This window comes from Flavobacterium salmonis, from assembly GCF_903819435.1.
In the GTDB taxonomy this organism is placed as follows: domain Bacteria; phylum Bacteroidota; class Bacteroidia; order Flavobacteriales; family Flavobacteriaceae; genus Flavobacterium; species Flavobacterium chungangense.
On record NZ_CAIJDP010000058.1, the window covers coordinates 115,344 to 173,014 of the forward strand.

Genomic DNA, 57,671 nt, shown 5'->3' on the forward strand with positions numbered 1-57,671 from the left:
AATTACACTTAACAAATCGGCACCATCAATTGGTTTCGGGTTAAGCCCTTGTTCTTTGCGCTCTTCAATTTCTTTAAGGTAATCTGTGTAGATATTATTATCGAAAGCCATAGTAAAATAGGTATTTTTATTTTTTGTTCGCAAATTTAGGAATTAAAGCCGAGAATTAAAAAAAATATAACGGATGTCCCTTTTTCAAAAAATATTATTGCAAAATAATGAATTTCACCATTATTTATTGACAATATCTCAATATTACCCCCAAATATTAGATTATCAACAATTTAATATCTTTTCTTTAACAAAGTCGAAATTTAATGTTATAAAGCAAGTGAGGTTTTTATCTCATTTTTAAGAAAGAACTTTTCTAAATAAGTATTTATATCGTTGTAGTTTTACCTCTCAACGTCTTTTATAAGTAAAACTACTTATTTATAAAAAAATAAAATTTAAATCATCATATTTCAAATATTCTTATAACTTTGCAATTCAAAGTACTTTTATTTAAAAACAACTTTACATGAAAACAAACGAAATAAATTATCTTTTTAAGAATCGAATTGGTGCTACGATTAGCCTTTTTGTCACAGCTTTTAGTACTGCACTCTTAATTTTATTATTAATAGGCAGTAAATATGATTTTGAGAGCTGTGAAATACTTTCTGTTATCAATCTTATTATTGTACTCCCTTATGCTGTAATTCTTAGTTTTAATGTTTTAAGAAATAAGGAAAAGTACCAGCATTTAATTCCTTTTTTATTTCTGAATTGGTTTATTGGATGTTTCTCAGCAAATATTCTAATCAATATATTTGAAAATCTTCCAATTTGGGTTTATTGCACAACGTTCTTGTTTTGCTTTTCAAACTTTGTCATTTACAGCGACATTAAAGACAAATACATTAGCATTTTTTCCTATTTTATTAATGGGTTTTCCTGCTTGTTAATTCTATATTATGCCATATTTCTTATTCCTTTATCCTTCATTTCCCTAATTGGAATTATTGTATTAGGGATTGGATTTTATGGTTTAGTCCCTGGAATTGTAATTATTACTCACACCGTTATACTTTCAAAAGTAATTTTGGATCATAAAAGAAACATGTATGCTTTTTGTGTCGGAATAGGCTCTGTTTTATTTGGCTTTATTCTGTTTACATTATTATTAAATATAGAAAGCCAAAAAGTAAACCGATACAGCATTACAAAAACATTTGATGAAAATAATGATCTGCCGGCATATATTAGAATTTCTCAAAATCTAAAACCAAATTTTTTCAACGAAATATTACTAAAGAAGAACATCGTGTACACTGCCACTGATGAATTCTTTATTTTAAGAGGTCTTGATGGCATTGGAAGCAATCAACAGTACAATGAAAGAAAAACGCATAATCCGTTTTTAAATATTGCCTATCATTTTACAGAAAAGTTGGACCTAAGTACTGATGATCAAATAAACATCCTCAAATCTAATTTTAACAAAAGACTCGAAACTGAAGAGCAGCTCTGGAGCGGGACAGACCTCATTACCAAAAACATTAAAGAAGATGTAAAAATTTACCCTAATGAAAGATTAGCATACACCGAAATTACAATGGATATCGCCTGCGATGAAAAAAGCTGGGGACAAAAGGAAGCTATTTATTCTTTTCAGCTTCCCGAAGGTTCTGTAGCTACCTCATTATCATTATGGGTCAATGGAATAGAAAGAAAAGGGGTTCTGACCACAAAAGAAAAAGCAAAAGTTGCCTACAAACAAATTGTTGGCGTCGAAGCACGCGATCCTTCTTTGATGCAATGGAAAGAAGGAAACAGGGTAACAGTTCGGGTTTTTCCTGTTACAAATGAAACACCAAGGACTTTTAAATGTGGTTTCACGACTCCCTTAAAAGTCAAAGACACCAAAATGACTTATCAAAGTCTGAACATCAAAGGTCCAAATATTAACAATGCCGCTACAATCTCAAGAATTCAGATAAGCGGAAATACCGCATTTGAAGCTTCAAAAGATTTTGATTTTGAAAATAATTATTATATCAATAATTCTAAAGGCTTAGAGGAATGGCAAGCAGAACTTACTTTAATCACAAACCCCGTCAATAATGCCTTTGTCTGGAAAAATAAGAGTTATGAAGCAAAACCAATACAAAAACAAAAAATTAGATTTTATCCGTCAGAAATAATCTTAGATCTGACTAATAATTGGAATATCGAAGAAGTTTTAGCACTCCTGAAAATAGCTAACAAAAAATACTTTGTTATAATCAACAATACCAAACAAGAAATCAATACCACAAATTGTGAATATATATTTGATCAGTTTCAGGAACTCAATTATTCTCTTTTGCCTTTATTCAAAATGGAGAACAATAGTTTAATTATAACAAAATGCGGTACATTTTCTTCTAATTTTGAGGAGTTAGAATCCTCTGATTATTTAAAAAAGATTAAAAAATTCACAAAAAACAAACATTTAAAAGTCATTAATATTTCTGATGAAATAAATCCTTTTTGGCAGACGGTAAAAGAACAGCGTTATGTTGAATATCTTCAAACAGATATTAAAAACTGCTCAAATATTATTAGCACAAATTGTTTTATAAAATTTAAAACATTCAAAAACAGTATTAATATAGAAACAGCCGGAATTGCAATTCAAGAAAATCCTTTTCTTGAAAAAACCACCAGCAAAGGATCTAATCATCTATACAGAATGTTTTGCTTCGGAAAAGTTTTAAATAATCAGGTAGAAATTCAAAATGACACATTAAAACAAAACAAATATGTTGATTTAGCTAAAGATGCTAATATTGTTACACCAATTTCGTCTTTAATTGTTCTGGAAACCGATGAAGATTATAAAAATAACGGAATAGAAAAAAATATTGATACTTTAGGAAATGCTTCTGTTAATAATGACGGATCTGTTCCGGAACCCCATGAATGGCTTTTAATCATTATTGGTTTTACAACGCTTTTCTTCTATTACAGAAAAAACAAAAAGCAGGTTATCTAATGAAAGACTTTTTATCACAGAACAAAAAGGCAATTTTAATTTTGATTTTGTTTACTCTGTTAATCATAAATTATAATATTGTTGTTACTGGTCTTGATAGTAACCTTTTCGGAATTGTTTTCTCAATATTATTATTTCTTATCGGGGGTAGAAAAACTTCAATCAACATGAACTACCCTCTTTTAGGAATGATTTTTATACTGGAATTCATAAGCTTTCGTTTACACACAAAATCGTTGCATTTTTTAGCAATGTCATTTTTGATTTGCTCTCTGTATTATAGCTTCACCCGAAAATTTTCATTTATAGCTTTTATCTGTATCCTGTTATTTTCATCTCTTTTTAATACTTTTTTCGACTATTTGACAACTGAAATAAAACAGACACTTTGTTATACTGTTTATTTAACCCTGAAGAATTTCATTATAATAGACAAAATTGAAGGCGTTAATTTTTATATTAACAATGCAAAAATCACCATTGATACAGCCTGCATGGGATTATCTATGTTTAAAACAGGATTACTCTTCGGTGCTTTATTACTGACTTTAGAAGAACGGAAACAACACAGATATTTCAGTATAAGGCAAATTCTTGCGTTCTGTTTGGTTGTAATTGCTTTGAATATTATTTCGAATTATTTCAGGATTCTATCATTAATTTTATTTGATTGTACTGAAGAGAATGTTTTGCATCATAGTATTGGATTACTTTGTTTTATATTTTATCAAATTGCCCCCATGCTGTTTTTGATTCGTTTTTTTAAAACTGAACAAAAAGAAACTATTTATAAAACACAATCTTTACCAGCTTTACTGCCCTTATTGACAGGCGTAGTGATTATTTTTATTACTAGTCTGGAAATTAAAAAAGAAACACATTACAATCTATTGAAAAATCTAAATCCTGAATATCATATTGAGAACGGAATATGGATCAATAAGGAAGTTTTTAAAATCGTAGCTCCTGAAAAACTCATTTACATTAAAACAATAGCACACAACCCTACAATTTGCTGGACAGGAGATGGCTATAAAATTACTGAATCAAAAAGAATAATAAAAAATAAGTCTAAAATATGGTTTGTTAAATTAGAAAAAAATCACATTCAATATTTTTCATATTGGTGGTATGAATGTGATCAGAAAAAATATACTTCAATCACAGAGGTATTACTAATAAAACTTTTTTACAACAAACCTGTACGGCTTATAAATGAAACAAGTAAATTGACTTTATAAAAAAAGCCTGAGAAATTTTAAGATATCTCAGGCAATTAACAATTTATATAATTTTTTACATCAACTTCTGAATAATAATTTCCTCTGTTATTCCCTCAGCATCTGCTTTGTAGTTTTTGATAATCCTGTGACGCAAGATTCCGGTTGCAACTGCTTTTACATCTTCAATATCAGGAGAAAACTTACCATTGAAAGCTGCATGTGCTTTGGCCGCTAAAATTAAGTTTTGTGAAGCCCTTGGTCCTGCTCCCCAATCCAGATAATTTTTAACAAAATCATTTGACAAAGGATTATCAGGACGTGTCTTACTCACTAAGGTCACTGCATATTCAATAACATTATCTGCTACAGGAATTCTGCGAATCAAGTGTTGAAAATCTATGATTTCCTGTGCCGTAAACAAAGGATTTATTTTGGTTTTCAAATCAGAAGTAGTTTGTTTTACTACCTGTACCTCTTCCTGAAAACTTGGATATTCGAGTTTTACAGCAAACATAAAACGATCTAACTGAGCTTCAGGCAAAGGATAAGTTCCTTCCTGTTCAATTGGGTTTTGTGTTGCCAATACAAAATACGGCAAATCTAATTTATGATTTTCTCCAGCAATAGTAACGGAGCGTTCCTGCATGGCTTCAAGCAAAGCTGCCTGAGTTTTAGGAGGAGTCCTGTTAATCTCGTCAGCCAAAATGATATTCGAAAAAATTGGTCCTTTGATAAACTTAAACTGTCGGTTTTCATCCAGAATTTCACTCCCAAGGATATCTGATGGCATTAAATCCGGAGTAAACTGGATTCTTTTAAAATCTAAACCTAAAGCCTGAGATAATGTATTTATCATTAAGGTTTTTGCTAACCCGGGAACACCAATTAAAAGCGCATGGCCTCCGGAAAATATGCAAAGTAAAATTTGATCTACCACGGCATCCTGCCCTACAATGATTTTTGCTATCTCGGTTTTTAATTCGTTTCTTTTTTGAACTAAATTATGAATTGCTGCTACGTCAGACATTTATGAATATATTTTAAATTAAAAAGAGTTAGCTCTATGAATTCATAAAACTAACTCTTTTCTTTATTTAATAAAAATTATTTTTTCAACCAATTATTAGTAAAAGTACAATCTCTGTATTCTCCAATAATCTTAATGTATGTATCTTTAATTTTTGTATCAAACCATTTTGCAATTGTATTGATTTGTTTTTCTTTTAATGCTAATTCTTTAATTTTAGTGTAATCTTTTGCATAATCGGCTGTGTGGCTATCGATTCTATTAGTTACAGTTATCAATTTGTATGTTTTTTTTCCTTTATCATCTGTATCCAAAAGTGGCTGAGAAATTTCATTATCTTTTAAATTTGAAACCTGGCTGTATAATGTCGCATCCATTTTAGTTAATTCAAAACGGGTATCCTGCGTATTTGGATTAACTAAAGTACCTCCGTTTGCTCTTGTTTCTTTTTGATCAGATTCAGTTCTTGCAGCATCGGCAAAAGAAATTTCTTTATTTACAATCTTATTTCTAATATTTGTAATTCTTTCTTTAGCTTCTTTTAAAGCTGTTTCAGAAACTGTTGGTGATATTAATATATGACGCAATTCTACTTCTTGTCCTTTAATTTTATCAACCATTATAATATGATAGCCATAGGTGGTTTCAAAAGGATCTGAAATCTCACCTTCTCCAAGACTAAAAGCAACATCCTTAAACTCTTTTACAAAAGGAGTTTTTCTTGTCATCTTATAATATCCTCCTGCAGGAGAAGAACCAGGGTCCTGAGAATACAAAACGGCTTTTGTTGCAAAACTTGAACCCTCTAAAACATCTTTTTTAATAGCGTTTAATCTGTCAATTACTTTTTGTTTGTCTTCTTTTGAAACTTTAGGCTCCACAACAATTTGAGCAACTTCCATCTCAGCTCCAAAAGTTGGTAATTCATCTTTTGGTATTTTTTTAAAGAAATTACGAACTTCCTCTGGTGTTATTTCTACAGCATCGATAATCTTTTTCTGCATTTCCGAAGATAATTTTTGCTCTTTTAATATGTCTGCAAAATAAGTTTTGAATTCTTCAACAGAGCTTTTCTTATAGAATTCTACAATTTTATTGATATCCCCTCCTGTTTGTCTCATCATGTAAGTAAGCCTTTCATCCATCATACTTTTCACTTCAGCATCACTTACTATAATGCTGTCCTGAATGGCCTGATGTGCATATAACTTATCTTCTAAAAGTTTACCTAACATTTGACATCTTGTAACATCTTTTACAGAACCTCCCTGGGCAGTGATTTCAAGATATCCTTTGTCAATATCTGAGTCTAAAACAATATAATCTCCAACTGTAGCAATAATACCATCAATCTTTTGTTTATTAACTGAAGTTGCTTCAACAGGTTTCTCAGCTACAACATCTTTAATAATCTCCTGAGCAGAAATAATTGAGTTGAAAAAAAGTAAAAAACACATTGTTAACACTAATTTGTAATCAATAGTTTTTAGCTGTAATTTTTTTAATAACATTATTTTAAATTTAATTTGAATGTAAGGCCTTGTTTTAGTCTTTTCTTTAAAACTGAAATTAATTAAATCAATATTTTCAAAACTTAGAAAATACAAAAAAATTGCTTTCGTTTTTTACAACTTATAACGGACAAAAATAACAATTCAATTACATAATCCAACTATCAGCTATACTATTAACAAAAAATTATACACAATGCAGACAGTTGGCAATCAAGAAAAAACATATTAATGATTTTATTAGTCTAAATAATAAAAAAACCAAATCATCTAAACCAAAACAGAATCGCATTTATTTTCAAATCGTATTAATTAATAGTACTTTTGCAACCTATTTATACAAAAATATGAGCTTTTTAAAAGAAATACAACGCAGAAGAACTTTTGGAATTATCTCGCATCCCGATGCCGGTAAAACAACATTGACAGAAAAATTATTACTTTTTGGAGGTGCAATTCAGGAAGCAGGCGCCGTAAAAAACAATAAAATTAAAAAAGGTGCAACGAGTGATTTCATGGAAATCGAACGCCAAAGAGGTATTTCTGTTTCAACCTCTGTTCTTGCTTTTAATTATAATGACAAAAAAATCAATATTCTTGATACACCCGGACACAAGGATTTTGCTGAAGACACTTTTAGAACTTTAACAGCTGTTGATAGCGTTATAGTTGTTATTGACGTTGCAAAAGGGGTTGAGGAACAAACTGAAAAATTAGTTGCAGTTTGTAGAATGCGTAATATTCCAATGATTGTTTTCATCAATAAATTGGACCGTGAAGGAAAAGATGCTTTTGACTTAATGGATGAAGTAGAACAAAAACTAGGTTTGACGGTTACTCCTTTGAGTTTCCCTATCGGAATGGGGTATGATTTTCAGGGAATTTATAATTTATGGGAACAAAACATCAATCTTTTTAGCGGAGACAGCAGAAAAAATATCGAAGAAACGATTGCCTTTTCTGATGTCCAAAATAACCCGGAATTAGATAAAATTGTTGGTCAAAAAGCAGCTCAGAAACTTCGTGAAGAATTAGAATTAATCGACGAAGTTTATCCAAAATTTGATCGTCAGGATTATTTAGACGGAAAACTTCAGCCTGTATTTTTTGGTTCTGCTTTGAATAATTTTGGAGTTCGCGAATTGTTGGATTGTTTCGTTGCAATAGCACCATCTCCAAGACCGAAAGACTCTGAAACTCGTTTGGTAGATCCTACTGAAGAAAAAATGTCCGGCTTTGTATTTAAAATACATGCCAATATGGATCCTAAACACAGAGATCGTCTGGCTTTTATCAAAATTGTTTCTGGAACATTCGAACGAAATAAGCCTTATTATCACGTTCGCCAGAAGAAAAATTTAAAATTTTCGAGTCCAAATGCATTTTTCGCTGAGAAAAAAGAGATTGTCGACATTTCATATCCGGGAGATATTGTTGGTCTTCACGATACCGGAAATTTTAAAATTGGTGATACATTAACTGAAGGTGAATTAATGAGTTTCAAAGGAATTCCAAGTTTTTCACCTGAACACTTTAGATACATTAATAATGCTGATCCAATGAAAGCAAAACAATTAGATAAAGGAATTGATCAGTTAATGGATGAAGGTGTAGCACAGTTATTTACATTAGAAATGAATAACCGTAAGATCATTGGTACTGTTGGTGCACTGCAATATGAAGTAATCCAATACCGTCTGGAACATGAATATGGAGCCAAATGTACTTACGAAAATTTTCCTGTTCACAAAGCGTGCTGGGTAAAACCTAACGACCCTAAAAGTGAAGAGTTTAAAGAGTTTAAAAGAATCAAACAAAAATTCCTAGCTCATGATAAATATGGACAATTAGTCTTTTTAGCTGATTCTGATTTTACGATTCAGATGACTCAAAGTAAATATCCAAATGTAAAATTATTTTTTACATCAGAATTTGAATAAAGACATTTTACATTTTACACAAAATTAAAAAGCGCCAACTTTGAAAGTTGGCGCTTTTTTTAAGAATTAAATTAACCTTTATATGGAAAAATTAATTTTCTTTATTTTATGTTAAGTCAAAAGTATGATTAAACAGTAACCTATTAAAACATACTCGTTGAAAGTAAATTAAATCAGATTAAATACACTTTTTATTAATTCATTTATAAAAAAAGCTCCATTTCTGGAGCTTTAAAAATTTACGCTTGTCCTGCCGGACCAAAATTAAGCGGAATCGGTGCTTGTTCAGTTTCTTTGATTTCGCCATGAGCAGCTTCAAATCGATGAATATTTTCTCCAATTGCTCTCAATAATCTTTTAGCATGTTGTGGCGTCAAAACAATTCTTGACTTCACCTTGGCTTTTGGAGTACCCGGCATAATATTTACAAAATCTAAAACAAATTCAGATGATGAGTGGTTGATAATCGCAAGGTTAGAATAAATTCCTTCTGCAATAGTTTCATCTAACTCGATATTAATTTGCTCTTGTTGTTTCGGATTACTCATAATTTTAATATTTTTTCAATTTCCCTCTTTCGAAAAAGAGGGAATTGATAAGAATTAATAAATATATTCTTCTTTATTTGCCATCATTTCATTGTAATCGTCTTTCGATCCTACGATTGTATTATCGTATTCTCTCATACCAGTTCCTGCAGGAATTCTGTGTCCAACAATTACATTTTCTTTCAATCCTTCAAGATCATCAACTTTACCTGCTACTGCAGCTTCGTTAAGTACTTTTGTTGTTTCCTGGAATGAAGCAGCAGAAATGAATGATTTAGTTTGTAACGAAGCTCTTGTAATACCTTGAAGAACTGGCGTTGCAGTTGCTGTAATTACGTCTCTGGCTACTACAAGATTTTTATCATTTCGTTTCAATAATGAATTTTCATCACGTAAATCACGAGGCGTAATAATCTGACCTGGTTTCAATACAGCAGAATCTCCAGAATCTTCAACTACCTTCATTCCATATAATTTATCGTTTTGAACGATAAAATCTTTAGTATGAATTAATTGATCTTCTAAGAATAAAGTATCTCCTGGATCCTGAACCCTTACTTTACGCATCATTTGACGGATAACTACCTCAAAGTGTTTGTCATTAATTTTTACCCCTTGTAAACGGTATACTTCCTGAATTTCATTCACCAAATACTGTTGTACAGCTGCCGGCCCTTGAATTCTTAAAATATCATCCGGAGTTATTGCACCATCAGACAATGGAACACCCGCTCTTACAAAGTCATTTTCCTGAACCAAAATTTGACTTGATAGTTTCACAAGATATTTTCTAACGTCACCAAATTTAGATTCAATTACGATCTCACGGTTACCTCTTTTGATTTTTCCAAAAGAAACAACTCCGTCAATCTCAGAAACTACAGCTGGGTTAGAAGGATTACGAGCTTCTAAAAGCTCTGTAATTCTTGGTAAACCTCCTGTAATATCTCCAGACTTAGAAGAACGACGTGGAATTTTAACTAATACTTTACCAGCTTTAATTTTTTCACCATTTTCAACCATCAGGTGAGCTCCAACCGGTAAGTTATAAGAACGAATTAACTCTCCTTCTTTACCGTAAACCAATAAGGTTGGAATTAATTTTTTATTTCTGGCCTCAGAAATTACTTTTTCCTGGAAACCTGTCTGCTCATCAATTTCAACCATGAATGTTTGTCCTTGCTCTAAATCTTCGTAAGCAATCTTACCAGTAAACTCAGAAACAATTACACCATTATATGGATCCCATTTACATATTACCGTTCCTTTACTAACAACATCTCCATCATTTACAAAAATACTGGATCCGTAAGGAATATTATGTGTATTTAAAACAATTCCCGTTTTCTCGTCAACTAACTTTAACTCAGTTGAGCGTGAAACCACGATATCAACAGAATTTCCTTCACTGTCTTCTCCTTTTACTGTTTTTAAATCTTCAATCTCAAGTCTACCAGCGAATCTTGTAACAATACTAGATTCTTCAGAAATACCTCCTGCAACCCCTCCAACGTGGAACGTACGAAGAGTTAACTGTGTACCCGGTTCTCCAATAGACTGAGCTGCAATAACTCCTACAGCTTCACCTCTTTGTGTCATTTTTCCGGTAGCTAAGTTTCTACCGTAACATTTAGCACAAATACCTTTTGTAGCCTCACAAGTTAATGGAGATCTAACCTCTACTTTTTCAATTGGAGAAGCTTCGATCGTTCTCATAATTGCTTCCGTAATTTGTTGACCTGATTCAACCATTACTTCATTAGTAAGAGGATTAATTACGTCTTGTAATGCAACACGCCCTAAAATTCTCTCTCCTAAAGATTCAACGATTTCTTCGTTTTTCTTCAATGCAGATACTTCAACACCTCTTAAAGTTCCACAATCTTCGATGTTAACAATAACATCCTGAGAAACGTCATGAAGTCTTCTTGTCAAGTAACCAGCATCGGCCGTTTTAAGAGCCGTATCCGCAAGACCTTTACGAGCACCGTGAGTAGAAATGAAGTACTCAAGGATAGAAAGACCTTCCTTAAAGTTAGAAAGAATCGGGTTTTCAATAATCTCACCACCACCGGCAGTAGATTTTTTAGGCTTAGCCATCAATCCACGCATACCTGTTAACTGACGAATCTGCTCCTTAGAACCCCTCGCCCCAGAATCAAGCATCATATATACAGAGTTGAAACCTTGCTGGTCTTCTCTAATATTTTTCATTGCTAATTCTGTTAACTGAGCATTCGCAGAAGTCCATACGTCAATAACCTGGTTGTAACGTTCGTTATTGGTAATAAGACCCATGTTATAGTTAGTCGAGATACCTTCAACTTGCTCTCTGGCATCTGCAATTAACTTCGTTTTTTGTTCTGGGATTCTAATATCTCCTAAAGAGAATGATAAACCTCCTCTAAATGCGAATTTATACCCCATATCTTTCATATTATCCAAGAAAGCTGCCGTTGTAGGTACATCAGTCACACTTAAAATGTGTCCGATAATATCTCTAAGGTTTTTCTTAGTCAATACGTCATTGATATATCCAGCTGCTTCAGGTACTACTTCGTTAAATAATACACGCCCTGCAGTTGTTTGGATAATTTTGTACACTAAATCTCCAGTTTCATTGTAATCTTTTGCTCTAATTTTCACACGAGCATTCAATTCTAATCTTCCTTCATTTAATGCGATATTTACTTCTTCAGCAGAATAGAAAGTCAAATCCTGACCTAAAATAATGTGATCTTCTGTAGAAATACGCTCTTTAGTCATATAATATAGACCCAAGACCATGTCTTGAGAAGGTACAGTAATTGGAGCACCATTTGCAGGGTTTAGGATATTGTGAGAAGCCAACATTAATAATTGAGCCTCTAAAATAGCCTCTGGTCCTAATGGTAAGTGAACCGCCATCTGGTCACCATCAAAATCGGCGTTGAAAGCCGTACATACTAATGGGTGTAACTGAATCGCTTTTCCTTCAATTAATTTTGGTTGAAAAGCCTGAATACCAAGTCTGTGTAACGTAGGAGCACGGTTAAGCAATACAGGGTGTCCTTTAATTACATTTTCAAGGATATCCCAAACTACAGGCTCTTTTTTGTCAATGATTTTCTTAGCAGATTTTACTGTCTTAACAATACCTCTTTCAATCAATTTACGGATTACGAAAGGTTTGTATAATTCAGATGCCATATCTTTTGGCAATCCACATTCGAATAATTTTAATTCAGGACCAACAACAATTACCGAACGGGCAGAATAATCCACACGTTTTCCAAGTAAGTTTTGACGGAAACGTCCTTGCTTACCTTTTAAGGAATCAGATAATGATTTTAATGGTCTGTTAGATTCTGTTTTAACAGCAGAAGCTTTACGTGTGTTATCGAATAATGAATCTACAGATTCTTGTAACATACGCTTCTCGTTTCTTAAGATAACTTCAGGAGCTTTAATCTCCATTAATCTTTTCAAACGGTTATTACGGATGATTACACGACGATATAAATCGTTCAAATCTGAAGTTGCAAAACGACCTCCATCAAGTGGTACAAGCGGACGTAATTCTGGCGGAATAACAGGAACCACTTTCATAATCATCCATTCTGGACGGTTTTCGCGATTTAAGTTAGACTCACGGAAAGACTCAACGACTTGTAATCTTTTTAAAGCTTCAGTTTTACGTTGTTTAGATGTTTCGTTATTAGCACTGTGTCTTAATTGATAAGACAACTCATCTAAATCGATACGAGCTAATAAATCCATAATACACTCTGCTCCCATTTTGGCAACAAATTTATTTGGATCAAAATCATCTAAATATTGATTATCCTGTGGAAGAGTATCTAAAATATTCAAATATTCTTCTTCAGTTAAGAAATCTAGTCTTTGTAAAGATTCTCCATCTGCATTTTTAGCAATACCAGCCTGGATTACTACGTATCTTTCGTAGTAAATAATCATATCTAATTTCTTAGATGGAAGACCAAGGATATAACCAATTTTGTTTGGAAGAGAACGGAAATACCAGATATGAGCAATTGGCACAACAAGGTTGATGTGTCCTACTCTGTCTCTACGTACTTTTTTCTCAGTAACTTCAACACCACAACGGTCACAGATAATACCTTTGTAACGAATTCTTTTATACTTGCCACAAGCACATTCAAAATCCTTAACTGGTCCGAAGATTCTTTCGCAGAAAAGTCCGTCACGTTCTGGTTTGTGTGTTCTATAGTTAATAGTTTCCGGCTTTAAAACCTCTCCTCTTGATTCTTTCAGGATAGATTCTGGTGAAGCCAATCCGATAGAGATTTTATTAAATCTTTTTACCTGATTTTTATCTTTATTGTTGTTTCTATTATTCATCATAGTTTTTACTATTGATTTATTTGCAATTAAAAAATTGATTTTAGATTTATAATCTACTCTTTAAAAGAAAAGAGTTAATCATTCGCTACTACCTCGGGTTACTTCTCTAAACCTCAAACTTTTATTTGAAGCGCTAGTTATAAAATGCTTTGCATTTATAAAAAATCGGAACGGGTTACGGGTATAAATCTTTAAAAACTTATATAAATGAGTAATCAGTCCCATTAAAAAATGAGACTGACTACAAAACTTTTATTATTCTTCTAAACGAATGTCAAGCCCAAGACCTTTCAATTCATGCATCAATACATTGAATGATTCTGGCAATCCTGGTTCTGGCATAGACTCACCCTTAACGATAGCTTCGTAAGTTTTAGCTCTACCAATAACATCATCCGATTTAACTGTTAAGATTTCACGAAGTGTACTAGAAGCTCCATAAGCCTCAAGTGCCCAAACCTCCATCTCTCCAAAACGCTGACCTCCAAATTGAGCTTTACCTCCAAGTGGTTGTTGTGTAATCAACGAGTATGGTCCGATAGAACGTGCGTGCATCTTATCATCAACCATGTGTCCTAATTTAAGCATATAAATTACCCCCACAGTTGCAGCTTGATGGAAACGCTCTCCAGTACCACCATCATAAAGGTGTGTGTGTCCGAAACGTGGTACTCCAGCTTCATCAGTTAATTCATTAATTTGATCTAAAGAAGCACCGTCAAAAATTGGAGTAGCAAATTTTCTACCCAAGTTCATACCAGCCCATCCAAGAACAGTTTCATAAATCTGACCAATGTTCATACGTGAAGGTACCCCAAGTGGATTCAATACGATATCTACCGGTGTTCCGTCTTCAAGGAAAGGCATATCTTCATGACGAACGATTCTTGCAACAATACCTTTGTTACCATGACGTCCCGCCATTTTATCACCTACTTTTAACTTACGCTTTTTGGCGATATAGATTTTAGCTAATTTCAAGATTCCAGATGGTAATTCATCTCCAACTGTAATAGTGAATTTTTCTCTTCTTAAAGATCCTTGTAAGTCGTTCAGCTTAATTTTATAGTTATGAATTAAATCATTAACCATTTTATTTGTAGCATCATCAGCAACCCATTGACCTTTGCTTAAGTGAGCAAAATCTTCTACTGCGTAAAGCATTTTTTGAGTATATTTTTTACCTTTTGGTAAAACTTCTTCACCCAAATCATTCATTACACCTTGAGATGTTTTTCCGTTAACGATCAGGAATAATTTCTCAACCAATCTGTCTTTTAATTCAACAAATTTAGTTTCGAATTCCATTTCTAAAGCGCCTAAAGCATCTTTATCCTGAGTACGTTTACGTTTATCTTTTACGGCTCTTGCAAATAATTTTTTGTCAAGAACTACACCGTGTAAAGATGGAGAAGCTTTTAATGAAGCATCTTTTACATCACCAGCTTTATCTCCGAAGATTGCACGAAGTAATTTCTCCTCTGGAGTAGGATCTGATTCTCCTTTTGGTGTAATTTTTCCAATCAAAATGTCGCCAGGTTTAACCTCTGCTCCAATTCTAATCATACCGTTTTCATCTAAATCTTTAGTAGCTTCTTCAGAAACGTTAGGAATATCATTTGTTAACTCTTCGTTTCCTAACTTAGTATCTCTAACCTCTAATGAATAATCATCAACGTGGATAGATGTAAAAATATCATCACGAACTACTTTTTCAGAAATTACAATCGCATCCTCAAAGTTATACCCTTTCCATGGCATGAACGCAACTTTTAAGTTTCTACCTAAAGCTAATTCACCATTTTGAGTAGCATATCCTTCTGATAATACTTGCCCAGGAACAACTCTGTCACCTTTTCTTACGATTGGTTTCAAATTGATACTTGTACCTTGATTGGTTTTTCTAAATTTAATTAAGTTGTATGTTTTCTCATCAGCATCAAAACTAACCATTCTCTCGTCTTCAGTACGATCGTATTTAATAGTAATGATATTAGCATCAACATATTCAACAGTTCCATGCCCTTCAGCATTGATTAATACTCTTGAATCTGAAGCTACCTGACGCTCTAAACCTGTACCTACAATTGGTGCTTCAGGACGGATCAAAGGAACTGCCTGACGCATCATGTTTGATCCCATCAACGCACGGTTCGCATCATCATGCTCCAGGAAAGGAATCAATGACGCAGAAATCGAAGCGATCTGGTTAGGTGCTACGTCTGTATAATGAACTACAGATGGTTCAACAACCGGGAAGTCACCTTCCTCACGTGCAATAACATTGCTTGCTGTAATTTTACCATTTTCATCCATCTCAATGTTTGCCTGAGCAATCATTTTTCCTTCTTCTTCTTCAGCACTTAAGTAAATCGGAGTACTTTCTAAATCCACTACACCATTAGTTACTTTACGGTATGGAGTTTCGATGAATCCCATTCCGTTTACTTTTGCATAAACACCAAGTGATGAAATCAAACCAATGTTTGGTCCCTCTGGAGTTTCAATCGGACATAAACGACCATAGTGAGTATAGTGAACGTCACGAACCTCAAAACCAGCTCTCTCTCTCGAAAGTCCACCTGGCCCAAGTGCAGAAAGTCTTCTTTTGTGCGTAATCTCAGCTAATGGATTCGTTTGGTCCATAAATTGAGATAACTGGTTTGTTCCAAAGAAAGAGTTGATAACTGATGATAATGTTTTAGCATTAATCAAGTCAATTGGTGTAAACACCTCGTTATCTCTAACGTTCATTCTCTCACGAATAGTTCTGGCCATACGTGCTAAACCAACACCGAATTGTTGAGACAATTGTTCTCCAACTGTTCTAACACGACGGTTTGATAAGTGATCAATATCATCAATCTCTGCTTTAGAGTTGATCAATTCGATCAAATATTTTACAATTGTAATGATATCTTCTTTGGTAAGCACTTGCTTATCCATAGGGATATCTAAATTCAATTTTTTGTTCATTCTGTAACGACCAACTTCACCTAAGTTATAACGTTGATCAGAGAAGAACAATTTATCTATAATACCACGAGCAGTTTCCTCATCAGGCGGTTCAGCGTTACGCAACTGACGGTAAATGTGCTCTACAGCTTCTTTTTCAGAGTTTGTTGGATCTTTTTGTAACGTATTGTGGATAATAGCATAATCTGCTTGGTTATTATCCTCCTTGTGTAACAAAATAGATTTAACGTTAGAATCTATGATCTCTTCAACATTATCTTTGTCAATAATTGTATCACGATCAAGGATGATTTCGTTACGTTCGATAGAAACTACCTCTCCAGTATCCTCATCAACGAAATCCTCGTGCCATGTGTTCAATACACGTGCAGCAAGTCTTCTTCCAATATATTTCTTAATACCAGTTTTAGAAACTTTAATTTCTTCTGCTAAGTCGAAAATTTCAAGGATATCCTTATCTCTTTCGAATCCGATAGCACGAAATAAAGTTGTTACAGGTAATTTTTTCTTTCTATCGATATAAGCGTACATTACGCTGTTGATATCTGTAGAGAATTCTATCCAAGAACCTTTAAAAGGAATTACTCTGGCAGAATAAAGTTTAGTCCCATTTGCATGGAATGATTGTCCAAAGAAAACCCCCGGAGAACGGTGTAATTGAGATACTACAACACGCTCGGCACCATTGATTACAAAAGTACCACTTGGAGTCATGTAAGGAATTGTTCCAAGATAAACATCTTGTACAATTGTTTCAAAATCTTCGTGTTCTGGATCTGTACAGTATAGTTTTAACCTGGCTTTTAAAGGCACACTATAAGTAAGACCTCTCTCTATACATTCTTGAATGGTATAACGTGGCGGATCTACAAAATAATCAAGGAATTCCAATACGAAGTTGTTTCTCGTATCTGTAATAGGGAAGTTTTCCATGAAGGTGTTGTACAACCCTTCGTCGCCTCTTTCGTCAGATTTAGTTTCTAATTGAAAGAAATCTTTAAACGATTTTACCTGCACATCTAGAAAATCCGGATATTGAGGTATGTTTTTTGTAGAGGCAAAATTCAATCTTTCAGTCTGATTTGTTATCATCAATGGACAAAATTTTGATTAAAAAAAAGTAATTTTTTTGTGTAAAAACACACTGCGTAGTTTATACTTTCTTTTTAAAACCAATACATCTTTAAAAATAAGCTTATAACTTCAGCTCAATTTTTTTTCTTCGTATTGATCAAAAACTCTTTCGTATATTAAACTATTTGATAATAAAATTTAATGTATTTTATTATACGAAAAATGGTTTAGGCCTTTGAGTACTAACTCAGGACCTAAACCTAGTTCTTAAAACCGAGTTGAATTATTTTAATTCAACTACAGCTCCAGCTTCTTCTAATGATTTTTTAAGACCTTCAGCCTCTTCTTTAGAAACACCTTCTTTTACGTTAGATGGAGCACCGTCAACTACATCTTTAGCTTCTTTAAGACCTAAACCTGTAAGTTCTTTAACTAATTTTACAACAGCTAATTTAGAAGCTCCAGCTTCTTTCAATACAACTGTAAATTCAGTTTGTGCTTCTTCAGCAGCACCTTCTCCACCACCTTGAGCAACTACTACAGCTGCAGCAGCAGGCTCGATACCATACTCATCTTTTAATATTGTTGCTAATTCGTTAACTTCTTTAACTGTTAGGTTAACTAATTGTTCTGCGAATTGTTTCAAATCTGCCATTTTTTCTATCGTTTAAAATGATTTGTAAAATTATATTTTGTTTATTGTGCGCTAATTAAGCAACAAGGAAAATCCTTGCTTCGAATTATTATGCTTCAGTTTCCTCTTCGCTACCTGCGAATTTGTTTTGTAAAGCAGAAATAATTCTTTGTGCTGGTGATTGCAATAATCCAATAAGTTCTCCAAGAAGTTCTTCTTTAGATTTAATAGTTGCTAATGCATCTAATTGATCATCTCCAATGTAAATTTCAGAATTGATATAAGCTCCTTTTAATACAGGTTTAGCTGATTTTTTTCTAAAATCTTTAATTATTTTTCCAGGTGCATTCGCAACATCTGAAATGAATATAGCACTGTTACCACTCAAAACTGAAGGTAAATCACCATAGTCATTAGAAGAAGCTTCCATTGCTTTTGCAAGCAAAGTGTTTTTTACAACCTCTAATTTTATACCTGCTTTATAGCAAGCTCTTCTCAAGCTTGAAGTTGTCTCTGCGTTTAATCCAGAAATATCAGATACATAAATGATATTTGTACCAGCTAACTGCGCAGTTAAATTTTCAATCGCGATTGATTTTTCTTCTCTAGTCATACTAAAAATTATTAACTACCAATTATACTGCTTTTGGATCCAATGCAATAGCAGGACTCATAGTGCTTGTAAGGTGAATACCTTTAATATAGGTACCTTTAGCAGCAGTTGGTTTAAGTTTGATTAATGTTTGAATAATTTCGTGTGCATTGTCATAAATTTGCTCAGCTCCAAAAGAAACTTTACCAATTCCTGCATGTACGATACCAGTTTTATCAACTTTAAAGTCAATTTTACCAGCTTTAACCTCTGCAACAGCTTTAGCAACATCCATAGTTACTGTACCTGTCTTAGGGTTTGGCATTAAACCTCTAGGTCCTAAAATACGACCTAATGGACCTAATTTACCCATAACAGCAGGCATCGTGATAATAACATCAACATCTGTCCAACCGTCTTTAATTTTTTGAAGGTAATCATCAAGACCTACATAATCAGCTCCAGCTTCTTTAGCTTCAGCTTCTTTATCCGGAGTAACTAATGCTAATACTTTAACATCTTTACCTGTTCCGTGAGGTAATGTAACTACACCTCTAACCATTTGATTCGCTTTTCTTGGATCTACACCCAAACGAACTGCGATATCAACAGACTCGTCAAATTTTGCAGAAGCTATAACTTTAATTAATGCAGCTGCATCTTTCAAAGTATATAGTTTGTTCTTTTCAATTTTTGAAGCAGCCTCTTTTTGCTTTTTTGTCAATTTTGCCATTTCTTTCTCTTAATTAAAAAGGAGCATCTCCTGATACAGTTATACCCATAGATCTTGCAGTTCCAGCGATCATGCTCATTGCAGATTCAATTGTGAATGCATTTAGATCTACCATTTTATCTTCAGCAATTGCTTTGATAACATCCCAAGTAACACTAGCTACTTTTTTACGATTTGGTTCACCTGATCCAGACTTTAGCTTTGCAGCTTCCAATAATTGGACAGCAGCTGGAGGAGTCTTAACAACAAAATCAAATGATTTGTCTTTATACACAGTAATTTGTACTGGGCATATTTTGCCAGGTTTATCTTGTGTTCTAGCATTGAACTGCTTACAGAACTCCATGATATTAACCCCAGCAGCTCCTAAAGCAGGTCCAACCGGTGGCGACGGATTCGCAGCACCTCCCTTAACTTGTAGTTTAACTACCTTACTAATTTCTTTAGCCATTTTTAAAAAATTTAACACCACAATTATTGGAAGCAATTGCAGTGGTTATTATAGATGTAACAAAAATTATACTTTTTCAACTTGCATAAAACTCAATTCCAATGGTGTCTTTCTTCCGAAAATCTTAACCATTACTTCAAGTTTACGCTTTTCTTCATTGATTTTTTCAACTGTACCATTAAATCCATTAAAAGGTCCATCGATCACTTTAACAGTTTCACCTAAGCTGAAAGGAATAGCGCGAGTATCTGTATTTACAGCCAGCTCGTCTACTTTACCCAACATTCTATTTACTTCAGAAAGCCTCAAAGGAACAGGCTCCCCGCCTTTGATCTCACCTAAAAATCCAATTACGCTAGTAATAGACTTAATAATATGAGGTATCTCACCAACTAAATTGGCTTCAATCATAACATATCCAGGAAAATAAACTTTATCCTTAGACATTTTCTTTCCTTCTTTTACAGTAACTACTTTTTCTGTAGGCACTAAAACTTGGGAAACATAATCACCCATACCTAATCTGGCAATCTCAGTTTCAATGTAAGCTTTGACTTTATTCTCCTGTCCGCTTACAGCTCTAACTACGTACCATTTTTTCACATTATTATCTGCCATCACAAAAAATTATCCTTTTAACCAGTTAAAAAATCCAGCCAAAGCTTTTGCAAAAAATTCGTCCACCCCCCATGTTGCCAAAGCGAACAGAATCGAAAATACAGCTACAACAATTGTCAATTTTTGAACCTCAGCCCAAGCAGGCCAAGTAACATTTGACTTTAACTCTTCGAAAGCCTCTGATAAATAATTAGTAACTTTTGTCATTTGATATATTTTTTATTGCACGGGCGGAGGGATTCGAACCCCCATCAACGGTTTTGGAGACCGCTATTCTACCCTTGAACTACGCCCGTAATTAAAAGCCAGTGATTTCGTTAAAAAAATCAACTGGCTTTTTATAATTTGTTATAGGATTATCCTATGATTTCAGTCACCTGACCTGCACCCACAGTTCTACCACCTTCACGGATAGCAAAACGCAAACCTACACTCATTGCGATTGGACTTAACAAAGCAACATTGATAGTCAAGTTATCTCCTGGCATTACCATCTCTACTCCTTCTGGTAAAGTAATAACTCCTGTTACGTCAGTTGTACGTACGTAGAACTGTGGACGGTAGTTATTATGAAATGGAGTATGACGTCCACCTTCTTCTTTTTTCAAGATATAAACCTCAGCTTTGAAAGTAGCGTGTGGTTTTACTGATCCTGGCTTAATGATAACCATTCCTCTTTTGATAGATTCTTTATCAATACCTCTTAACAATAAACCTACGTTATCTCCAGCTTCACCTCTGTCAAGGATTTTACGGAACATCTCAACTCCTGTAATAGTAGAAGTTAATTTATCAGCTCCCATACCAATGATTTCAACTGGATCTCCTGTATTAGCAATACCTGTTTCGATACGACCTGTAGCAACAGTTCCACGACCAGTAATTGTAAATACATCTTCAACCGGCATCAAGAATGGCTTAGCAACGTCACGCACCGGCTCTTCGATCCAAGCATCAACCGCTTCCATTAATTCAATTATTTTTGGTACCCAAGCAGGATCATTATTCAATCCTCCTAAAGCAGAACCTTGAACTACAGGACCATTATCTCCATCATATTCGTAGAAAGATAATAAATCTCTAATTTCCATTTCAACAAGCTCTAACAATTCAGCATCATCAACCATATCCACTTTGTTCATGAAAACAACGATTCTTGGAATACCTACCTGACGACCTAAAAGGATGTGCTCACGAGTTTGCGGCATTGGACCATCTGTAGCAGCAACTACTAAGATAGCTCCGTCCATTTGAGCAGCACCAGTAACCATGTTCTTTACATAATCCGCGTGACCTGGACAGTCAACGTGAGCGTAGTGACGGTTAGCTGTTTCATACTCTACGTGTGATGTATTAATAGTAATACCTCTTTCTTTCTCCTCTGGAGCGTTATCGATTTGATCAAACGATTTTGCTTGACAGTAACCAGCATCAGACAATACTTTTGTAATTGCTGCAGTTAATGTAGTTTTTCCGTGATCCACGTGTCCAATTGTACCTATGTTTAAGTGCGGTTTGGAACGATTAAAATTCTCCTTTGCCATTTTACTTAATTTTTAATCTTAGTTATATATTAATTCAATTTCCTACTTACTTGAGCCAACTACGGGAATTGAACCCGTGACCTCTTCCTTACCAAGGAAGCACTCTACCCCTGAGCTAAGTCGGCAGAGAGTTCTGATTTTAGATGTTTGAATTTAGTCCTCAGATTCTAAAAAAATCCAAAACCTACAATCCAAAATCTTAACTTCTTTTTGTTGTGGGGAGAGCAGGATTCGAACCTGCGAAGTTCACACAGCAGATTTACAGTCTGCCCTCGTTGGCCGCTTGAGTATCTCCCCAGTTTTTTATCAATAATTGCATGAACAATTTCAAATCACATTTGAACTATTTAGAGCCGGCGGAGGGACTCGAACCCACGACCTGCTGATTACAAATCAGCTGCTCTAGCCAACTGAGCTACGCTGGCAATATCAATAAAAAAGTCCGCTATTTCTAACGGACTGCAAATGTAGCTATTTTATCTTTGTATCAAAACATTTTTCGAAAAAAATTTTCAATTATATGTGTGCTCTTATTTTTTCTTTCCTTTTTACCAATAAACGCTCAAGTGATTCTGCCGAAAGCTCAACTGCTTCCTCAAAAGTCTTACACTGTTTTTTTACCAAAAAATCATCTCCAGGAACATTAATTTTAATCTCTACAAATTTATTCTCCTTATCACTTGTTCTTTCTACTTTTAAAAAAACATCCGAAGAAACTACTTTGTCATAGTATTTTTCCAATTTATCCATTCTTTCCTGAATAAAATCTACCAATTTTCTGTCAACAGTAAAGTTAACTGCATGAACATCTACCTTCATAATACAAATTTTAAGGGGTTAAACATTTCGGAATTACTATTTGTTTCGCGGATGTGCATTTATATATACCTTTTTAAGCTCTGCTAAACTATTATGAGTATAAACCTGAGTGGATGCCAAACTCGAATGCCCTAATAACTCCTTAACTGAATTTAAATCTGCTCCATTATTTAATAAATGAGTTGCAAATGTATGTCTAAGTACATGCGGACTCTTTTTTACCTTTTCGGAGACTTTACTAAAGTATGAATTTATTAAACGATACACAAAAGATTCACTCAATTTTAACCCTTTTTTTGAAATAAAAAAACAATCAACATCCACCAACTCTTCAATACCCGCTCTCTCTCGTAAATACACCCCAATTTGCTCTACAATTACCGGCAATACAGGAATTATACGTTCTTTATTTCGTTTCCCTAAAACCTTAATTACACCAGAAGATAAATCAACATTCTTAACCATCAAACCTATCAGTTCAGCCCTCCGCATCCCTGTTGTATAAAACAAATCTACAATAAGCTTATCTCTAACATCTTCAAAACCAACAGGATATTCAACTGACTTCATTAAATCTGTCAGTTCTTTTTCAGAAAATGGAATTTGGATTATTTTAGGCGTTTTCAATGCTTTATGCTTCAACATAGGACTCACATCAATTTGTTTGGTTTTCAACAGAAATCTATAAAATGCTTTCAAAGAAGCCATTTTTCTATTTACAGAAACATTTGAAACACCATCATCCACAAGCGACACTATCCAACTCCTAACTTGACTATAACTCACCTTATCAATATCATCCTGTTCAAAATGAGATTTATTAAACACCTCAAAAAACACAATATCATTTAAATAAGCATTAACCGTATGAGGGGAATATTTTTTTTCCAGCTGAAGGTAATCCCGAAAAGCTTCTTTATTGGTTTTCATAAAAGAAAGAGTTTTATTTTAAATCACACGGCAATCATCTATATAAGACACAAATTAAACAGAGTGATATTTAAAACATAAGACACAAAAAAACCGTTAGCATCAAAGTTATAACTTTTTGACGACTAACGGTAATTATTTTTGAAAAGCCAATACTAACTTTCTAAACCATCTTTCATGTTTTGAATGTAAGCCGCTTTTTGAATTTGAGCTCTTTTGATAACAGAAGGCTTAATAAAAGCAGTACGTGCTCTTAATTGACGAACAGTTCCTGTTTTATCAAATTTTCTTTTATAGCGCTTTAATGCTCTATCGATATTTTCTCCGTCTTTAATTGGTATAATTAACATAATATTGACACCTCCTCTCGTTAAGACTGCAAAAGTAAATATTAATTATGAATTACGAGTCATAATTAATATTTTTTTTCGAGAAGACAAAATCGATCATTAATACTCCTTTATTCTTTCAACAAATTTCTAGAAATTACCAGTTTCTGAATCTCAGTAGTTCCTTCACCTATAGTACATAATTTTGAATCTCGGTAAAATTTTTCGACTGGAAAATCTTTAGTATAACCATAACCCCCGTGAATCTGCACAGCTTCGTTAGCTACTTTTACACACACTTCTGAAGCATACATTTTTGCCATAGCTCCTGATGTTGTAACGGGCTTATGCTGCTGTTTCAAAAAAGCGGCCTTATGTAATAACAGCTCCGAGGCTTCAATTTCGGTAGCCATATCTGCCAATTTAAATGAAATTCCCTGAAAATTACTGATTGGCTGCCCAAACTGATGTCTTTCTTTCGAATATTTAAGTGCCGCTTCATATGCTCCTTTTGCAATTCCGAGTGATAAGGCTCCAATTGAAATTCTTCCACCATCTAATATTTTCATAGCCTGAATAAACCCCTGGCCTATTTCTCCTAATCTGTTTGAATCCGGTACACGACAATTATCAAAAACCAATTCAGCAGTTTCACTTGCTCGCATACCTAATTTATTTTCTTTTTTCCCTGATGTGAATCCAGGCATTCCTTTTTCAAATACAAAAGCAGTCATTCCTTTCGAATCTCCTTTTTCTCCAGTACGCACAACTACAACAGCAATATCTCCTGAAATTGCATGTGTGATAAAGTTTTTAGCCCCGTTTATAACCCAAAAATCCCCATCTTTGACTGCAGCTGTATTCATTCCACCTGCATCAGAACCTGTATTATGTTCTGTTAAGCCCCAAGCTCCTATATGTTCAGCGGTTGCTAGTTTAGGCAACCATTTTCTTTTTTGTTCTTCATTGCCAAAAGTTAAAATATGGTTTGTGCATAATGAATTATGCGCCGCAACTGACAATCCTATGGATGGATCAACTTTTGAAATTTCCTCTACTACAGTGATATATTCGTGATATCCCAAACCAGATCCTCCGTATTCTTCAGGAACCAAAACCCCCATAAAACCCATTTCTCCTAATTTTTTGAAAAGCGGAATTGGAAATATTTGTGCTTCATCCCATTCCATTATATAAGGTCTTATATTTTTTTCAGCAAAATCTTTTATGGATTGCGCAATCATAGACTGCGTTTCATTGTAATCAAAATTCATTGTAATCTGTTTTAGAACTCCAAATATAAACCAATTATATTTGCTTTTTCAACAGGAAAGCCTTTAATATTTATCAAATCCTCAATATTTTTAATATTTCCGTTCATGCTCCTGTAAGTTACAATTTGTTTTGCCAACGTATATCTAAAATACGGAAATTGAGATAATTCCTTTAAAGACGCATCATTTACAGGTATTTTTTTAATTTTTGGAAAGGAAGAAACTCTAAAATATTTTTTCAATTCAAGTACAATCTCTGGAGAAAGCCCCCAAACATCATTAATTTGTTCCATTGAAACAAAAGCCTCTAAACTTTCTTTTTGTTTTAAAATCCGCGATGACAATGCCTCTCCAATTCCATTAATCTTCATGAAATCATCCTGAGTCGCCTGATTAATATCTAAGATTGTAAATTTTTCCTTTTTAGAAAAGGATTTATGGACATATTCATTATCGTACGTTTTAGTAGTTTTTTTATTCTGAACCCAATTTGGAAATTTGAAATAAGGTGAAATTGCATTTAATAAAGAATCTGAAATCTTAGTTACCTCTTGGAATTCTTTTGCCGAATTCACATATTTATTTTCTTTTCTGAATGCAAAAAGTCTGTCAATTTCCTGTATTGACATTCCTAATTTATAGCCTTTATAATCAGAAATAAAATTTGGATTAAATGAATATACTTTAGGCTTGTTATCCTTTTGAATTGTTTTTAATGAGTCTACTTCAGATTGCAAAGCCAGCCACTGTTCTTTTTCAGGAGAGTTTTTTTCAGTCTGACTAAAATCTGAGAAAAAATAAAATAGCTGGAGAGCTATAATCAATATAAGCAGAAAAAAAATTCCTTTACGTTCCTGACTGGTAAACTTCATATGAGCCATTATATCTTTAAAATTCATTTTAAAATATTATATAAAATTAAAAAAGCATAAATTTATAAGAAAAATACGATTTTTTTACACTCCTCAAAAAAAATACTTTGAAGTAGTTTGCTAATAACGTAACGCATTTGAGATATTACAGAACTTCTTTTACCATTTCTAATTACAAATTAAATATTTTATAACTTAAAACTTCATAATTGTTTTTATTTTTTATAAAAAACAATACATTTGGAACTTAATAACAATAAACCAATATTATAATATGTCAATTTGGAAAACTAAACCTCTTTCGGTATTGCTTGGTGAAGCATCCGAATCTGAAAAAGGATTAAAAAGAACCTTATCTTCACGTTCGCTTGTTGCACTTGGTGTTGGAGCAATTATTGGAGCAGGGCTATTTTCTCTAACAGGAATTGCAGCTGCTGATCATGCAGGTCCAGCAGTAACACTATCATTTATTTTAGCTGCTGTAGGGTGTGCTTTTGCAGGACTCTGTTATGCTGAATTTGCTTCAATGATTCCTGTTGCTGGTAGCGCATATACTTATTCTTATGCTACAATGGGAGAATTCATGGCCTGGATAATCGGCTGGGATTTAGTTTTAGAATACGCATTAGGAGCTGCAACCGTTGGTGTAAGCTGGTCCCGATATCTTCTTGAGCTTCTTGCCAAATTCAATATCCATCTTCCTCCTGACTTAATTTGTTCTCCATGGGAAACACTTACTTTAAGCAATGGCACAGTCATAGAGGGAGGAATTGTTAATTTGCCTGCAATTTTTATTGTTTCATTACTTTCTTTATTATTAATTAAGGGAACAAAAGAATCAGCAACTATAAACAATATATTAGTTGTGGTAAAAGTTGCTGTGGTTATTATCTTTATAGTTCTAGGATGGAAATTTATCGACACAACCAATTACACTCCTTATATTCCTGAAAACACAGGGGTCTTTGGGAAATTTGGATGGTCAGGAATTGCTGCCGGAGCTGGTACTGTTTTTTTTGCATTCATTGGCTTTGATGCTGTTTCAACTGCGGCACAGGAAGCTAAAAATCCCCAAAAAGGAATGCCAATTGGTATTTTAGGTTCTTTGATAATTTGTACTTTATTATATGTGCTGTTCTCTCATGTCATGACAGGACTTGTACCTTATTATAAATTTGCAGGAGATGCCAAACCTGCTGCTACTGCTTTTGCTGTAACCGGATATGACTTTTTACAGACCGGTTTAATTGTAGCCATTTTAGCAGGATATACTTCCGTAATGCTGGTAATGTTAATGGGACAAAGCCGTGTATTTTATACAATGAGTAAGGATGGTTTACTTCCTCCTTTTTTTAGTGAAATCCATTCAAAATTCCGTACTCCATGGAAAACGAATATTTTCTTTTTAGTATTTGTAAGCATATTTGCCGGACTTGTTCCTGTTAGTGATTTAGGACATATGGTAAGTATCGGAACTTTATTAGCATTTGTTTTGGTTTGTATAGGTGTTATGGTTATGCGCAAGAAAATGCCTGATGCACCAAGAGCTTTCAAAACTCCATGGGTTCCTTTCGTTCCTGTAGCCGGTATTGTTATCTGTTTTGCTTTAATGTATTCACTTCCAAACGAAAGCTGGGCAAGACTTGTAATCTGGATGGCATTAGGTATTATAATATACTTTATTTACGGAAAGAAAAATAGTAAATTGAACAACCCGAAATAAGATTTTTATTAAATAAAAAAGAGGATTATGAAGCTTAAAAAACTTTATAATCCTCTTTTTTATTTGAAATAACTTATAAATCAAAAACTGATGTTCTTTTCGCCCGAATTAAATCTTTTAGCTTAATCCAAAATGCAAGAGTAAGATAGACTCCAAACCCCAAACCAGCAGTAACAAACGAAATATAGATAAAAAATAACCGGACATTTGTCACACGCATTCCAAGCTTATCCGCCAATCTGGAAGATACATGAAAACCATACTTTTCGAAAAAGAATTTAAGTTTTAAAACGAGAGACATAGAATATTTGTTTTTTTTCAAAAGTACAAAATTATCTTATTGACTCACTTTCTTAATTATCTAATTATTTTTAAGTAACTCCATTCCTACAGCGCATTTCATACAGCCATTTACATCACAATATTGACTTTTAAGCTGTAATAAAGATTGTGTTTCAAAAGCATTTTCTGAAGAAACTCCAATAGATTTAAATTTATCAATAATTGAGTTTTTCTCTGGAGAAATCCCGTCCAAAATTGAAATTAAATCTTCTGCAATCGATTCATTTACCGTTTTAGCATAGGCAAATTGTAAAGGAACAATCGTATTTATCACCAATAAATCTATAAATGAATTAGACAATGATTTTGTTTTATTTGGGCTTTCTTTATCAAATTGGTAATGATTTTGCCAATATAAACTGGTCGAAACATCAAATACTTTATAAATACTATTGATAGATTTCAATTCAATTATTTTAGAAAACAAGTTTTGATGCCGGTGATATAAAGCTGCTAATTGAGATAAGCGAATAGTTGGAAAATTATCCGGTCTATGCTTAAAAAACTGAACAGGTTCTGTATACACTTTTTCTATTTGGTATTTATGTAAAAGATAAAAATACCTAAATTTTAAATCCTTAAAATAAACATCTTCTTTATCAGAATCCAATAATCCTGTACTTCCAAAAAATAAAGCTTCCAGATTTTCCAGGTCAAAGCTTTCTTTTCGAATAATTGAAAACGGAATTGCTTTTGCAAATTGCAGAAATGCGTTTCCATTGGTATTTAAACCAAAATTTTTAGCTAACAAACAAAATAAAACAGCTTCCCAGTCCTGATTTGTTTCTTTTAGCAAATTATAAATAGATTGTGATTTTCTTTCTAATCGCTCAAAGAATAAGCGTTCCTGCCAATTTTTAAAAACAAAACTCTGTATTTTTGAAATTTGTTTTTCACAATATATCCACGATTTGGGGGATTTTAAATTATTATAATTTGAAATTGTTTCAGAAGACACATACTTCTTTAAAACCAAAACGGGTATTTCTACATTATTTTGTCTGTAAATATCAGCGTCGTGTTCCCAAACTACATGCAAAATTACATTTTCATAAGCCGGATCTTTTTCATGAAGATGTAAATACCAATCAGATGATTTTAAATGCATTTCAACATTTCCTGCCCATTTTTGATCTCCTATTTTTATTTGGGCATTAAAAAAATCAGGTCCGGCAAGTTCCAGATAATTACCCGTGTTTATAATCGTAATTTCTTCCTGATTTATAGTTCTTAAATTTAGAGTATCAAACTTTTTAAACTTCCAGAGATAATGAAGAAAATCTTCTTTCATTTTTTTTAGACTTTATATTGGTTTACAATATTCTAAAGTACAAAAAAAATAGTATAAATATTACAATTAAAGAGATATTGATTTAAAAATAGTCCGAAATTATTTCAATAAATATAATTTTGCACATGCCCTGGCATCAGATAATGCTTCATGATGATTAAGCTGAATTCTCATTTCCCGACAGCAATCACTCAATTTGGTTGGTTTTACCCCTTTTGCTTTATAAATTTTCACAGTACATTCCCATTTATTAGCAACATTCAAATCTTCGTAATGCAAACCATAGAGTGCCATGGATTTAATTAAAACATTCCGATCGAAACTTTCATTGTGAGCAACTACTATTCTATTTTTCAAACGTTTTTCAATTTCAGGATATACCTGTAAAAAAGTTTTTGCATTTATGGTGTCGCGAGGATATATTCCGTGAACCTGAATTGTAAAAGGATTATATTCGTTATTAGGCGGCTTGATTAAAGTAACAAACTCATCTACAATAATTCCGTTTTCTACAGTAACAATTCCAACTGAACAAGGATGATATGCTGTGGCCGTTTCAAAATCTATGGCAGTAAAAGTCAATTTGATTTAAGTTTTATGATTTACATTTTTAATTGCAGATTTCAGCAGCAATTCTATTATGCAAATTTAGGACTTTACCTTTTCTTTTAGTCTATTGTCCGTTAAAAAGTAAATTATGTATTTGAATAACACATTCTAAAAAGGATAACCAATTGCAATATTAAAAATCAAATTCTCTTTCCTCCACGAACCGCTGCCAAAATTAATATTATCTAGTACCCATCTTTCATTTTCAGGCAAATACGGTTTTCTTAAAGGAAAAGCTAAATCAGTTCTTAAAACCAGAAAAGATAAATCAAAACGCAATCCGGCACCTGCTCCTACTGCAATTTGTTTCATAAAATCTTTGGTGATTTCTGCTCCGGGCTTATCGGGATCAGCGTTTAAAAGCCAAATATTTCCTGCATCTACAAATATTGCACCTCTAACGATACTGAAAAGTTTTGCTCTATATTCTGTATTAAATTCCAATTTCAAATCGGCAGACTGATCGGGTAAATAAGTACTTGATGTAGGTTCTGCTTTATAGCTCCCCGGACCTAAAGATCTTGCTCTAAAAGCACGAATACTATTGGTTCCTCCCACAACAAACTGTTTCGTTGCAGGCATTGCTGTAGAATTTCCATAAGCATACCCTGCACCTAAAATAATTCGGCTGGCCAATTCGCTTTCTTTTCCAAGTTTTAGATAATGTCTGAAGTCTGTTTTGATTTTTACATATTGACTAAAAGGAACATCTAAAATCGTTTTTTGATTATCTTTTTTAACATCAGCACCTGTTACTAGCCCAGTAATATTTCCTGCCAGGTCCAATTCTCCATTAAAATAAATTGTATGTTTTCTACGTTTTTGCATAGTATTCGTAAACGTATATTGATAAGTTGGACCAAAAATCAACTGTTTTTCAATTACCCTCCCTAAGGCTGGATCCTGATCAATGTCTGCCTGATATTCCGGTGTTACATTATTTGGACTCACATATGTAATATCTATTACGTTTAGCTGATGCTCTTTTCGAATATCTTCTTTCCATAAATACCCCAAAGAAGCATTAAAGGAGTTTAAAGCATAAAGCTGTGTTCTGTTTTGATATTCATATCGCAATGTTGCTTTTGTTCTTGGTACAAATCCGCTAGGTCCTTCAATATTAAAAGGCGTAATAAATCTTGGCCAGGTTAAACTTGTTTCTGCTCCAAGTTTATAAATATTGTTTCCTTTATTTTGTCCTGCCAATTGAAAATCTGCTCCGCCAAAAACAGATACCGTAAGTAATTCTGCACCACGAAATAAATTTCTGTTGTTCCAGTTGACATTAATTTCTGAACCTGTATAGCTTGCTGAATTTGTTTTTCCCAGCACCTCAACCCGAATGAACTTTTTTGGTAATAATGTTAAATAATAATAGGAATCCAGTGTATTTTTTAAACTATCAGAAACTTTAAACTCATTTTTAACGAAATTAAATGTCCCAAGATTCACAAAACGGTTTAAAGTTAAATTGTGATCTTTCCGATTGTATAAATCTCCTTTTTTAAAATAAATTGTCCTTTCAAAAACCCTTGGCTTAAAAGTATCTGCTGTATCAATTATCGTGAAATCTTTATACTGAACAATGTCATCTTTTTTATATTGTACACTATCTTTTGAAATAGAGAAATTTGGATAAACAATGATTTTATCAATTTTGTAAGCTATTTTAGCTTTCTCCGGCGTTTCTTCTTTTATCTTTAATTTTATATTGACCTCATAATCTCCTTTTGTGCTATCTACCTGAGCTAAAATATAATCAGGATTAAAATAATAATATCCTTTCTGCTTAAGTCTGCCATCAATACGTTCACGCTCTGCTTTTATAACATCCAAATCGTATGGATTCCCGGGTTTAAGTAAACTTCTGCGGCTTGTTCTTGCAATTGCTTTACCCAAAGCAGATGAATCTTCAGGAAATTTCACCTCTTTTATTTTATATTGTCTTTTGGGCTGAACTGTATACTCCGCCGTTACTCTTTTATTTTTGGCAGTAGAGTCAGCACTGACACGTGTTTTAAAATAGCCCCTGTTTTCGGTAAAATTCCTTAAAACTGACGAATTATAATCTAAATCTACCTGACTAAAAAGGACAGGCGCTTCGCCCACTTTGTTTCGTAACCAATATCTAAACCCTTTTTCTTTTTTGGGCTCTCTGGCAAGATTGTAAATCCATAATTTAGGACGTAAACCTAATATTTGTTTAGTTGGTTTTGGACGTAATAAATCCTTTAATTCTTTTTCAAGTGCTTTTCTGCCTTTCTTTTTTATCACAGAATCTTTGACCGTTACAGATGCTCCGGTATATAACAATTCTCCTTCTGGCAAATACTTAGTATTGCTGCATCCAAAAACAAAAAACTGGCAAAGCACAATACAATATCTGATATATCTGTTTTCCATAATATTATGTTTTTTGCTCATTACCCTCAATTTGATCTATCTGATTTTCTTCCAGTTTCTTTTTTTCCTTTTCTTCTTTCTCTTTTAGTTTCCTTTTTTCTTCACGAAGTTTTTCTTCTCGGATCATTTCTTTTTCTTCAGCACTGCGATAAAAAAGTTCACGAAATTTATTGTAACTCATTGTAATAATAAAAGCTACTCCTGTCTCAACAACCTGCCCTTCTACTGCAACCTGATATTCGTTTTTACGATACGCCCGCACCATGTAGCGACCATCTTTGGTCAGTTGATAATCTAATGCAACATCTCCGGCAATATTTGTACTTTCTTCATTGGCACGTTCCTGTCCTTCAACACCAAAGCTGCTTCCAACAGTAACTTTTAATCTGTCATTAAGGAGTTTTTTGGAAACCCCAACATTTAAATCGGTTCTGTTTTCTCTTGCCCCTGAAGTATAATCATCTGTAGATTCCAGATCAAATTCTAACTCAACGCCTTTTATTAACTCTCCGGCAAGATCATTCAGTTGCTGAGACAATATCTTACTTACACTTTGTCTGGCTAATGATTCAGCACTCGTTCCTCCGCTTTCACTTGCAAAAGGATTTTCTCCAATGAACCTGTTCAGTAATAAAAGTGCAAAAACCTGTTTATTCAACTCAGCCGGTTCTTGTCTTAACTGCTCCAGTTTTGCTTGTGAAGCCGTAACAATATCTGATGAGACATTATAATTTCCATCAGGCAGAATAATGTCAAAAGAGATTTCAGGTTTTAACAATTCACCCTTCATTTTCAAATGCGTCTCAAACGGAATTTTTTGTTTGTATGTATTTCTAATTGTTGGACTTACCGCTAATTGACTCCCTAACAAATCGATTGGTGCAGTTTCTACTTTATAGATTGCCGTAATATTTAAAGTTGCCATTGTTGGTTCTCCATTCCAGGTTATTGAGCTTCCTTTCTGAATATCAAATTTTCTTCGGATCATATTAAAATTCATTTCATAAGCTCCTTCCGAAAATTCATATTTCCCTGTTAAAGTTGTTTTTCCTGAAGGATCGATTCCGCCCGTAAGCTGTGCTTCTCCTTTTAAATTCAGGTAATCTCCATTTCCTTTATCGATAACCAATGTTAATTCAGCTTCTTTGTCGATTGTAATATCTACACTAACATCCATCCCTTTTAGCGGAGATTGATTTAGTTTGTTCTCCATTTCAACCGTTTGTTTCAGATACAAATTATCCTCATTGACAAACTCTACAATTCCTTCACGATCTGCAATAGAAGGATCTGATTGAGGCAAGACAACAGAGAATTTTGTTTCTTCATTGATTTTGATATTTCCTCCAATAACCGGACTGTCTAATGTTCCTTTGATATTGAGTTTGGTATCTAAAAATAAATCTCCATAAAACAAATCATTGTCTGCTGCTTTAGAATTTATTGCGCGGAAATTATCTGCAGTTACAGTTAGTCCAAAATTATAATTCTTGAAATCAGGAGACTGAATTGTTCCGTTTACAGACAATTCATTGTCGTTTTGATCGTATAGTGAAAACTTATCAAAAGTAATCACGTCATTATTGAAAGTAATTTTTTCCTGATTTGTTTTAAAATAAGAATTCAGCTGTGTAATTCTAAAGCCGGTATCATTAAAATTTAGTTCCCCTGAAACTTTTGGGCTTGATGTAGTGCCAACGATTTTAAAATTACCCGACAAATAACCTGTTCCTTCGGTAATATTTTCCAAAGTAAATGCCTGAATACTCTTAATAGTCAATTTATTAACATCAACATTAAAGTCTAAATTACCATCACTGATTCTGTAATTTCCCTTTACATTTACATCATTTTCCTGTCCGGTCAGCATTACATTTGCAGCCAGTACATTATTGGTTTTATTGTCAACTTTTACTTCAATATTTCCAACTGCCTCACCTCTGAATGCAAAATCATCAATTTTTAAATCTGATGTAAAAGTGGGACTGGTCATTACATTTTCGACAACCGCGTTTCCGTTAATCAAACCTTGCATCAGCAATTTATCTTTTTTGACTATATTTAAAATAGTCTCGATTTTAAAATTGACAAAATCAACCTGCAACGGTGCGTTATTCTGAGTTCCCTGAGATTGAATTTTTAATTCATTTCCGGCATTTTCTAAATAAAACTTATTAATATAAAGCCTTTTATCTCCAATTTCAACAGCGTTTTCAGGATCGATATTCCATTTTTCATAATTCAAAACGAAATTTTCGGCATCAATTTTAAGGATGTTTTTAGAATTTTCTGCCTTAAACACACCCGCGATAAAATATTGTTGTTTTTGTTTCGCATCCTGAATTTCAAGCGCATATGTCAAATTATTATTTTCAACTTTTCCGGATAAACTTGTAAACGGAACTTTTATCGCACCACTTTCAATCGTGGCAACAGAAACCCTATATTCTAACGCATTTTCTTTGGCTTCTATATTTATTTTTCCGTCTGAAATTGTGTTTGTTCCATAAACAATTCTCGGAATCGTTCCTTTTATTTCTAAGGTGTCGGTAACATTATTGTATTTCCCTGTTATATTGACCGGCTCTAAACCAGTTAATTTAGGAATCAGTTTAAAGAGTATCGGATCGTTATCAATTTTTAATTTAAAAGTCAGTCTTTGTTCACCTGATTCTCCGTTTACTTTCGGATTTTTCAAATCAATGTATTTTGATAATGATTTTTTTATGGCTGAAGTCAGTGTTGTCAATTTATATTTTCCATCTGCCTCAGCCTGTAAAAACTGTGAAGATATTTTGATATTGTTTCTCGTATTATCTGAAAAAGCAATTACACGAACCGAATCCAAAACAATAGATTCGGTATCTTTTAAAATTTGCACGTTTGAAAGAAACACTTTTCCGTTTAAAAAATCAGGATTACTGTTGGCGACGTCAGCATCAATATTCCCTCTTAATTTCATTGGTCCTGCATGAAGATTCAATTTTTCCAAATCGGCAATATCCAGGTTTAGTTTTAACTTGATTGATGGATATTTTTGCTTTGTATTTCCGCTAGCTGTCAGCTTAAAATTTAAATTTGGATCGCTCATCCCTGATTTTACTGCAAAAGATCCGTTTTCGATTTTCCCTTTTAAAGCCAAATCTCTGTAAGTATATCTGTTGAAAATTGCTTTTTGTACAATTCCATCCAATTCTGCCACTGCAGTTTCAGGATCCAGCCCTTTCCCTTTTACTTTTGTTTTGAGGGTAATTTTTCCGATAGAATCATTTTTTATCAATCTTCCCAGATCAAAATCAAGCAGGTAAACTGTTGCATCGTATTTCTCCCCTTTTTTTATGCGCTGGTCAAATAAAGCATCTATTTTGGCATTTCCAAAAGTGCTGTTTAAAGCCAAATTGGTTTTGAAATTCTGAACAGAACCTTTAAATTTTCCATTCAGATTAAATTGTGACGGCAACTGAATATTCTTCGGAATGGTTCCCTTGGGAACAAAAGAATATACATCTTTTGATGTGCTTGAAAGTTTTTTAATATTCAGATCATAATTGGCTTTTTGGGCATCTGGCAAACCGATAACTTTTCCAGAAAGGGAAACTTTGGTCGTTCCGATTCCGGTCATTTCGAACAATGGGATGTTCAGATTTTTTATTTTTCCGTTTAACCGCGTATTTAAATATAAAATCGCGTTTGGATTATCCCTGAACGGATTTGTTTTATGCAAATCAGGTGCAAATAATAATATGTCTTTAAAACCAACTTTGGAATCTTTTAAATTAGCATCTATAACGAGATTAGGAAGATCTTTTTTTAATGCTGCAAGTGAAGAATATGTCAGCTTAATTTTGTTTTGTAAAAGTGTTTGAGGTGTTCTTATGTATAAATTATCCAGAGATGCATTTTTTGAATCATAAAAGAAATTGGTTTTTAATGACTGAATCTGTAATCCTCTTTTTTCATTTGCTGAAAGCGATTTTATATTTCCTGAAATGGTATCATTTCCATAATATAATTTAGCTGCCTGAAGATCAAATTTACTCAAATCCAAATGACTGTAATCAATTCCTTTTTGAGTTGGTTTTGATTCCATATTATCAAATTTGAAAGCAATATTTTGTATCGTAACATCTTTTAATTTTACTTTCCAGCCAGCTTGTTTAATAGAAGTCGAATCCAGACTTGGGGTTTTCAGTTGTTTGTCTTTTACTCCTAATCTTAAATTCCCTTTTAGGTTTTTCAATTCGAAAGTATCGAAGTCCAAAAGCTGTCTGTTCAAATCAATTTCATTAACATTCAGATTCAAAGTTCCCAATTTTATTCCTGAATCCAGTCTGGAATCTTTATTATCGTAAGAAACATCAATTTTTGATAAACGAATTTTATCTAATTTTAATCTAAAGTCCTTCCTTTTCGAAATTGTATCCACTGTTTTTACAGAAACTTCAGCAATTTTTTCAACCGCATCCTGATCCAATACCAATTTCAATCCGTTTAAGTTAATATTCGGAATATCGAAATTCATTTTATCCAGATCAAACTTGTTGAAATAGGTATCAAAATGCGATAATTTTACTTTCACATCATTTTTAGCAAAATCATCTTTGAAATTAAAACTGACATTATCCAGATTTACTTTTACAACAGCTATTTTGAATGGTTTACTGTCCGGATCTTTCGGTTCTTTTGATTCGAAAGCTTTAATAATATAATCGAAATTAAATATGCCATTTTTATCCCTGTATATATTGGCTTTTACATTTTCCAGAGAAACAGAATTGATTTCAAGTTCACTGTTTATCAGTTTTACCAGATCAACATCAATCTCTAATCGCTTTCCTGACAGCAAAATATTCTTTTTTTGGTCTTCAAAATAAAAACCTTCCAGAACTACCTCTTTTGGAAATTTTATCGCAATTTTATCTAAGGAAACTTTTGTTTTAATTTTTTTATGCAGGAAAGTAATCGCTTTATCCTTAGCATAATTCTGAACAGAAGGGACCTGAATTAAAATAATAAGAAGTAATAAAAGTGCAATTACAGAACCCACGCACCAAAGTAGAATACGTAGTGTTTTTTTTAAATAATGAATTATCTTTTTATTCATACGCCAATAAAACACATTAGATTGAAATTGCGTTATCGAAAGTGTGTATCTCTACAACTTACAAAATTGTTAATTTTAAGTTCTAACAATTTACATAATTACACGCAATTATTCTAAAATTTTACTGACAAATAATCATGCCATAATTTATCAGGATGACAGTTAAAACTTAATTGAAGGTTGTTTTTTTTCTAAAAGTTTAATTTTTTGCTGAAGCTTAGCCAAAAATTTCTGATGCTGCTCAGACTCAGGATTAAAGCTTCGATGGTGCAATCTCTTTTGTATATCTTCAATTTCCTGCATCGTCAAAAAGCTATTTTCGGCAATATAGTTTTCGCTGAATTTATGCCAGATATAATCGATTGCGACCTGATTGGGATGCAACATATCTTCGGCATAAAAGCGATAATCACGGAGTTCGTCCATCATGATCTCGTAGGACGGAAAATAATTGAAAGTCGAAAGTCGAAAGTCGAAAGTTTGATGCAATGCTGTAAATAAATGTGATTTACTCAATTGGTTTTCTACAAAACCATCTTTTATATGGCGTACGGGTGAAATAGTAAAAATGAAGTTTATATCTGGGTTTAAAGCATGAATTAAATCAATTGTATTTTGGATGTTTTTCTGAATTACATCCACAGGTAATAATTCTTTTGAAAATTGCTTCTGAGGAACTTTATGGCAGTTTGCGACGATTTGGTCACTTTCTAGATTTCTGTAAATCCAAGATGTTCCGTAAGTAATAATTATATGTGTTGCTTCTTTTAATTGCTTATGGGTTTCTGAAATAGCTTTATTTAAAGTTTCCAGTAATTCCTGTCTATCTGAATTACTTAAATCCGAATGCACTCCAAAACAATGCCAGCGTTCGTTATAAAAAAAAACGTCTTTTTCTGTAAACCATTTTTCCTGAACCGTTCTTTCTATTATTTTCTCAATCGAAACCGAATTAAAAATAATCCCAAACGGATTGGTTACATTTTGAAACTTAAAATAATCAAATTTCTCCGCTATGTTTTCTGCAAAACAAGATCCTATAGAAAGTATCTTCGAATTATAATCGATTGGAGAATTACTCTTTGAAATTGGGATTTGGGTTCTGAATTGCATAGTTTGTAATTTAAACACAAATTTCACGAATTTTTACCAATAAAAAAACCAAATACAGATGCATTTGGTTTAAAAAACTAACAAGAATATTCTTCTTGTAAATTAAGTAATAAGTTTCAATACTAGATTTTCTACAGCTAGTAAAAAAACTCTGTAGTACCAGGAACATCTGATCCTTTATCAACCTCTTTTACAGGATACCCATTTTCATTATAAGTATAAGTACTGTTTTCCCATAAATCATTTTCTTCTACATCCTTATCTGTAAGCATATTATGATTTACACCATCAGCTCCTCCATCTTCAAATGCAAGTTTGTCAAATCCTAATACATTTTTTAACGGATTCTGTTTTGTATCATAAGTATACTTATGATGCCCTGTCCAATTACCATCAGGTATAATTTCACTTACTTCACCATTTACAAACTTAATTGTTGTTACCCCATCAAAATAAGTTTGCGATTTACTGTCTCCATTATAATTCTGAGCTGTAATTGTCCCATCTGTATTATACGTATAGACCTCTTTATTTCCCCAATCGTCTAAAGGTTCAACTCTCACGAAAGTGACCAATCTATTGTTTAAGTCATATTCATATCTGTTTATTTGATCTACAGTCCCGTCAGGAAGTTTATATTCTATTTTGGTTATTAAATCTCCCGTATATGTAAAATAACGATTAAATTCTCCCTCACTATCCGTTATACTAACAATTTTATTACCATCATATTTGTAAATTGTAGTCACTTTTTCACCATCAGAATCGGTTGTAATCGTTTTTTTAAGTAAAACCAAATCTGAGGAAGGTGACCCTGAAGAATCTTCATCACTTGAACAAGAAGTTAGTGCAAAAGTCAAAGCACCAAAAAGGCATAAAATTTTTTTCATTTTTAAGATTTAGATCATTAATATTTCCTACAAATGAACTAAAATAAGACCTAAAAACCTAACTTGTTTTAACAATAAAAAAGCAAAAATAATTAATCGAAAAGATATTTAGTATCCTAAATAAATTATAAGTTTCTAAAGAACAAACTTGTAAACAATTTATTAATTAATAAAAAAGCATATTATTTTTTTACCTCTTTTCATAAATTTAAAATCCGGGTTCAAAAATTAACTTTTAAATACAACAAGATCCGCGAAATGATGCTTGTCAATTTAGTACTTTTGTTTTTCTTTTTATAAATTAAATTCTCTTATGAAATTATTATACTCCTATATAATCAAACACAAAATGCTTTTGTTTTTTGCTTTGATTATGGCTACTATCAATATTTGTTTCAGTTTATCAGACTCTATTATTACCGGTAAATTAATGCAGGACTGCGGTGTTGGACTGGCAAAATACAAAGGAAATGAAATGGCGTTTATTAAATCATTATCATTCTGGCTAGGACTTTCACTTGGGGCAGCGATGATTTCAAGAATTACTAAAAACTTTCAGGATTATTTCACCAATGTTGTCATTCAGCGAACGGGTGCCCAAATGTATACAGACGGAATTAAAAAATCTCTCGATTTGCCTTATGCCGAATTTGAAGACCAGCGAAGCGGTGAAACTTTAAGCAAACTGACCAAAGTACGTTCTGATTCTGAAAAACTAATTACACTTTCTATTTCTCTTATTTTTCAGACTATCATTGGCTTCATTTTCGTAATAATTTACGTTGCACGAATTGATTTCCGAATTTCACTTATTTTTTTAATTACAGCACCAATTATTGCTTTGGTGAGTTCTTATCTGGGGAAGAAGATTAAAATTGTTTCGAAAAAAATCGTTAATCAGACAAACGCATTGGCGGGTTCAACAACCGAAAGTTTAAGAAATATTGAATTGGTAAAAAGTCTTGGACTAACGTATCAGGAAGAAAAGCGTCTGAACTTAAATACCTTTAAAATTTTACATCTCGAATTAGAAAAAGTCCGCTACATTCGAAGTTTAAGTTTTATTCAGGGAACAACAGTTCACTTTTTAAGAACCTGTGTTGTTTTTACCTTGTATTATTTTTTATTTGGTGGAAAAATAATTGTAGGTGATTTATTGACCATGGTCTTTTTTACTTTTTTTATTTTTGGTCCATTACAGGAATTAGGGAATTTTATTATTGTGGTCAACGAGACGAAAGTTTCAATGGAAAATTTCAAAACTTTATTGAGTGCTCCAAAAGAATTTCGCCCTAAAAATCCAAAACATGTGGGCGCAATTCAGTCTTTATTGTTCTCGAATGTAAGTTTCCAACACAAGACAGCAAAATTTAAAGCGGTTGAAAATATCAATTTCGAAATCAAACAAGGCCAGACAGTCGCCTTTGTTGGTCCTTCAGGTTCTGGCAAAACAACTTTGGTTAAATTACTGGTTGGATTGTATATACCTGCAGAAGGTCAGGTTTTATATAATGATATTGATTCTGCAGAAATTGATTTATTGGATCTAAGAAAACAATTAGGTTTTGTAACTCAGGATGCCCAATTATTCTCCGGAACAATTCGTGAAAATTTATTATTTGTAAAACCAAACGCCACAGACGAGGACTTATATGATGCCCTAAAGAGAGCCAGCTGTGAAAAATTGCTGAAACGTGCCGAAGATGGGTTAAATACCACAATTGGCGAAGGCGGAATTAAAGTTTCTGGTGGCGAAAAACAACGTTTGTCTATTGCCAGAGCTATTTTAAGAAATCCAAATTTATTAATTTTTGATGAAGCTACTTCTGCTTTAGATTCGATTACCGAAGAAGAAATCAATGCAACTATTAGAAACATATCAGACCAAAACAGAATCACGGTTTTAATTGCACATCGCTTATCAACAGTTATGCACGCTGATCGAATTTTTGTATTAGAACAAGGCAAAATAATTGAGCAAGGTAAACATGATGACTTAATTGCTGAAAAAGGTTTGTATTACGCTATGTGGCGTCAGCAGATTGGGGAACGTAAATAATTTTTTATCGCGCAAAGACGCAGAGTCGCAAAATTTTTGACTTTGTTGTTTCAATATTTTTTTATTGTATAATCTAAAGATTGTTAACAATTCTTGTAATACCAAACTTAATCAAAGGCACGTTAAAATTTATCAGCAAACCTAATTTAATATTTGTAATTTTTAAATAGGTCATAATTTGTTTCGCATGAACCTCTGTAATTTTTTATATTGACTTTATTTCTAAAATTAATTTATTTTCAACTATTAAATCAGTTCGAAAACCAATATCTAGTTTTAATTCATCCCAAATAACGGGTATTACTTTTTGCCTTTCTACAAATAATCCTTTTTTAGTTAGCTCATAAAATAGAATTGCTTCATAAACTGACTCTAACAAACCTGGTCCAAGTTTGACATGCATTTTATAACAAATATCAACTACAATAGCTGAAATTTCATTTTCGGTCATCTTAAAATAATTAAAGTATAAACTTACAAAAATTAATTTTATAAAAATAAAAAGTCGCAAAGCTTAAAAAACTTTGCGACTCTGCGTCTTTGCGCGAAATAAAACTTTACTTCACAAACTCAGTCGCCTTAGCTAAAGCCTCAGCAATTCCGGAAGCATTTTTACCTTTTCCTGAAGCGAAGAAAGGCTGTCCTCCTCCATTTCCTTCAATATATTTTCCTAATTCTTTGATAACTGCATTTGCATTTAAGCCTTTACTTCCAACTAATTCTTTAGCGATATAACAGTGAATATTTGGTAAACCATCTTCTACAGAAGCTAAAAACACAAACGAATCTGGTTTTGAACTTCCTAAAGCCGAAGCTAAATCTTTTGTAGAAGCCATACTTAAATTTACTTGTTTAGCAAGGAAATTTACGCCATTTACTTCCTGGAAATCTTTCTCTAATTCCGCTTTTAATGAACCTACTTTTTCTTTCAATAATTGCTCAACTTGTTTTTTCAGTTTTGCATTATCATCCTGAAGAGAAGCAACCGATTTTAAAATATCCTGCGGATTTTTTAGCGTTTCTTTTATCTCTGCCAAAGTATTTTCCTGGTTTAGGTAGAAGTTTTTCACAGCATCACCTGTAATGGCTTCAATACGACGAATTCCAGCCGCAACAGCACCTTCAGAAATAATCTTGAAATGCCAGATCTCTGCTGTATTTTTTACATGAATACCTCCGCATAATTCTTTACTGTCGCCAAACTCAATCATACGAACATTGTCTCCGTATTTTTCGCCAAACAAAGCCATTGCGCCTTTATCTAATGCTTCCTGAATTGGAATATTTCTGTGTTCAACTAATTGTAACTGTGCTTCAATCTGAGCATTTACAGAAGCTTCAACCTGCTTGATTTCTTCATCAGAAACTTTACTGAAATGCGAAAAGTCAAAACGTAAATAATTTGGATTTACCAACGAACCTTTTTGCTCTACATGTGTTCCTAAAATGCTTCTCAAAGCCAAATGCATCAAGTGCGTAGCCGAGTGATTTTTTGAAGTTGATGTTCTTAAATCTGTATTTAATTTTGCCACAAAACCTGCTTCTACATTTTCAGGAAGCTGTTTTGCAAAATGCAGAATTAAGTTATTCTCTTTCTTTGTATCAATAATTTCGATCGTTTCGTTTGCAGAAACAAGCGTTCCTTTATCTCCAACTTGCCCTCCTCCTTCTGGATAAAATGGCGTATTGTCTAAAACGATTTGGTACAAAATACCATCTTTTTTAGAATCTACTTTTCTGATACGAGTGATTTTTACATCGTTTTCGGTTTTATCATAACCAACAAATGTTTCTACATTTCCCGGAATCAAAACATTCCAGTCTTCTGTTGAAACTTCAGAAGCTGCACGAGAACGTGTTTTTTGTTTTTGTAATTCAACTTCAAACTCTTCTTCGTTATAAGAGAAACCTTTTTCTTTTAGAATTAAGGCTGTCAAATCTTTTGGGAAACCAAATGTATCATACAATTCAAAAACCTTAGCACCAGAAACTACACCTTTAATTTCAGAAGGTGGAACTCCAACTTTATCATTTAAACTTGTCTCTTCAATTACTTTATCTAACAATTGTAATCCTTGATCTAAAGTTCTTAAGAAAGAAGCTTCTTCTTCACGAATTACATTTGTAACCAATTGTTGCTGCGATTTAATTTCAGGGAAAAACTCTCCCATTTGATTTGCCAGAACTTCTACCAATTTATTGATAAATGGTTCTTTGGTATTTAAGAATGTAAATCCGTAACGAATTGCACGACGCAAAATTCTACGAATTACATAACCTGCACCTGTATTCGATGGCAACTGTCCGTCTGCAATTGCAAAGGCAACCGCACGAACGTGATCTACCACAACACGAATCGCAATGTTGGTTTTATTTTGTTCTTCGCTGATGTTTTTTACTTCATCAGATGTATATTTTAAAGCTGTAATTTGTTCTATTTTCTCAATAAGCGGCGTAAAAACATCGGTATCATAATTTGATGTTTTTCCTTGCAGTGCCATACACAAACGCTCAAATCCCATTCCTGTATCAACGTGCTGTGCAGGAAGTTTTTCTAATGATCCATCAGCTTTACGGTTGAATTCCATAAATACATTATTCCAGATTTCAACTACTTGCGGGTGATCATTGTTTACAAGGCTTTTTCCTGTAACCAATGCTTTTTCAGATTCCGGACGTAAATCAACGTGAATTTCAGAACAAGGTCCGCATGGTCCTTGGTCACCCATTTCCCAGAAATTGTCTTTTTTATTTCCAAGAATAATTCGGTCCTCATCAATTAGAGTTCTCCAGATATCCCAGGCTTCCTGATCAAACGGAACGTTATCTTCTTTACTTCCTTCAAAAACAGATACGTAAAGATTTTCTTTTGGGATTTTATATACTTCTGTCAAAAGCTGCCATGCCCAGTTGATTGCTTCTTTTTTGAAATAATCTCCAAAAGACCAGTTTCCAAGCATCTCAAACATAGTATGGTGATAGGTATCAAAACCTACATCTTCAAGATCGTTATGTTTTCCTGAAACACGAAGACATTTTTGCGTATCGGCTATTCTCGGACTTTTTGGTGTTCCGTTTCCTAAAAAATATTCTTTAAACTGGGCCATTCCCGAGTTATTGAACATAAGAGTTGGATCGTCCTTGAGAACGATTGGAGCAGAAGGAACAATTAAGTGTCCGTTGTTTTTAAAAAAGTCTAGAAATTGCTTACGTACGTCTTGTGATTTCATATTTATAATGAGATAATTTGAAAATGTATCAATGATAATTAATCAATCTGAAAATGTGATAATTAGATAATTTTAAGTAGAAACTTAAAGTTCAAAACAATAAAATTCACTCTAAATACATTATCAAATTATCAAATTGATATATTATCTAATTGCTTTAATTATTAAAAAAAGCGTCGAACAACTGAAACATTTATTAAATTTGTTCGACTAACTTTTTTAATAAGCTGCAAAAATAGGGTATTTTAAAATATGGCGAAAGTAAAATATTATTACGACTCAGAAAATCTGGCTTATACGAAAATAAAAACAAAAAAGAGAATCAAAATTGGTTATGCTTTCCTGTTTTTACTGGCTTCAGCATTATTTGGTTTTTTAGTTTTTGTCCTTTTAATCAATACACCGTATTTTGAAACTCCAAAAGATCGTTTGCAGGCACGTGAAATTGAGAATTTAAAATTACAATATGCCATTTTAAACAAAAGAATGGATGAAATTGATGATGTAACTGAGGCTTTAGAAGATCGTGACAATAATATTTACAGGGTTTATTTTAATAAGGCAGAGATCCCGGATTCTATTAGAAAATCCGGATTTAAAGACATTAAAAGATATAAAGATTTAGAAGGATATAATAATTCGCAATTAGTACTCAGCACAACCAAACGAATTGATCAACTCTCGAAAGAATTGGCAATTCAATCAAAGTCATTGGATGACATTTTGAAAATCGCGAGTACAAAAAAGAATTTATTGGCGGCAATTCCTGCCATTCAGCCAGTCCGAAACGAAAATTTAAAACGAATGGCTTCCGGTTTTGGATACAGAATTGATCCTTTCACAAAAGTGCGAAAAATGCATAATGGCATGGATTTCACAGCCAATACGGGATCTCCTGTTTATGCTACCGGAGATGGAGTTATTGCCAGAGCTGACAACTCGGCATCAGGTTTTGGAAACCATGTAGTCATCAGGCATGGTTTTGGATACGAAAGTTTGTATGCGCATTTAAGCAAATACAATTGCAGACCGGGACAACATGTTAAACGTGGAGATGTTATAGGATATGTAGGAAGCACCGGAAGATCTGAAGGCCCACATTGTCATTATGAAGTACATAAAGATGGAAAAGTCGTGAATCCGCTGAATTTTTATTACGGAAATATTTCTGCTGTAGAATATGTTGCGATTTCACATTTGGCCAATCAGGAAAACCAGTCATTAGATTAATACTGCGAAAAGTAGTAATTTTGAATAAATTTGAATAAACAGAAAAATAAAATCATGCATATTGAGCTTTCTAAAGATAAAAGATATTACAGCATTGGTGAAGTCGCCAGGGCTTTTAATGTCAATGCATCTTTGATACGTTTTTGGGACAGCGAATTTGATATCCTGAAACCAAAAAAGAATGCCAAAGGCAACCGAATGTTTACTCCTGAAGATATTACGAATTTACAATTGATTTATCATTTGGTTAAAGAGCGTGGTTTTACACTTGAAGGCGCCAAAACACATTTGAAAGAAGGACAAAAGAAAACATTAGATAAATTCGAAATAATACGTAAATTAGAGACGATAAAAACACAATTGACAAACATTAAAAATGAATTGTAATTAAAATTAGAAATAAACTTAAATTAAACAAATATGAAAAAGTGGTTAATCCCTGTAGGAATTATTGTAGCGCTTATTGCAATTATCGCATTTTGGTCGATTGGAATTAAAAATACTGCTTTGCAACACAGTCAGGCTGTAAATAAAGACTGGGGAAATGTACAAACGGCTTATCAAAGACGTAATGACCTTATCGGGAATTTAGTAAACACAGTAAAAGGAGCTGCTGATTTTGAAAAATCAACCTTAACTGCCGTAATTGAAGCCAGAGCAAAAGCAACTTCGGTAACAATTGACCCTAGTAATGTAACCCCGGAACAATTAGCCCAATTCAATCAGGTTCAAAGCGGTGTAACTTCATCATTATCAAAATTATTAGTTTCTGTTGAGCAATATCCAACATTAAAAACAAATGAGAACTTCCTTAAACTACAAGACGAATTGGCAAGTACTGAAAACCAAATTTTAACTGCCAGAACTCGTTTTAACGAATCTGTACAAGTATACAACGGATATGTTTTAAAAATACCGAACAACTGGTTCCTGAGCGAATACAAAGAAAAACCATATTTTGAAGCTTCAACAGGAGCAGATAAACCAGTTGAAGTAAAATTCTAAATCAAAAAAACGTAACTCTAAAATAATTTCAATGTCAAAAGTAGAAGATTTTTTAACCAAAGAAGAAGAGCAGGAAATAGTTGAAGCAATTCGTATGGCTGAAGAAAACACTTCTGGCGAAATAAGAGTACACATAGAAAAAACAACTTCTAAAGTTCCTTTTGACAGGGCTTTAGAAGTTTTTCATGAATTACGGATGGATGAAACTAAATTGCAAAATGGCGTACTGTTTTATTTTGCAGTTGAAGACAAAAACTTTGTTATCTGCGGAGATAAAGGAATTAATGATCTGGTAGCCGATGATTTTTGGAATTGTACCAAAGACGTTATGACAAACCATTTCAAATCAGGAAAATTTAAGCAGGGAATTGTTGATGGCATTCTGAATGCCGGAGAACAACTGAAAAAATATTTCCCATCTCAGGAAAATGACACGAACGAATTATCAAACGAAATCTCAAAAGGTTAAACAATGAAATTTTCCAAAAACAAAATATTAAATTCCAACGGAGTTTTTCAGTTTATCCTATTGTCAATTGCATTTTTTACTTCTACAGGGATTTTTGCTCAGTTTACCATTCCTGAAAAGCCAAGTCTTCAAACCTCTGTTTATGATTATGCCAACATTTTAAGTGCTTCTGAAAAAACACAGTTAGAAGAAAAACTAATTCGTTATTCAGATTCTACTACAACACAAATAGTAGTTATTACGATTGAAAGTTTAAAAGGAGAAGATGTAAGTCAGCTGGCTACTAAATGGGGACAAACATGGGGAATAGGAGGAACTAAGCAAGACGATAATGGTGTTATTATTTTATTAGCAAAAAACGAAAAGAAAATCGCTATCAATCCCGGATATGGTCTGGAAGATCGTTTAACAGCAGGTATTGGCGGAACTATAATTCGAAATATAATTATCCCTGAATTTAAAGCAGGCAGTTTTTATAACGGTCTTGACAAAGGTACTGATGCTATAATTGATGTTTTTAAAGGAAAATTTAAGGGTGAACGCAAACAAAGTAAAGGAAAAGATTTTCCTGTATTGCCTTTTATCATAATTGTGGTAATTGTATTAATTTTACTTGCGCGAAATAAAAGAGGCGGTGGAGGAAATTCAGGGAATAATAGTGGCGGAGGACCTAGCCTGATGGATGTCATTCTTCTAAGTAGTCTTGGCAGAAGCAGTGGAGGCGGATTTGGAGGCTTTGGCGGTGGATCATCCGGAGGTGGCGGAGGTTTCGGCGGTGGATTTGGCGGAGGCGGATTCTCTGGTGGAGGTTCAAGCGGAGGCTGGTAATTTTTTTCAAATATCGGTTCAAGTTTTGGTTTCAGTTTAATTTTATGCTGATTTAGCTTAAATTTGCCATTCATAATTATTTACAATTTTAATTTATAACCAATCATAGATGTTATCACATAAAGCAAAATACGCCCTTAAAGCCCTACTTTATTTAGCAGAACAAGACGAAAATCACATTTCTAAAACAATAGAGATTGCTGATGGCGGCAATATTCCTAAAAAGTTTTTAGAGCAGATTTTATTAGATCTGAAACGAGGACGTTTTGTGAGCAGTAAGCAGGGAAAATTTGGCGGATATTATCTGATAAAATCTAAAAACGACATTACTTTAGCTGAAATTCATCGTTTATTTGATGGCGCCATTGCACTTTTACCATGTGCTTCTTTGAATTTTTACGAGCCTTGTTCAGATTGTAAAACCGAGGAAGAATGCAGCCTGCGCCATGGTTTAATGATCATTCGTGATGAAACTTTAAAGGCTATGCAGAACATTACAATCGCTTCACTAATAAAAAAATAAAAAAATATTTCAAAACCCTACTAAACTGATAGATTTTATATATATTTGCAAAAAATAATTAACAAATCATTTACAAATTTTAAACCGATGAAAGTAAAATTAAGTAAGTCTTATGTCTCAAATCTTTTGCAAAAAAGTAATACTAAAAATTTCACTGCAGTGAAAAACAATTCTTCTATGATGTGTATGTGCTGGTAAAAAAAATTTAATTTAAATTCTACTAATCACATATACATAATATAAAATGAAAAATTCTATAAAAAATATATTTACAATACTATCTATTTTAGCCTTCTCGGTTTCATTCGCACAAAATATTGAAGGTACCATTACAGATTCACAAAAAGCACCTTTAGAAGCAGCCAATGTTGTGGTAAAAGGGACTACAATAAGCACTATAACTGATTCCAACGGACATTTTAGCCTGGACACAAAAAGCAAAAAACTACCTTTAACTATACTGGTACAATATGTTGGATATAAAACTACCGAAATTGAAATAACCACTTTACCAGCCCCACTTTTACAAATTGCCTTAAAAGAAGAAAACGAACTTATTGAAGTTGTAGTGTCATCAAGACGACGAATAGAAAAAGTTCAGGATATTCCAATTGCAGTATCAGTAGTAACTGGAAAACAAGCTGAGCAAGCTGGAGCTTTTAACGTAAATCGTATAAAAGAATTGGTTCCATCTGTACAATTATATTCATCAAACCCAAGAAATACCGGAATAAATATTCGTGGTCTGGGTTCTCCTTATGGCCTTACTAACGATGGTATTGATCCTGGTGTTGGTTTCTATGTTGACGGTGTTTATTATGCCCGTCCGGCAGCTACAACTTTAGATTTTGTAGATGTAGAACGAATTGAAGTTTTGCGTGGACCACAAGGATCACTTTTTGGTAAAAACACTACTTCAGGAGCTTTTAACATTGCAACTCGTAAACCAAGTTTCACATCAGGTGCTGATTTAGAAGTAAGTTACGGGAACTATGCATTTCTTCAGGCTAAAGCTTCTGTTACAAGTGCTTTAAGCAAAAAAATTGCAGGACGCCTTTCTTTTTCAGGTACACAACGCGATGGTCTGATTGACAATACTGCAACAGGAAGAGCTACAAACACCCTAAACAATCAGGGAATTAGAGGGCAGTTACTTTATACTCCCTCAGAAAACACCAATATTATATTAGCTGCAGATATCACTACACAACGTCCTGACGGATATGCACAAGTAATTGCAGGCGTTGCACCAACCAAAAGAGCTGCTTACCGACAGTTTGATGCTATTATAACAGACTTAAATTATCAATTACCAAGCAGAAAGGCATTTGACCGTAAAATTGACCAGGATACCCCTTGGAGATCCGGACAAGATATGGGAGGTATATCTTTTAACGTTGATACCAAAATTGGTGGTGGAACTTTGACTTCGACAACCGCATGGCGTTTCTGGAACTGGGATCCATCAAATGACAGGGATTTTACAGGATTACAGGTTTTGGCAAAATCACAAAACCCAACGAGACAAACCCAAATTACGCAGGAAGTTCGATATGCTGGTCAGTTAACATCTAAGATTAGCGGTGTAGCTGGTGTATTCTTTATTGATCAGACATCACAAACAAACGGTACAGAAGAATCAGGGAGTGCACAATGGAGATTTTCTCAAAGCACAACAAGTAATTTATGGAAAACCCCAGGTCTTTTTGAAGGTTATGGAATTAAAACTGATGCAAGAATCAGAGCATCGAGTGCGGCAGTATTTGGACAGTTAGACTGGGCAATAACAGATCGCCTGCATGTATTACCTGGTGTACGATATAACTTTGATAAAAAAGAAGCAAACTATAAGCGTACCACATACGGAGGTCTTCAGACAACCGACCCTGCATTAATTGCCCTGAAAAAATTAGTATATACAGATCAGGCTTTCGATTCAAGTACAGACGATACCGATTTTTCAGGAAATTTAACTTTAACATATAAATTTAGCGATAAAATCAATGCTTATGCTACTTACGCAAAAAGCTACAAACCGGTTGGTGTAAATGTTGCAGGACTTCCAACTCCTCCAGCAGATAAAACACTTGCTGATCTTGCAGTAATTAAGCCTGAGGATGTAAATCATTATGAACTAGGTGTAAAAACTTCCCCGTTTAGAAATTCTATATTGAACCTGACATTATTTAATACGGAAATTAAAGATTTTCAAACAAACGTTCAGGCTGCAGAGTTAGGAGTAAATCGTGGATACCTTGCTAATGCTGATAAAGTACGTGTAAGAGGTGCCGAATTAGATGCCAGTTTTGTAATTAACAGCCACTTTAGCATTAACGCTGCCGGAACTTATACTGAAGGTCAATATGTTAAATTTACAAATGCACCACTACCATTAGAAGATACTGGTCTTGTTATTGATGGAAAAGCTGTAAACTATAAAGATGTTTCCGGATCTGATTTACCAGGTGTTTCAAAATGGGCTGGAAGCTTAGGAGGTGAATATACTAAAAATGCAAGATTCTTCGGAAATGCAGGGAAATTTTTCATAGCTCTTGATAGCTATGCCAGATCAGAATTCTCATCAAGCCCTTCAGCTTCAAAATATTTAATCGTTCCTGGTTATGCTATTTTTAATGCCCGTTTAGGTTTCCGTGCGACAGATGGTTTATCTATTAACTTCTGGGGACGCAATATTCTAAACAAGGATTATTACGAGCAATTATTGCCAGCAGGTGGAAATGCCGGACACTATGCTGCCGTGTTAGGAGACCAAAGAACCTATGGTATTACTCTAAAATATTCGCTATAATAATAAAAATAAAGTTAGTTCTGCTAAACGAGATGCATTTTCATAAGTGCATCTCGTTTTTTTACCAAGATTGAAATCACAAAATACAATTTAAAACAATTTTTATTCTGCTAAAATCATCTCTCATTTGTATATATTCGCGGCTTGAATTTATACAACATTGATGAAGTTTTTCAGATTCTTTCTTTTTTTGGCTTTTTTAGGTCAATTTTCTTTAGCTCAGAGCAAAAAAAATATCGAACAACAAACTTTAACCTGGGTTCGATACTACAATATTTTGCCAATAACTGAAAAATGGTCACTACATTCTGAATTTGATAATCGCAGCTTTGTAAATCCTGTTCACGAAAATTTATGGGTCTTGAGAATTCAGGGAAGATATCGCACTACGAAAACTATTGATTTAGGAGGGGGATTTGCCTATTTTAGTGTAAATACCCAAACTCCTCAAACCGATCCTGATTTTACAATTCCAGAATATCGGGGCCAACAGGATATCACTCTTATCAACGATATTGCAAAGATTACTTTTCATAACCGTTTTCAGCTTGAAGAACGATTTATACAAAAAGCGGATAAAACAGAATTATTAAACGATTTTTCTTTCTCCTTTCGATTCAGATATCGTTTACAATCAACTTTTACACTTTGGGAAAAAGAAAAAAGAAGCTTAAAAGGAACTATTTCTGATGAAATTTTATTGAATCACGGAAAAGACAATAAAAAAAACACCTTTGACCAAAACAGAATTTATGGTGCTTTGCGCTATCATTTTAACCCAAATATTGGTTTGGAATTAGGTTATTTAAAAAGCTTTCAAAGAAGAGCAAGCGGTGTAGATTTTTATGATCGTGACATTATTCGTTTTACTCTTTATCATAAGATCGATAGAAAAATCAAATCCTAAAAGAATTCAATTCAATTTTATAAATTAATTTGAAACAGTCGCTAAACAACAAACTCAAGCTAAACTTGAGTCTGTTTAATAATATCTTTTGGCTCTATCTTCAACCTTAAAAAATCTAATCTCAGAATTTAAAAAACTTAATCCTCTCTTTCTCTTCCACCTCGGTCACCCCTATCGCCACCACCTTGTCCTCGTTCACCTCCTCTTCTTTTTGATCCTTTTTCTGCTGCAAAATTTCCAATTTTATAAGCTATAGAAAACATCGCATAACGCTTTAAAACGGTGCTTTCTTCATCGCGTACTGAAGTTGCCGAAATGGTTCTGCCAGCGCTTTGATTTTGATTTAAAACATCATAAACTTTGATTTTAGCATATAATGTTTTATTCAAAAATCCGTATGACAAACTTGTATTCCACAGGTAAAAATCTTTTTTGAAATTATCAGAAAGATTCGAATTATAGGTATATCCAAAATCATTTCCAAAAATTAAATTTGCCGGCCAGTATGTTGTGGTTTGTAAACCGGCTCTGTGCACGACATTTGAAGTTGAATTTGCAGAAGTGTTTTCATAATTCGTCTGATTGTATGAAAATCCGTAAGATGGTGAAATAGTAAGCAACTCACCGTATTCGTAAGTTAAATAAACTTTTGGAGAAATTACAGCTGATTTAGCATTATAAAAAGTCTTATTTGTAAACCCTTTATCAAAAGAATATTTACCGTTTAAGCCTACACCATATCGCAGCGTATGGGCGTCTTTTTTTATGGATTGACTCCAATTTCCACCGGCCGTGGCACTATAAGTTCCTGAAATATTGATATAAGTTGTAGTTCTTTTTCCTGTCTCGTCATCAAAATCAGAAGTTGATACAACATCATTATTGAAATAATCACCTCTTATAAATAAACTATATCCGGAACGCGTACGGAAATCAAAATTCTTAAAATCAAAATTTACACTATTTTTCTCAATCGGATCCAAATTTGGATTTCCGGTAACAGTATTTAATGAATTATTTAAATCCTCCACAGGCATCAATTGACTTGCCGATGGAAGTGCGTTTGAATAATCATATTTAAAAGTAAAAAACTTAGACCTGCTGAATTTATATCGCAACTGCATATTTCCAAAAGACAGAGCATATCTTTTTTCTAAGTCTGTTGCCTTGTTCTCATATAACGAATGGTTATCAAAATCAACAATAGCCGTTCTAGTATTCAGGTTGAAAGTAAATTTATTTTTTTTCAAAGTAAGTCCTACTTTTGGACTTATCATATTTCGTTTCGAACTTATGTAATTACTTACTGAATCAACCAAAGTTCCCGGAGACAAATCATTATCAAAAGTTTTTAAATCGTTTGATGTGTTTTGCCAATCAAAATCGGTACCGAATCTTATTCGCAAAGAATCTGTAATAGGTTCTGTATATTCAAGATCCAGAGAATAGGAATCTGAGATATTTCGACCTTTTGTTTTTTGTAATCTCCTATCTTCTTCTACACCATCCTGCTTATACAAAAAAGTTTTAGAATCTACTATCCCATCAGAATCCGTCCCTGAATTATTATTAGTAAAAACAAGGCTGACGTTTCTGGCTTTTTTTTCAAAAGCCTTATTAAAATTGATTGTATTTGAGAAATTGGTTGACGTATTTTCTCTATATGGATCTGATGTACTTGTATTTAAAATTCTTCCATTTTCATCTGTAGTCTCATTACTGGAATTTGAACTCCCATTAGAACGTGTCTGACTTACATTAGGCGTAATAACAAGACGCGTTGTTGGATTAATTTTATATTCTAATTCAAAATTTGCTTTATTACCTGTACTCTCATTTCTGGTTTTCGAACTCGATGTTGTATAATTATTACCGGAAGGCAAAATACTGATTTCATTAACTGTACTTTCGTTTTTATTAATTTTATTATCAAAATTGTAACTACCTGTTGCGCTTAAATATTTACTCCAGTCATCAGAATAGTTAACTCCTAACAAATTAGACTGTGTGATTCCTTTTCCTCCAGTATTACCACTTCCCTGACTGTTTCTTCCTCCTCCCATATTATCAAATACTTCATCCTGCGCAAAACCGGTCGAATTGATATTATTAGAAGATCCCAGAATACTGATCTTCTGTTTATTATTGAAGAAATTCATGATCAGGCTGCTTTCATAACGATCATCAGAACCATATCCTCCCAGGATTTTTCCAAAGTAGCCTTTGTTTTTCTTTTCATCGATAGTCAGGTTGATACTGGAATAGTCCGATGTAGATTCTTGTTTGGATAGTTCTTCTTTTTTGGTTTTAAAATCAGAAACCTGAACTTTTTGTATAATTTCAGCAGGCAAATTTTTCAGCGCGATGGCTCCATCCCTGTCAAAAAAAGGTTTCCCGTTGACCAACAACTGATTGACTTCTCTTCCGTTGACGGTCATTTTACCTGCTTCATCAATATCAAAGCCCGGTAATTGTTTTAATAAAGTTTCTACGTTTGCATCAGGCCGAACTTTATATGAGGCGGCATTGTATTCTAAAGTATCCTGCTTCATTCGGATCGGCGGGGCTTCACTTTTAACAATCACTTCATTCAAAGCATTTACATTTTCGAGCAAATATAATTTGCCAAAATCCTTACTTTCTAAAAGTCCTTTTTGCTCTTCTGTATACGTTTGATATCCTAAATAATTTATTTTAAGAAAAACAGACTGATCAAGTTTTTTTGTATTTAACCTAAAAAAACCATTTTTATCTGTTGTAGTATAGTCAATAACAGTAGAATCTTTGATTGTCGTAAAATAAACTGTAGCCAGTTCAACCGGCAATTGTGTATTAATATCAACAACAGTTCCTTTGAGAACTATGTCGTTTTGAGCGTTAGCCGAATAAACAAAAATAAAAAACAGTAAAAAGTAATATAATCTGGACATAAAAAAGGTTAGTTAGAACAATAAGACTAAAGAAAAAACGAAAGGTTTAATTGTGAATTTTACGTTTATTTCAAATAGAAAACCATTTCGTTCTAACAATTTATTAATCAAATAAAAAAAGACATAAAAAAATCCCCAACTTGTGGGGATATTGTGTTTTACTTTTCTCTGATGTAAATATCAATCGGAACTCCTGCGAAATCCCAATTTTCTCTAATCTTATTTTCTAAATAACGCTTATACGGTTCTTTAACGTATTGTGGCATGTTGGCAAAAAACACAAATTGAGGTGTTAAGGTTGGCAATTGCATACAATATTTAATTTTGACATACTTTCCTTTAGTTGCCGGCGGCGGATATGCTTCAATCACTTTCAACATATATTCATTGAATTTAGACGTTGGAATTCTTTGTTTTCTGTTTTCAAAAACCTGAACCGTAGCTTCCAATGCTTTCAATAAACGTTGTTTTGTCAAAGCCGAAACGAACAAAATTGGCACATCAGTAAAAGGCATTAATTCTTTTTTGATTTTCTCTTCGTAATCACGTGTAGACATGGTATCTTTTTCTACCAAATCCCATTTGTTTACCAAAATCACAACCCCTTTACGGTTTTTCTCTGCCAGCCAGAAAATACTCTGATCCTGACCTTCAAATCCTCGGGTTGCATCGATAACCAATATACAAATATCTGCATGCTCAATTGCCCGAACAGAACGCATTACAGAATAAAATTCTAAATCTTCCTTCACTTTTGCTTTACGACGGATTCCCGCAGTATCAACAAGATTGAATTCAAAACCAAAACGGTCAAATTTGGTATCAATTGCATCACGTGTAGTTCCTGCAATATCGGTTACCATAAAACGATCCTGACCAATTAATGCATTGATAAAACTTGATTTACCTGCATTTGGGCGTCCCACTACAGCAAAACGAGGCAAAACAACTTCTTCCTGAACTGGCTCCGGTTTTACCGGAAAAGATTCGATCAAAGCATCTAATAAATCTCCCGTTCCACTTCCTGAAATACTCGCAAACGTAAAATATTCACCTAAACCAAGATTATAAAATTCAATTGCATCTTTTTCACGCATGGCATTATCAACCTTATTCACAGCCAATAAAACAGGCTTAGTGACTTTACGCAATAATCGCGCAACAACATCATCCATTGGAGTAATCCCCTCCTCAACATCTACCACAAAAATAATAACATCTGCTTCGTCGATAGCAAGTTCAACTTGTTTACGGATTTCGCCTTCAAATACGTCATCACTTCCGCGAACGTATCCTCCGGTATCAATGACAGAAAACTCTTTTCCGTTCCACTCGCTTTTACCATAGTTTCTATCACGGGTAACCCCAGATACTGAATCTACAATAGCTTCTCTTCTTTGTATCAGCCTATTAAACAGGGTCGATTTCCCTACGTTAGGTCTTCCTACTATCGCAACAATGTTATTCATTTTTTTGAATTTTAGATTCCAGACTCACAATTTCAGATTTTGTTTTTAACTAAATCTCAGTAAATTATAAATCCAAAATACCTTATTTAAATTTTTTGCAAAGGTAGTTAAAAAAAGTTGTTAATTGCTATCCCGATAGCTATCGGGACTAAGTACCTAAGATTTTTATATTATTTTAGGAGCTTTTCCTGCTATTCGTTCCAATCTTTTGTTCTGCTAAAAAGCTCCACAAAAGGATTTTCACTCCTATCAGGGCTA

At 33.4% G+C, this 57,671-nt stretch carries 41 protein-coding genes, 4 tRNA genes and 1 pseudogene (1 of these 46 only partly in view); 13 read left to right on the plus strand and 33 right to left on the minus strand.

The window, feature by feature from the left end:
* Window positions 1–111, minus strand: the beginning of a protein-coding gene (locus tag FLACHUCJ7_RS04510) for a bifunctional aconitate hydratase 2/2-methylisocitrate dehydratase (protein WP_078227529.1). The gene continues 2,673 nt to the left of window position 1, outside the view; the window shows 111 of its 2,784 coding nt (coding positions 1–111); the start codon lies at window positions 109–111; its stop codon lies off the left edge, out of view.
* Between the two features lie 409 nt (window positions 112–520).
* Here FLACHUCJ7_RS04510 and FLACHUCJ7_RS04515 point away from each other — a divergent pair, with 409 nt between their 5' ends.
* The gene (locus FLACHUCJ7_RS04515; protein ID WP_180908055.1) at window positions 521–3,019 is read left to right on the plus strand and encodes an XrtN system VIT domain-containing protein; all 2,499 of its coding nucleotides are present in this window, start codon (window positions 521–523) and stop codon (window positions 3,017–3,019) included.
* The gene (xrtN, locus tag FLACHUCJ7_RS04520) at window positions 3,019–4,260 is read left to right on the plus strand and encodes an exosortase N (RefSeq protein WP_180908056.1); all 1,242 of its coding nucleotides are present in this window, start codon (window positions 3,019–3,021) and stop codon (window positions 4,258–4,260) included. Before FLACHUCJ7_RS04515 ends, xrtN begins: the two co-directional genes overlap by 1 nt.
* Before the next feature lie 55 nt (window positions 4,261–4,315).
* On the opposite strand, the gene FLACHUCJ7_RS04525 is transcribed toward xrtN, so the two are convergent.
* Both FLACHUCJ7_RS04525 and FLACHUCJ7_RS04530 read right to left on the minus strand, forming a co-directional pair.
* Window positions 4,316–5,269, minus strand: coding sequence for an AAA family ATPase (locus FLACHUCJ7_RS04525; RefSeq protein ID WP_180908057.1), 954 nt, complete (start codon window positions 5,267–5,269; stop codon window positions 4,316–4,318).
* Window positions 5,270–5,346: 77 nt separating this feature from the next.
* The gene (locus FLACHUCJ7_RS04530) at window positions 5,347–6,780 is read right to left on the minus strand and encodes a peptidylprolyl isomerase (RefSeq protein ID WP_078227981.1); all 1,434 of its coding nucleotides are present in this window, start codon (window positions 6,778–6,780) and stop codon (window positions 5,347–5,349) included.
* Window positions 6,781–7,127: 347 nt separating this feature from the next.
* Between FLACHUCJ7_RS04530 and FLACHUCJ7_RS04535 the strand changes: the two genes are divergently transcribed.
* The gene (locus FLACHUCJ7_RS04535) at window positions 7,128–8,720 is read left to right on the plus strand and encodes a peptide chain release factor 3 (RefSeq protein WP_078227526.1); all 1,593 of its coding nucleotides are present in this window, start codon (window positions 7,128–7,130) and stop codon (window positions 8,718–8,720) included.
* 239 nt (window positions 8,721–8,959) lie between these two features.
* On the opposite strand, the gene FLACHUCJ7_RS04540 is transcribed toward FLACHUCJ7_RS04535, so the two are convergent.
* The 19 genes from FLACHUCJ7_RS04540 to FLACHUCJ7_RS04630 all read right to left on the minus strand — a co-directional run bounded on the left by FLACHUCJ7_RS04540 (window position 8,960) and on the right by FLACHUCJ7_RS04630 (window position 26,506).
* Entirely contained in the window at window positions 8,960–9,268 is a 309-nt protein-coding gene (locus FLACHUCJ7_RS04540; RefSeq protein ID WP_025572408.1) for a DUF3467 domain-containing protein, read from the minus strand.
* Window positions 9,269–9,322: 54 nt separating this feature from the next.
* The gene (rpoC, locus tag FLACHUCJ7_RS04545) at window positions 9,323–13,633 is read right to left on the minus strand and encodes a DNA-directed RNA polymerase subunit beta' (protein ID WP_078227525.1); all 4,311 of its coding nucleotides are present in this window, start codon (window positions 13,631–13,633) and stop codon (window positions 9,323–9,325) included.
* 255 nt (window positions 13,634–13,888) lie between these two features.
* Window positions 13,889–17,701 carry a DNA-directed RNA polymerase subunit beta gene (rpoB, locus tag FLACHUCJ7_RS04550; RefSeq protein WP_078227524.1) on the minus strand — a complete coding sequence of 1,271 codons (3,813 nt, stop codon included), beginning with the start codon at window positions 17,699–17,701 and terminating at the stop codon, window positions 13,889–13,891.
* Between the two features lie 265 nt (window positions 17,702–17,966).
* Complete coding sequence (rplL, locus tag FLACHUCJ7_RS04555; RefSeq protein WP_078227523.1) at window positions 17,967–18,338, minus strand: 50S ribosomal protein L7/L12; 372 nt, start codon at window positions 18,336–18,338, stop codon at window positions 17,967–17,969.
* Between the two features lie 88 nt (window positions 18,339–18,426).
* Window positions 18,427–18,930 (minus strand): 50S ribosomal protein L10, encoded by a 504-nt coding sequence (gene rplJ / locus FLACHUCJ7_RS04560; protein WP_078227522.1) that lies wholly within the window; start codon window positions 18,928–18,930, stop codon window positions 18,427–18,429.
* A 22-nt stretch (window positions 18,931–18,952) separates the two neighbouring features.
* Entirely contained in the window at window positions 18,953–19,642 is a 690-nt protein-coding gene (gene rplA / locus FLACHUCJ7_RS04565; protein ID WP_031456760.1) for a 50S ribosomal protein L1, read from the minus strand.
* Window positions 19,643–19,655: 13 nt separating this feature from the next.
* Complete coding sequence (rplK, locus tag FLACHUCJ7_RS04570) at window positions 19,656–20,093, minus strand: 50S ribosomal protein L11 (protein WP_007807442.1); 438 nt, start codon at window positions 20,091–20,093, stop codon at window positions 19,656–19,658.
* 66 nt (window positions 20,094–20,159) lie between these two features.
* A complete protein-coding gene (gene nusG / locus FLACHUCJ7_RS04575) occupies window positions 20,160–20,711 on the minus strand; it encodes a transcription termination/antitermination protein NusG (protein WP_007807444.1) in 552 nt (183 codons plus the stop codon).
* Between the two features lie 9 nt (window positions 20,712–20,720).
* Window positions 20,721–20,918, minus strand: a complete 198-nt coding sequence (secE, locus tag FLACHUCJ7_RS04580) for a preprotein translocase subunit SecE (protein WP_008466927.1) — start codon at window positions 20,916–20,918, stop codon at window positions 20,721–20,723.
* 18 nt (window positions 20,919–20,936) lie between these two features.
* A tRNA-Trp gene (locus FLACHUCJ7_RS04585) sits at window positions 20,937–21,007 on the minus strand.
* Window positions 21,008–21,067: 60 nt separating this feature from the next.
* Window positions 21,068–22,255 (minus strand): elongation factor Tu, encoded by a 1,188-nt coding sequence (gene tuf / locus FLACHUCJ7_RS04590; RefSeq protein ID WP_078227521.1) that lies wholly within the window; start codon window positions 22,253–22,255, stop codon window positions 21,068–21,070.
* Between the two features lie 53 nt (window positions 22,256–22,308).
* A tRNA-Thr gene (locus FLACHUCJ7_RS04595) sits at window positions 22,309–22,380 on the minus strand.
* A gap of 91 nt (window positions 22,381–22,471) precedes the next feature.
* A tRNA-Tyr gene (locus FLACHUCJ7_RS04600) sits at window positions 22,472–22,552 on the minus strand.
* A gap of 54 nt (window positions 22,553–22,606) precedes the next feature.
* Window positions 22,607–22,680: transfer RNA gene (locus tag FLACHUCJ7_RS04605), tRNA-Thr, on the minus strand.
* Window positions 22,681–22,771: 91 nt separating this feature from the next.
* Entirely contained in the window at window positions 22,772–23,074 is a 303-nt protein-coding gene (gene hpf, locus FLACHUCJ7_RS04610) for a ribosome hibernation-promoting factor, HPF/YfiA family (protein ID WP_031456757.1), read from the minus strand.
* Window positions 23,075–23,110: 36 nt separating this feature from the next.
* Entirely contained in the window at window positions 23,111–24,004 is an 894-nt protein-coding gene (locus tag FLACHUCJ7_RS04615; RefSeq protein WP_078227519.1) for a tyrosine-type recombinase/integrase, read from the minus strand.
* 155 nt (window positions 24,005–24,159) lie between these two features.
* The gene (gene rpsU, locus FLACHUCJ7_RS04620; RefSeq protein WP_007807454.1) at window positions 24,160–24,354 is read right to left on the minus strand and encodes a 30S ribosomal protein S21; all 195 of its coding nucleotides are present in this window, start codon (window positions 24,352–24,354) and stop codon (window positions 24,160–24,162) included.
* Window positions 24,355–24,464: 110 nt separating this feature from the next.
* Window positions 24,465–25,607, minus strand: a complete 1,143-nt coding sequence (locus FLACHUCJ7_RS04625) for an acyl-CoA dehydrogenase family protein (RefSeq protein ID WP_180908058.1) — start codon at window positions 25,605–25,607, stop codon at window positions 24,465–24,467.
* An 11-nt stretch (window positions 25,608–25,618) separates the two neighbouring features.
* Complete coding sequence (locus FLACHUCJ7_RS04630) at window positions 25,619–26,506, minus strand: ComEA family DNA-binding protein (protein WP_180908059.1); 888 nt, start codon at window positions 26,504–26,506, stop codon at window positions 25,619–25,621.
* Between the two features lie 247 nt (window positions 26,507–26,753).
* Here FLACHUCJ7_RS04630 and FLACHUCJ7_RS04635 point away from each other — a divergent pair, with 247 nt between their 5' ends.
* Window positions 26,754–28,202, plus strand: coding sequence for an amino acid permease (locus tag FLACHUCJ7_RS04635; protein ID WP_180908060.1), 1,449 nt, complete (start codon window positions 26,754–26,756; stop codon window positions 28,200–28,202).
* Between the two features lie 73 nt (window positions 28,203–28,275).
* Here the strand turns inward: FLACHUCJ7_RS04635 and FLACHUCJ7_RS04640 are convergent, their stop codons facing one another.
* From FLACHUCJ7_RS04640 to FLACHUCJ7_RS04670, 7 genes are all read right to left on the minus strand, one after another.
* Entirely contained in the window at window positions 28,276–28,503 is a 228-nt protein-coding gene (locus FLACHUCJ7_RS04640; protein ID WP_031456752.1) for a PspC family transcriptional regulator, read from the minus strand.
* Between the two features lie 60 nt (window positions 28,504–28,563).
* The gene (locus FLACHUCJ7_RS04645; RefSeq protein ID WP_078227515.1) at window positions 28,564–29,835 is read right to left on the minus strand and encodes a DUF2851 family protein; all 1,272 of its coding nucleotides are present in this window, start codon (window positions 29,833–29,835) and stop codon (window positions 28,564–28,566) included.
* 99 nt (window positions 29,836–29,934) lie between these two features.
* On the minus strand, window positions 29,935–30,417 hold the full coding sequence (locus FLACHUCJ7_RS04650; protein WP_078227514.1) for a 3'-5' exonuclease: 483 nt from the start codon (window positions 30,415–30,417) through the stop codon (window positions 29,935–29,937).
* A gap of 135 nt (window positions 30,418–30,552) precedes the next feature.
* The gene (tamL, locus tag FLACHUCJ7_RS04655) at window positions 30,553–32,868 is read right to left on the minus strand and encodes a translocation and assembly module lipoprotein TamL (RefSeq protein WP_180908061.1); all 2,316 of its coding nucleotides are present in this window, start codon (window positions 32,866–32,868) and stop codon (window positions 30,553–30,555) included.
* A complete protein-coding gene (locus tag FLACHUCJ7_RS04660; protein WP_180908062.1) occupies window positions 32,852–37,951 on the minus strand; it encodes a translocation/assembly module TamB domain-containing protein in 5,100 nt (1,699 codons plus the stop codon). Before FLACHUCJ7_RS04660 ends, tamL begins: the two co-directional genes overlap by 17 nt.
* Window positions 37,952–38,113: 162 nt before the next feature.
* Complete coding sequence (locus FLACHUCJ7_RS04665; protein ID WP_180908063.1) at window positions 38,114–39,064, minus strand: GSCFA domain-containing protein; 951 nt, start codon at window positions 39,062–39,064, stop codon at window positions 38,114–38,116.
* 137 nt (window positions 39,065–39,201) lie between these two features.
* A complete protein-coding gene (locus tag FLACHUCJ7_RS04670; RefSeq protein WP_180908064.1) occupies window positions 39,202–39,954 on the minus strand; it encodes a hypothetical protein in 753 nt (250 codons plus the stop codon).
* Between the two features lie 313 nt (window positions 39,955–40,267).
* On the opposite strand from FLACHUCJ7_RS04670, the gene FLACHUCJ7_RS04675 reads away from it, so the two are divergent.
* Complete coding sequence (locus tag FLACHUCJ7_RS04675; RefSeq protein ID WP_180908065.1) at window positions 40,268–42,013, plus strand: ABC transporter ATP-binding protein; 1,746 nt, start codon at window positions 40,268–40,270, stop codon at window positions 42,011–42,013.
* A 73-nt stretch (window positions 42,014–42,086) separates the two neighbouring features.
* Here FLACHUCJ7_RS04675 and FLACHUCJ7_RS04680 read toward each other — a convergent pair.
* Together FLACHUCJ7_RS04680 and alaS are read right to left on the minus strand one after the other, a co-directional pair.
* A pseudogene (locus FLACHUCJ7_RS04680) lies at window positions 42,087–42,464 on the minus strand (GxxExxY protein).
* Between the two features lie 106 nt (window positions 42,465–42,570).
* Window positions 42,571–45,243 carry an alanine--tRNA ligase gene (gene alaS / locus FLACHUCJ7_RS04685; protein WP_180908066.1) on the minus strand — a complete coding sequence of 891 codons (2,673 nt, stop codon included), beginning with the start codon at window positions 45,241–45,243 and terminating at the stop codon, window positions 42,571–42,573.
* Between the two features lie 252 nt (window positions 45,244–45,495).
* Here alaS and FLACHUCJ7_RS04690 point away from each other — a divergent pair, with 252 nt between their 5' ends.
* From FLACHUCJ7_RS04690 to FLACHUCJ7_RS04725, 8 genes are all read left to right on the plus strand, one after another.
* Window positions 45,496–46,473 carry a M23 family metallopeptidase gene (locus tag FLACHUCJ7_RS04690; protein WP_031456742.1) on the plus strand — a complete coding sequence of 326 codons (978 nt, stop codon included), beginning with the start codon at window positions 45,496–45,498 and terminating at the stop codon, window positions 46,471–46,473.
* Window positions 46,474–46,527: 54 nt separating this feature from the next.
* Window positions 46,528–46,860, plus strand: coding sequence for a MerR family transcriptional regulator (locus FLACHUCJ7_RS04695; RefSeq protein ID WP_031456741.1), 333 nt, complete (start codon window positions 46,528–46,530; stop codon window positions 46,858–46,860).
* Window positions 46,861–46,893: 33 nt separating this feature from the next.
* Window positions 46,894–47,478 (plus strand): LemA family protein, encoded by a 585-nt coding sequence (locus tag FLACHUCJ7_RS04700; protein WP_180908067.1) that lies wholly within the window; start codon window positions 46,894–46,896, stop codon window positions 47,476–47,478.
* Window positions 47,479–47,509: 31 nt separating this feature from the next.
* Window positions 47,510–47,947: a TPM domain-containing protein gene (locus FLACHUCJ7_RS04705; RefSeq protein ID WP_031456739.1), complete on the plus strand. Its 438-nt coding sequence runs from the start codon at window positions 47,510–47,512 to the stop codon at window positions 47,945–47,947.
* Window positions 47,948–47,950: 3 nt separating this feature from the next.
* Window positions 47,951–48,775 carry a TPM domain-containing protein gene (locus FLACHUCJ7_RS04710; protein ID WP_180908068.1) on the plus strand — a complete coding sequence of 275 codons (825 nt, stop codon included), beginning with the start codon at window positions 47,951–47,953 and terminating at the stop codon, window positions 48,773–48,775.
* 109 nt (window positions 48,776–48,884) lie between these two features.
* Entirely contained in the window at window positions 48,885–49,298 is a 414-nt protein-coding gene (locus tag FLACHUCJ7_RS04715) for an RrF2 family transcriptional regulator (protein WP_078227502.1), read from the plus strand.
* A 244-nt stretch (window positions 49,299–49,542) separates the two neighbouring features.
* On the plus strand, window positions 49,543–52,107 hold the full coding sequence (locus FLACHUCJ7_RS04720; RefSeq protein ID WP_180908069.1) for a TonB-dependent receptor: 2,565 nt from the start codon (window positions 49,543–49,545) through the stop codon (window positions 52,105–52,107).
* A 163-nt stretch (window positions 52,108–52,270) separates the two neighbouring features.
* Window positions 52,271–53,014, plus strand: a complete 744-nt coding sequence (locus FLACHUCJ7_RS04725) for a DUF2490 domain-containing protein (RefSeq protein WP_031456735.1) — start codon at window positions 52,271–52,273, stop codon at window positions 53,012–53,014.
* A gap of 137 nt (window positions 53,015–53,151) precedes the next feature.
* Here the strand turns inward: FLACHUCJ7_RS04725 and FLACHUCJ7_RS04730 are convergent, their stop codons facing one another.
* Entirely contained in the window at window positions 53,152–55,944 is a 2,793-nt protein-coding gene (locus FLACHUCJ7_RS04730) for an outer membrane beta-barrel protein (RefSeq protein WP_180908070.1), read from the minus strand.
* A gap of 158 nt (window positions 55,945–56,102) precedes the next feature.
* Window positions 56,103–57,413 carry a ribosome biogenesis GTPase Der gene (gene der, locus FLACHUCJ7_RS04735; RefSeq protein ID WP_180908071.1) on the minus strand — a complete coding sequence of 437 codons (1,311 nt, stop codon included), beginning with the start codon at window positions 57,411–57,413 and terminating at the stop codon, window positions 56,103–56,105.
* Window positions 57,414–57,671 lie beyond the last annotated feature (258 nt).

What these genes read in the sequence shown, in the direction of transcription:
- FLACHUCJ7_RS04515 (WP_180908055.1), top strand. Translation starts at nt 521, where the DNA reads ATGAAAACAAACGAAATAAATTATCTTTTTAAGAATCGAATTGGTGCT.
- FLACHUCJ7_RS04710 (WP_180908068.1), top strand. Translation starts at nt 47,951, where the DNA reads ATGAAATTTTCCAAAAACAAAATATTAAATTCCAACGGAGTTTTTCAG.
- rplJ (WP_078227522.1), bottom strand. Translation starts at nt 18,930, where the DNA reads ATGACTAGAGAAGAAAAATCAATCGCGATTGAAAATTTAACTGCGCAG.
- FLACHUCJ7_RS04695 (WP_031456741.1), top strand. Translation starts at nt 46,528, where the DNA reads ATGCATATTGAGCTTTCTAAAGATAAAAGATATTACAGCATTGGTGAA.
- FLACHUCJ7_RS04675 (WP_180908065.1), top strand. Translation starts at nt 40,268, where the DNA reads ATGAAATTATTATACTCCTATATAATCAAACACAAAATGCTTTTGTTT.
- rplA (WP_031456760.1), bottom strand. Translation starts at nt 19,642, where the DNA reads ATGGCAAAATTGACAAAAAAGCAAAAAGAGGCTGCTTCAAAAATTGAA.
- alaS (WP_180908066.1), bottom strand. Translation starts at nt 45,243, where the DNA reads ATGAAATCACAAGACGTACGTAAGCAATTTCTAGACTTTTTTAAAAAC.
- FLACHUCJ7_RS04715 (WP_078227502.1), top strand. Translation starts at nt 48,885, where the DNA reads ATGTTATCACATAAAGCAAAATACGCCCTTAAAGCCCTACTTTATTTA.
- der (WP_180908071.1), bottom strand. Translation starts at nt 57,413, where the DNA reads ATGAATAACATTGTTGCGATAGTAGGAAGACCTAACGTAGGGAAATCG.
- tamL (WP_180908061.1), bottom strand. Translation starts at nt 32,868, where the DNA reads ATGAGCAAAAAACATAATATTATGGAAAACAGATATATCAGATATTGT.
- FLACHUCJ7_RS04615 (WP_078227519.1), bottom strand. Translation starts at nt 24,004, where the DNA reads ATGAAAACCAATAAAGAAGCTTTTCGGGATTACCTTCAGCTGGAAAAA.
- FLACHUCJ7_RS04630 (WP_180908059.1), bottom strand. Translation starts at nt 26,506, where the DNA reads ATGAATTTTAAAGATATAATGGCTCATATGAAGTTTACCAGTCAGGAA.
- FLACHUCJ7_RS04625 (WP_180908058.1), bottom strand. Translation starts at nt 25,607, where the DNA reads ATGAATTTTGATTACAATGAAACGCAGTCTATGATTGCGCAATCCATA.
- FLACHUCJ7_RS04730 (WP_180908070.1), bottom strand. Translation starts at nt 55,944, where the DNA reads ATGTCCAGATTATATTACTTTTTACTGTTTTTTATTTTTGTTTATTCG.
- FLACHUCJ7_RS04665 (WP_180908063.1), bottom strand. Translation starts at nt 39,064, where the DNA reads ATGCAATTCAGAACCCAAATCCCAATTTCAAAGAGTAATTCTCCAATC.
- rplK (WP_007807442.1), bottom strand. Translation starts at nt 20,093, where the DNA reads ATGGCTAAAGAAATTAGTAAGGTAGTTAAACTACAAGTTAAGGGAGGT.
- secE (WP_008466927.1), bottom strand. Translation starts at nt 20,918, where the DNA reads ATGACAAAAGTTACTAATTATTTATCAGAGGCTTTCGAAGAGTTAAAG.
- xrtN (WP_180908056.1), top strand. Translation starts at nt 3,019, where the DNA reads ATGAAAGACTTTTTATCACAGAACAAAAAGGCAATTTTAATTTTGATT.
- FLACHUCJ7_RS04535 (WP_078227526.1), top strand. Translation starts at nt 7,128, where the DNA reads ATGAGCTTTTTAAAAGAAATACAACGCAGAAGAACTTTTGGAATTATC.
- nusG (WP_007807444.1), bottom strand. Translation starts at nt 20,711, where the DNA reads ATGGCAGATAATAATGTGAAAAAATGGTACGTAGTTAGAGCTGTAAGC.
- FLACHUCJ7_RS04700 (WP_180908067.1), top strand. Translation starts at nt 46,894, where the DNA reads ATGAAAAAGTGGTTAATCCCTGTAGGAATTATTGTAGCGCTTATTGCA.
- FLACHUCJ7_RS04530 (WP_078227981.1), bottom strand. Translation starts at nt 6,780, where the DNA reads ATGTTATTAAAAAAATTACAGCTAAAAACTATTGATTACAAATTAGTG.
- rplL (WP_078227523.1), bottom strand. Translation starts at nt 18,338, where the DNA reads ATGGCAGATTTGAAACAATTCGCAGAACAATTAGTTAACCTAACAGTT.
- FLACHUCJ7_RS04645 (WP_078227515.1), bottom strand. Translation starts at nt 29,835, where the DNA reads ATGAAAGAAGATTTTCTTCATTATCTCTGGAAGTTTAAAAAGTTTGAT.
- FLACHUCJ7_RS04660 (WP_180908062.1), bottom strand. Translation starts at nt 37,951, where the DNA reads ATGAATAAAAAGATAATTCATTATTTAAAAAAAACACTACGTATTCTA.
- rpoC (WP_078227525.1), bottom strand. Translation starts at nt 13,633, where the DNA reads ATGATGAATAATAGAAACAACAATAAAGATAAAAATCAGGTAAAAAGA.
- tuf (WP_078227521.1), bottom strand. Translation starts at nt 22,255, where the DNA reads ATGGCAAAGGAGAATTTTAATCGTTCCAAACCGCACTTAAACATAGGT.
- FLACHUCJ7_RS04720 (WP_180908069.1), top strand. Translation starts at nt 49,543, where the DNA reads ATGAAAAATTCTATAAAAAATATATTTACAATACTATCTATTTTAGCC.
- FLACHUCJ7_RS04725 (WP_031456735.1), top strand. Translation starts at nt 52,271, where the DNA reads ATGAAGTTTTTCAGATTCTTTCTTTTTTTGGCTTTTTTAGGTCAATTT.
- FLACHUCJ7_RS04635 (WP_180908060.1), top strand. Translation starts at nt 26,754, where the DNA reads ATGTCAATTTGGAAAACTAAACCTCTTTCGGTATTGCTTGGTGAAGCA.
- rpsU (WP_007807454.1), bottom strand. Translation starts at nt 24,354, where the DNA reads ATGTTAATTATACCAATTAAAGACGGAGAAAATATCGATAGAGCATTA.
- hpf (WP_031456757.1), bottom strand. Translation starts at nt 23,074, where the DNA reads ATGAAGGTAGATGTTCATGCAGTTAACTTTACTGTTGACAGAAAATTG.
- FLACHUCJ7_RS04670 (WP_180908064.1), bottom strand. Translation starts at nt 39,954, where the DNA reads ATGAAAAAAATTTTATGCCTTTTTGGTGCTTTGACTTTTGCACTAACT.
- FLACHUCJ7_RS04540 (WP_025572408.1), bottom strand. Translation starts at nt 9,268, where the DNA reads ATGAGTAATCCGAAACAACAAGAGCAAATTAATATCGAGTTAGATGAA.
- FLACHUCJ7_RS04640 (WP_031456752.1), bottom strand. Translation starts at nt 28,503, where the DNA reads ATGTCTCTCGTTTTAAAACTTAAATTCTTTTTCGAAAAGTATGGTTTT.
- FLACHUCJ7_RS04705 (WP_031456739.1), top strand. Translation starts at nt 47,510, where the DNA reads ATGTCAAAAGTAGAAGATTTTTTAACCAAAGAAGAAGAGCAGGAAATA.
- FLACHUCJ7_RS04525 (WP_180908057.1), bottom strand. Translation starts at nt 5,269, where the DNA reads ATGTCTGACGTAGCAGCAATTCATAATTTAGTTCAAAAAAGAAACGAA.
- FLACHUCJ7_RS04690 (WP_031456742.1), top strand. Translation starts at nt 45,496, where the DNA reads ATGGCGAAAGTAAAATATTATTACGACTCAGAAAATCTGGCTTATACG.
- rpoB (WP_078227524.1), bottom strand. Translation starts at nt 17,701, where the DNA reads ATGATAACAAATCAGACTGAAAGATTGAATTTTGCCTCTACAAAAAAC.